Source organism: Paenibacillus sp. FSL K6-2859 (assembly GCF_038008265.1).
Taxonomy (GTDB): domain Bacteria; phylum Bacillota; class Bacilli; order Paenibacillales; family Paenibacillaceae; genus Paenibacillus_AQ; species Paenibacillus_AQ nitricinens.
Genome location: NZ_JBBOYU010000001.1, coordinates 1,441,511 through 1,499,181, shown reverse-complemented (window position 1 = coordinate 1,499,181; position 57,671 = coordinate 1,441,511). Strand labels below are relative to the sequence as shown.

At 43.2% G+C, this 57,671-nt stretch carries 47 protein-coding genes, 1 tRNA gene and 1 pseudogene (1 of these 49 cut by a window edge); 14 read left to right on the top strand and 35 right to left on the bottom strand.

Going from position 1 to position 57,671, the window contains the following annotated elements:
• Positions 1-55, top strand: partial view of a RidA family protein gene (locus MHB64_RS06700; protein ID WP_094871269.1) — the final stretch only. The gene continues 329 nt to the left of window position 1, outside the view; 55 of the gene's 384 nt are visible here — the last part of the coding sequence; the start codon falls outside the window, past its left edge; its stop codon occupies positions 53-55.
• A 437-nt stretch (positions 56-492) separates the two neighbouring features.
• On the opposite strand, the gene MHB64_RS06695 is transcribed toward MHB64_RS06700, so the two are convergent.
• A complete protein-coding gene (locus MHB64_RS06695; protein ID WP_445671600.1) occupies positions 493-1,851 on the bottom strand; it encodes an amidase family protein in 1,359 nt (452 codons plus the stop codon).
• 188 nt (positions 1,852-2,039) lie between these two features.
• Positions 2,040-3,617, bottom strand: a complete 1,578-nt coding sequence (gene ggt, locus MHB64_RS06690; protein WP_341133993.1) for a gamma-glutamyltransferase — start codon at positions 3,615-3,617, stop codon at positions 2,040-2,042.
• Between the two features lie 207 nt (positions 3,618-3,824).
• Between ggt and MHB64_RS06685 the strand changes: the two are divergent.
• Positions 3,825-4,167, top strand: a pseudogene (locus MHB64_RS06685) (chromate transporter); the annotation flags it as partial.
• Between the two features lie 121 nt (positions 4,168-4,288).
• Here MHB64_RS06685 and MHB64_RS06680 read toward each other — a convergent pair.
• A complete protein-coding gene (locus tag MHB64_RS06680) occupies positions 4,289-4,666 on the bottom strand; it encodes a PH domain-containing protein (RefSeq protein ID WP_076298221.1) in 378 nt (125 codons plus the stop codon).
• A gap of 179 nt (positions 4,667-4,845) precedes the next feature.
• On the opposite strand from MHB64_RS06680, the gene MHB64_RS06675 reads away from it, so the two are divergent.
• From MHB64_RS06675 to MHB64_RS06665, 3 genes are all read left to right on the top strand, one after another.
• Positions 4,846-5,013, top strand: a complete 168-nt coding sequence (locus tag MHB64_RS06675) for a hypothetical protein (protein ID WP_156114741.1) — start codon at positions 4,846-4,848, stop codon at positions 5,011-5,013.
• Between the two features lie 122 nt (positions 5,014-5,135).
• Positions 5,136-7,109 (top strand): ABC-F family ATP-binding cassette domain-containing protein, encoded by a 1,974-nt coding sequence (locus tag MHB64_RS06670; protein WP_341133992.1) that lies wholly within the window; start codon positions 5,136-5,138, stop codon positions 7,107-7,109.
• A gap of 26 nt (positions 7,110-7,135) precedes the next feature.
• Entirely contained in the window at positions 7,136-7,603 is a 468-nt protein-coding gene (locus MHB64_RS06665; protein WP_341133991.1) for an ASCH domain-containing protein, read from the top strand.
• Between the two features lie 101 nt (positions 7,604-7,704).
• Here the strand turns inward: MHB64_RS06665 and MHB64_RS06660 are convergent, their stop codons facing one another.
• From MHB64_RS06660 to MHB64_RS06645, 4 genes are all read right to left on the bottom strand, one after another.
• Entirely contained in the window at positions 7,705-7,857 is a 153-nt protein-coding gene (locus tag MHB64_RS06660) for a hypothetical protein (RefSeq protein ID WP_179281637.1), read from the bottom strand.
• A 202-nt stretch (positions 7,858-8,059) separates the two neighbouring features.
• On the bottom strand, positions 8,060-8,677 hold the full coding sequence (locus tag MHB64_RS06655) for an NUDIX hydrolase (protein WP_094877435.1): 618 nt from the start codon (positions 8,675-8,677) through the stop codon (positions 8,060-8,062).
• A gap of 32 nt (positions 8,678-8,709) precedes the next feature.
• Positions 8,710-9,663, bottom strand: coding sequence for a TRM11 family SAM-dependent methyltransferase (locus MHB64_RS06650; protein WP_341133990.1), 954 nt, complete (start codon positions 9,661-9,663; stop codon positions 8,710-8,712).
• Positions 9,664-9,705: 42 nt separating this feature from the next.
• Positions 9,706-10,101 (bottom strand): winged helix-turn-helix transcriptional regulator, encoded by a 396-nt coding sequence (locus MHB64_RS06645; RefSeq protein ID WP_256989872.1) that lies wholly within the window; start codon positions 10,099-10,101, stop codon positions 9,706-9,708.
• A gap of 289 nt (positions 10,102-10,390) precedes the next feature.
• Here MHB64_RS06645 and MHB64_RS06640 point away from each other — a divergent pair, with 289 nt between their 5' ends.
• On the top strand, positions 10,391-11,746 hold the full coding sequence (locus MHB64_RS06640) for a dipeptidase (protein ID WP_094871280.1): 1,356 nt from the start codon (positions 10,391-10,393) through the stop codon (positions 11,744-11,746).
• A gap of 125 nt (positions 11,747-11,871) precedes the next feature.
• On the opposite strand, the gene MHB64_RS06635 is transcribed toward MHB64_RS06640, so the two are convergent.
• From MHB64_RS06635 to MHB64_RS06625, 3 genes are all read right to left on the bottom strand, one after another.
• Positions 11,872-11,945: transfer RNA gene (locus tag MHB64_RS06635), tRNA-Gly, on the bottom strand.
• Positions 11,946-12,108: 163 nt separating this feature from the next.
• Positions 12,109-14,235, bottom strand: a complete 2,127-nt coding sequence (locus tag MHB64_RS06630) for a putative bifunctional diguanylate cyclase/phosphodiesterase (RefSeq protein WP_094878071.1) — start codon at positions 14,233-14,235, stop codon at positions 12,109-12,111.
• 329 nt (positions 14,236-14,564) lie between these two features.
• The gene (locus MHB64_RS06625; protein WP_170880320.1) at positions 14,565-15,524 is read right to left on the bottom strand and encodes an aldolase catalytic domain-containing protein; all 960 of its coding nucleotides are present in this window, start codon (positions 15,522-15,524) and stop codon (positions 14,565-14,567) included.
• Positions 15,525-15,763: 239 nt separating this feature from the next.
• Here MHB64_RS06625 and MHB64_RS06620 point away from each other — a divergent pair, with 239 nt between their 5' ends.
• The 4 genes from MHB64_RS06620 (at position 15,764) to MHB64_RS06605 (ending at position 18,513) form a co-directional block, all read left to right on the top strand.
• Entirely contained in the window at positions 15,764-16,030 is a 267-nt protein-coding gene (locus MHB64_RS06620; protein ID WP_306440392.1) for a FeoA family protein, read from the top strand.
• Positions 16,027-18,039, top strand: a complete 2,013-nt coding sequence (feoB, locus tag MHB64_RS06615) for a ferrous iron transport protein B (RefSeq protein WP_094869965.1) — start codon at positions 16,027-16,029, stop codon at positions 18,037-18,039. The genes MHB64_RS06620 and feoB overlap by 4 nt, the downstream gene beginning before the upstream one ends.
• Before the next feature lie 44 nt (positions 18,040-18,083).
• Positions 18,084-18,263 (top strand): FeoB-associated Cys-rich membrane protein, encoded by a 180-nt coding sequence (locus MHB64_RS06610; RefSeq protein WP_094869964.1) that lies wholly within the window; start codon positions 18,084-18,086, stop codon positions 18,261-18,263.
• Positions 18,264-18,366: 103 nt separating this feature from the next.
• Positions 18,367-18,513 (top strand): hypothetical protein, encoded by a 147-nt coding sequence (locus MHB64_RS06605; RefSeq protein WP_179281580.1) that lies wholly within the window; start codon positions 18,367-18,369, stop codon positions 18,511-18,513.
• Between the two features lie 93 nt (positions 18,514-18,606).
• Here MHB64_RS06605 and MHB64_RS06600 read toward each other — a convergent pair whose 3' ends face one another.
• The 6 genes from MHB64_RS06600 to MHB64_RS06575 form a co-directional block, all read right to left on the bottom strand.
• Positions 18,607-20,112, bottom strand: a complete 1,506-nt coding sequence (locus MHB64_RS06600; RefSeq protein ID WP_341133989.1) for a leucyl aminopeptidase — start codon at positions 20,110-20,112, stop codon at positions 18,607-18,609.
• A 122-nt stretch (positions 20,113-20,234) separates the two neighbouring features.
• On the bottom strand, positions 20,235-21,338 hold the full coding sequence (locus MHB64_RS06595) for an ATP-binding protein (protein WP_094869962.1): 1,104 nt from the start codon (positions 21,336-21,338) through the stop codon (positions 20,235-20,237).
• A 367-nt stretch (positions 21,339-21,705) separates the two neighbouring features.
• Complete coding sequence (locus tag MHB64_RS06590) at positions 21,706-22,113, bottom strand: hypothetical protein (RefSeq protein WP_042125131.1); 408 nt, start codon at positions 22,111-22,113, stop codon at positions 21,706-21,708.
• Positions 22,114-22,340: 227 nt separating this feature from the next.
• Entirely contained in the window at positions 22,341-22,880 is a 540-nt protein-coding gene (locus MHB64_RS06585) for a peroxiredoxin (protein ID WP_341133988.1), read from the bottom strand.
• A gap of 161 nt (positions 22,881-23,041) precedes the next feature.
• Positions 23,042-24,124, bottom strand: a complete 1,083-nt coding sequence (leuB, locus tag MHB64_RS06580; protein WP_094869960.1) for a 3-isopropylmalate dehydrogenase — start codon at positions 24,122-24,124, stop codon at positions 23,042-23,044.
• Positions 24,125-24,333: 209 nt separating this feature from the next.
• Positions 24,334-25,401 (bottom strand): hypothetical protein, encoded by a 1,068-nt coding sequence (locus MHB64_RS06575; RefSeq protein WP_341133987.1) that lies wholly within the window; start codon positions 25,399-25,401, stop codon positions 24,334-24,336.
• 176 nt (positions 25,402-25,577) lie between these two features.
• Between MHB64_RS06575 and MHB64_RS06570 the strand changes: the two genes are divergently transcribed.
• Positions 25,578-26,558, top strand: a complete 981-nt coding sequence (locus MHB64_RS06570; RefSeq protein ID WP_341133986.1) for an aldo/keto reductase — start codon at positions 25,578-25,580, stop codon at positions 26,556-26,558.
• 80 nt (positions 26,559-26,638) lie between these two features.
• Here the strand turns inward: MHB64_RS06570 and MHB64_RS06565 are convergent, their stop codons facing one another.
• The 4 genes from MHB64_RS06565 to MHB64_RS06550 form a co-directional block, all read right to left on the bottom strand.
• A complete protein-coding gene (locus tag MHB64_RS06565; protein ID WP_094869957.1) occupies positions 26,639-27,730 on the bottom strand; it encodes a DUF4097 family beta strand repeat-containing protein in 1,092 nt (363 codons plus the stop codon).
• A gap of 17 nt (positions 27,731-27,747) precedes the next feature.
• A complete protein-coding gene (locus tag MHB64_RS06560) occupies positions 27,748-28,245 on the bottom strand; it encodes a hypothetical protein (RefSeq protein WP_341133985.1) in 498 nt (165 codons plus the stop codon).
• A gap of 80 nt (positions 28,246-28,325) precedes the next feature.
• Complete coding sequence (locus tag MHB64_RS06555) at positions 28,326-28,778, bottom strand: anti-sigma factor family protein (RefSeq protein ID WP_094869955.1); 453 nt, start codon at positions 28,776-28,778, stop codon at positions 28,326-28,328.
• Positions 28,775-29,335: an RNA polymerase sigma factor gene (locus MHB64_RS06550; protein ID WP_042125119.1), complete on the bottom strand. Its 561-nt coding sequence runs from the start codon at positions 29,333-29,335 to the stop codon at positions 28,775-28,777. The genes MHB64_RS06555 and MHB64_RS06550 overlap by 4 nt, the downstream gene beginning before the upstream one ends.
• Positions 29,336-29,598: 263 nt before the next feature.
• Between MHB64_RS06550 and MHB64_RS06545 the strand changes: the two genes are divergently transcribed.
• Complete coding sequence (locus tag MHB64_RS06545; RefSeq protein ID WP_341133984.1) at positions 29,599-32,553, top strand: hybrid sensor histidine kinase/response regulator; 2,955 nt, start codon at positions 29,599-29,601, stop codon at positions 32,551-32,553.
• Positions 32,554-32,639: 86 nt separating this feature from the next.
• A complete protein-coding gene (locus MHB64_RS06540) occupies positions 32,640-33,794 on the top strand; it encodes a response regulator (protein WP_094869953.1) in 1,155 nt (384 codons plus the stop codon).
• Positions 33,795-33,909: 115 nt separating this feature from the next.
• Here MHB64_RS06540 and MHB64_RS06535 read toward each other — a convergent pair whose 3' ends face one another.
• The 14 genes from MHB64_RS06535 to ilvB form a co-directional block, all read right to left on the bottom strand.
• The gene (locus MHB64_RS06535) at positions 33,910-35,658 is read right to left on the bottom strand and encodes a glycoside hydrolase family 35 protein (RefSeq protein ID WP_341136053.1); all 1,749 of its coding nucleotides are present in this window, start codon (positions 35,656-35,658) and stop codon (positions 33,910-33,912) included.
• A gap of 30 nt (positions 35,659-35,688) precedes the next feature.
• Positions 35,689-37,350 (bottom strand): DUF4091 domain-containing protein, encoded by a 1,662-nt coding sequence (locus MHB64_RS06530; protein ID WP_094869951.1) that lies wholly within the window; start codon positions 37,348-37,350, stop codon positions 35,689-35,691.
• Positions 37,350-38,630, bottom strand: a complete 1,281-nt coding sequence (locus tag MHB64_RS06525) for a Gfo/Idh/MocA family protein (protein WP_341133982.1) — start codon at positions 38,628-38,630, stop codon at positions 37,350-37,352. Before MHB64_RS06525 ends, MHB64_RS06530 begins: the two co-directional genes overlap by 1 nt.
• Before the next feature lie 52 nt (positions 38,631-38,682).
• Positions 38,683-39,576, bottom strand: coding sequence for a carbohydrate ABC transporter permease (locus MHB64_RS06520; protein WP_094869949.1), 894 nt, complete (start codon positions 39,574-39,576; stop codon positions 38,683-38,685).
• A 9-nt stretch (positions 39,577-39,585) separates the two neighbouring features.
• The gene (locus MHB64_RS06515) at positions 39,586-40,476 is read right to left on the bottom strand and encodes an ABC transporter permease (protein ID WP_094869948.1); all 891 of its coding nucleotides are present in this window, start codon (positions 40,474-40,476) and stop codon (positions 39,586-39,588) included.
• 89 nt (positions 40,477-40,565) lie between these two features.
• Positions 40,566-42,299, bottom strand: a complete 1,734-nt coding sequence (locus MHB64_RS06510; protein WP_341133981.1) for an extracellular solute-binding protein — start codon at positions 42,297-42,299, stop codon at positions 40,566-40,568.
• Between the two features lie 125 nt (positions 42,300-42,424).
• A complete protein-coding gene (locus MHB64_RS06505) occupies positions 42,425-43,765 on the bottom strand; it encodes a response regulator transcription factor (RefSeq protein ID WP_094878058.1) in 1,341 nt (446 codons plus the stop codon).
• A gap of 2 nt (positions 43,766-43,767) precedes the next feature.
• Positions 43,768-45,507: a sensor histidine kinase gene (locus tag MHB64_RS06500; RefSeq protein ID WP_094869945.1), complete on the bottom strand. Its 1,740-nt coding sequence runs from the start codon at positions 45,505-45,507 to the stop codon at positions 43,768-43,770.
• Between the two features lie 161 nt (positions 45,508-45,668).
• Positions 45,669-46,511, bottom strand: coding sequence for an MBL fold metallo-hydrolase (locus MHB64_RS06495; protein ID WP_341133980.1), 843 nt, complete (start codon positions 46,509-46,511; stop codon positions 45,669-45,671).
• Between the two features lie 295 nt (positions 46,512-46,806).
• Complete coding sequence (locus MHB64_RS06490; RefSeq protein WP_341133979.1) at positions 46,807-50,769, bottom strand: collagen binding domain-containing protein; 3,963 nt, start codon at positions 50,767-50,769, stop codon at positions 46,807-46,809.
• A gap of 328 nt (positions 50,770-51,097) precedes the next feature.
• The gene (locus tag MHB64_RS06485; RefSeq protein WP_341133978.1) at positions 51,098-52,639 is read right to left on the bottom strand and encodes a 2-isopropylmalate synthase; all 1,542 of its coding nucleotides are present in this window, start codon (positions 52,637-52,639) and stop codon (positions 51,098-51,100) included.
• Between the two features lie 100 nt (positions 52,640-52,739).
• The gene (ilvC, locus tag MHB64_RS06480) at positions 52,740-53,732 is read right to left on the bottom strand and encodes a ketol-acid reductoisomerase (RefSeq protein ID WP_036679485.1); all 993 of its coding nucleotides are present in this window, start codon (positions 53,730-53,732) and stop codon (positions 52,740-52,742) included.
• 177 nt (positions 53,733-53,909) lie between these two features.
• On the bottom strand, positions 53,910-54,398 hold the full coding sequence (gene ilvN, locus MHB64_RS06475) for an acetolactate synthase small subunit (protein ID WP_170880323.1): 489 nt from the start codon (positions 54,396-54,398) through the stop codon (positions 53,910-53,912).
• Entirely contained in the window at positions 54,395-56,137 is a 1,743-nt protein-coding gene (gene ilvB / locus MHB64_RS06470; protein WP_042125091.1) for a biosynthetic-type acetolactate synthase large subunit, read from the bottom strand. The genes ilvN and ilvB overlap by 4 nt, the downstream gene beginning before the upstream one ends.
• 590 nt (positions 56,138-56,727) lie before the next feature.
• Between ilvB and MHB64_RS06465 the strand changes: the two genes are divergently transcribed.
• A complete protein-coding gene (locus MHB64_RS06465; protein WP_042125089.1) occupies positions 56,728-57,174 on the top strand; it encodes a GNAT family N-acetyltransferase in 447 nt (148 codons plus the stop codon).
• A 22-nt stretch (positions 57,175-57,196) separates the two neighbouring features.
• Here the strand turns inward: MHB64_RS06465 and MHB64_RS06460 are convergent, their stop codons facing one another.
• On the bottom strand, positions 57,197-57,538 hold the full coding sequence (locus MHB64_RS06460; protein WP_094869941.1) for a hypothetical protein: 342 nt from the start codon (positions 57,536-57,538) through the stop codon (positions 57,197-57,199).
• Positions 57,539-57,671: the final 133 nt, after the last annotated feature.

The following is a 57,671-nucleotide window of genomic DNA, read 5'->3' as shown; positions in this document are numbered from 1 at the left end:
GCTTATTGATCCACTATTGTTAGTAGAAATAGAAGTCGAAGCATTCGTAGAATAGAGCTCGGACGGGGCATGGCACCTTCTTCACGGAAGGTGCTTTGTTTGCGTGTTCAGAGTGAAACGCGAGCGTGTCATAGCTGACCTTTGTGGCGTGGGGCATTTTTGCCCTTCTTCCCCGCAATATGAGCCAATTTTTCGAATTCTACGGGATTTATACCGTTATTTTCAGCTATATGAGCCGATTTCGCGCATTCTACGGGACTTATACCGTTATTTTGAGCTATATGAGCCGATTTCACACATTTTACGGGATTTATACCGTTATTTTTCTTCACATGGAGGAGTTTACTGAAACGCTGGTCTTAAGCCAACTTTTGAGCGCTGAATTTATCTTTTACTCTAACACACCATTATTGAACCTACTTCATCACATTGAGATCATTTTTTAAAAACCAATTTCACCTATCATCTCAAAACCCATCAGGTCCCGTCATCTCAAGGTCGCCGCCATACCTCCTTCACCCATGAGAGTAACCGAAGATCCTGCCCATGTCCGGCGATAACCGACAATCCCAGCGGCAGTCCATTTGTAGAGAGCATAGGTAATGTTACCTGAGGAAGACCTGCCAGTCCGGCTATGCAACTCAACATCATCGCTCCACTACGGTTCTCTTCCAATTGACGCAACCCCCCTCCACGCAGTGGAGCAGGACCAGGTACTGTTGGAATCACAAGACAATTATCTTCTCCTAGCAATCCGCGCAATTGAGCAGAAATCTCCGCTCGTTTATTCAGAGCGATACTGTGGTCCTTGTCAGCTAAACTGGCAGCCCAAGAGAACCGTGCTGCAATATCTGGCCCAAAGAATGGTTTTACCTTTTCAATCCAGGCGCAATGGGTTGTCCAGATTTCATTACCCTGTAATTCTCGAAAAACATCCATCCAGACCTTCAATCCTTCTGGAGCTATTTCAGTTTTGAGGAAATGATCAGCACCAGTCCGCAAGCAGTTCAATCCATCCGCTAGAATACTCACATCCTTTGGAACGACCAATTCCCAACAGTCCGTAGCGACAAATAAAGTTCCCATTTTCTTTTGTGAATTATCCCCTTTATCCTTTCTCGAATTATATTCCACATTATTTCCTTTGCTCTTTAGTATCTCATCCTCTATGTTCTTTTGAGTATTATTCTCCAATTCTTCCTCTATATTTTTTTCCCCAACGTTCTCTATATTCAATTCTAAATTTCCTTCTATACTTATCGTTATTTTTTCATCCATGCGCCCAATTCCAAGTAAAACCTCCCCAACCTTCTGGAGCACATCCATACGGTCAGCCATCCAGCCTACTGTATCAAATTGCGGTGATAACGGGATCACGCCTTTCAGATCCACCACACCATGTGTCGGTCGAAAGCCATATACTCCGCAATACGCAGAAGGGACTCGAATAGAACCACCCGTATCTGTTCCGAGAGCAAAATCAACACTACCAGAAGCTACGGCTACTGCCGATCCACTAGAAGAACCGCCCGGGATACAACCTGCGGCACGGGGATTTATCGGCGTTCCATAATGATGGTTCTCACCACCCAGACTGTACATCAGCTCATCCGTATGAGTCGCCCCTCGAAGCGTCGCTCCCGACTGGAGAAGCCGGCGAACTACTGCCGCATGTTCTGTAGAGGGATTGTGGCTCCGTAACCAATCTGGATTACCTGCAGAAGGGCTGTGCCCTGCTATCGCATACACATCTTTTACAGCAAAGGTCATTCCGTCCAATATCCCATTCCCTAACCGTCCGACTGTTAGCTCAGAATCTATGAACGCACCATACCGATTATCCAGAATCATAGCTCCACCCTCACCTCACCGTTCCTTCTAAGATCTTAATCAACCGGTCATCCGTCATTTCTATTAAGAACCTATCGCTCCGTTAAACTAGGATTTTCCCATTTGCCTTTCCGAGAATCGTCTCACGATATCTTTCCTACCAAATAACGGAAGGAGCAATTCGGGGGATTTGGAGAGAGCATCTCACCCTACCAACCTATCGCCGCGCCATCGCAGCGCGGGTCCGTCCCCCCACTACGATATCCATTGTCATCTATGGAGATCGCGTGGGCATGACCCACGATCCCGTCGTATGCGTCCACTTTCCGGACAATATGACCAGCCGCCTCTAAATCAGACAGCACCTCATCTGCTACCCGGCCCTCCACCTTCATTTCCTGCGTAGGCTCACCCCACGTTCTCCCCCATACAAAACGCGGTTCACTTACAGCCGTTTGCGGATTCATCCCATAATGCAGCATCCTTGTAAGTAGCAACGTTTGAGTTTGCGGCTGACCTTCACCACCTTGCGTACCATATAGGATCACAGGTTTACCCTCTCGGCAGGCCATGGCTGGCATCAGTGTGTGGAAGCTGCGCTTATGCGGTTCAAGCGTATTGATATGGTTCGGATCAAGCGAGAAAAACGAACCCCGATTCTGAAGCAGAATCCCGGTATTCCCAGCCACCACACCGGAGCCAAACTCAAAATACAGACTCTGAATAAAAGAGACCGCATTCCCCTCTTCATCCACAACCGCAGCATATGCGGTATCACTACCGATAGGCTGACTTGTCAGCTGCGCTGCTTTTTGTATCGAGATCGTAGAGGCTAGTTGTCCTGCATAGTTCTTATCCAGCAGCTGCGCCAAAGGAATAGCACTAAAATCCGGATCTGTAAGCACTCTATCCCGATCACGAAAACTCAGCTTCAGCGCCTCAACAAGCAGGTGATAATAATCATATGAGCCATGCTCGATTTCTCCGAAATTAAAATGCTCCAATATATTAAGACTCATCAGCCCCGTAAACCCTTGAGAATTTGGCGGCACTTGATACACCCTATGCCCATGATATTCCGTATAAATCGGCTCGACCCAATCCCCCTGATGATCCGCAAAGTCATCCCGAGTGAGATAACCCCCGGCTGCCAGCATATAATCACAAATATCTTCTGCAATCTTCCCCTTATAAAAAGCGTCCCGTCCACCCGCAGCCAACGTCTTCAGGGTTGCCGCCAGTTGTGTCTGCTGAAATCTCGATCCAGCAGATACAACCACTCTGCCCGGCATATATATCGCGGATGCCTCCGCTGACAACGCTGCTCCAGCAAGCAGCGTATTATTCCGCTGGTCCGGCGACAGCGGAAACCCACTCTGAGCATAGCCGATGGCTGGCTCCAGCACCTCTGCCAGCGTTAAACGGCCATACTTGCTGAGCATGGCATCCCAGCTATCCACCATCCCCGGCACGGTGATGGCACTGCGGATCCCCCGCCTCGGGATAGCTCCCTCCCCGGCAAAGCAACTTCTGCGGACTCCATAACCCGATCGTCCGCTTCCGTTATACGCCCGAACACGCGCCTCTTGCGCGCTATAAGTCAACCAAAACGAATCCCCACCAAGCCCCGTCATATGCGGGTAGACTACAGCGAGCGTAGCACTGACCGCCACTGCCGCATCAAAGGCATTTCCTCCTCTTTCCAAAATGCGCGCACCCGCAGCCGAAGCTAAATAATGAGGGCTGACGACCATTGTTTTGGTGCCTATTACAGGTTTCTCCGCCATATTCCCCATCTCCCTATAAACTTTTCACTCATTTAACGTCATTTAACATCACATAAAAATCCCCTGTCAATCGATTACACTAACCCGCAAAATTAACATCTTTTTTTTGTGATCCATGCACAAAGATTAGCTAATTGCTAGTCGACCACGTAGCTTCACACATATGAATTGTATAGAATGGGCTCTAAAAACAAGGGGAGATCTCACATGATATCCATCCATAAAGATTATGTACAAATAGCTATCGCCATGTTCAGAACTGGGATTGTCGGCTATGGCGGAGGACCTTCGGTAATTCCATTCATCCGGCATAATGCGGCAGCTCGCTACACTTGGCTAAGTGATGACGAATTCGGGGAGACATTGGCGATTGCAAAGGCACTACCAGGGCCTATTGCCACCAAGATGGCGGCTTATCTCGGGTATAAACTTCGAGGAGTTAGGGGGGGCTATACTGTCAGTTCCGGCACATATTTTACCTAGCTGCCTGGTCATAATCATACTGTTATCAGCTGTGAATTATTTAAGTAGCTCAAGGGTAGTAGCTGGAAAGCGCTCATTGCAGTAATCGCATTCTGGGCTATCAAGCGGCTTAAGGTACATCCTGCCTTAGTCATCTTAGCCGCTTTTACGTATGGGGATCTTGTACTCCGCTACACTGTCTAACTGAACTATTTTAAAATATATTGTGACAATACCGCCTGCACCTCATAAATATTCACAGATTTATTAAAGGTCTTCTTGAGTGGCACAGTGCTGCTGGAAATATAGATACATAGCTCCGCATCCAGATCAAAGTGCCCTGCCGTCTCTACGGAATAATGCGAGATGCTTTTGTACGGGATGGAATGATAATCCGTCTTTTTGCCCGTCAGTCCCTGTTTATCCACTAGAATCAGTCGTTTGTCTGTAAAAATAAACATATCTCTAATCAGCTTGTAGGCTCGTTCAATTTTCTCTTGAGGGGCAAGAATTTGTGCATATTCCCGCTGTACCTCCGCAAGATTTACTTGTGATGCATTACCCATCAACCCGTCAAAAATCGCCATATAACATCCCCTTTTCATCTGTTATTTTTAGTGGCTTGTCTCCTCCCACATAGAACCATAATATTCAACGATTCATATTCTATGCAGTGTATATTTCGCATTGCCATCTTTTTACTTGCTAAATTTCCGATTATTGTTTACACTGTCATTAAATTTGTTATGAAAGGGGTGTGGAAGGAATGGATCACAATTGGACCAATAGTGTTATGAGTCGGCTACCTAAAGCGATAGCTGGCATTGCTCATGTAAATGGCGATAACGGGAGAAGTCTGTCCATTTCCATGAATTTAATAACACTACACAATTGTGAAATGCCTTTCCTGCCATCACCCGGACGGATCAGTTAACCGGAGAATGATAAGGCCGTGGGGAAATTTCCCTACGGTCTTTTTTTATGGTTTTTTTGCAGAATTCCAGTTTCGATTTAGGGTTCTGGCGGTGCAAAGGGCATTCTTAAAGGAGAATATATATGATTATTCAATGCCAAAATGTTCAAAAGTACCACGGTGCACAGCTCGTACTAAATAGCATCACCTTCGATATCCGCCAAGGAGAAAAAATCGGTCTCATCGGCCGCAATGGTTGTGGTAAAACTACGCTTTTCCATTTACTTAATGGCGAAGAGCGCCCCGATCAAGGGCAAATCTCCATTCGCAAAGGTAGTGTAGTAGGAATGCTGGCTCAAATTCAAGAGGTTGCCGAGAAAGAAACCGTATATGAAGTTCTACAGCGTAGCTTTGCTGAACCTTTGCAATGGCAACAACGCCTGCGAGAGCTGGAGCTTGAAATGTCCACCTTCAATACCGGGACAGATGAAACACTATGGAATCGGCTGCTGAAAGAATACGGTAGCCTTCAGGATAAATTTGAGACCGCAGGAGGCTACGAAATTGAATCCACAATTCAGCGAGTGGCCACTGGTTTAGGAATCGACGCTGGGCAATATAGCCGACTCTTCTCCACTCTTTCTGGCGGCGAGAAAACTAAAGTCGGACTGGCAGAGCTGCTGCTGCGTAGACCCGATGTACTCCTACTCGATGAGCCAACCAATCATCTGGACATGAACGCCATCGAGTGGTTAGAGCAGTACTTACAGAGCTATGACGGTACAGTGCTAGCCATTTCCCATGATCGTTATTTCCTCGATGCTGTAGTCAAGAAAGTGATCGAGATTGAGGATGGCGAGGCTTTTACCTTCCATACCAACTACAGCGGCTATCAGGTAGAGAAGGAAACACGTCTGCTTCAACAATTCGCTGATTACCAAGAGCAGCAGAAAAAAATAAAACAAATGCAGGAAAGCATCAAACGTCTCATCGAATTTGGCAATCGCGGGACGCCTCCTAACCCTGCTTTTTACCGGAGAGCTGCCTCCATGCAAAAAGCTCTGGATCGCATGGTGAAGCTTAAACGTCCTATTCTGGAGCGCAAGTCGATGGATTTGCAGCTACAGCAAAATGATCGTTCCGGCAATCAAGTTGTCATTCTGGAGGATGTCGGTAAAGCATATGGAGAGCGGAGCCTTTTTACAGACGCAAATGAAGTCCTTCGCTATGGAGAAACTACGGCGCTTATTGGTGGTAACGGGGCAGGAAAAAGTACACTATTAAGAATTATTTTAGGTCAGCAAACGCCAGATACTGGAAATTGTACACTGGGTTCAAGAGCCGTTGTCGGTTATCTCGCGCAAGAGGCCGTCCCTGAAAACAACAAACAATCTGTACTCCGTTACTTCCGTGAAGAAGCCGGACTAGAAGAGGGCGAAGCTCGCGGACAGCTCGCGCGTTTCCTATTCTATGGTGCCGATGTATTCAAAGACATCACGAATTTATCCGGAGGGGAATGGACCCGCCTGCGTTTCGCTGTGCTGATGCATCGTAAACCGAACCTGCTGATTCTGGATGAACCAACGAATCATCTAGATATTGACTCCCGCGAGGCGCTGGAGGAAGCTTTAGAGGAATTCCCAGGTACAGTACTGGCCGTATCCCATGACCGCTACTTCATTAATCGTCTGTTCCATAAGCTCTGGTCCATTGAAAGTGGACGATTTGGAGTTTTCAACGGCAACTATGAGTATTACAAGGAAAAACAAGCTGAGAAGGCATCAGCATCAGCAGCATCAGCCTCTGTTCCCGATCAACCTAAACCTTCCTCTTCAGAAGGAATAACTTCATCACGCTCCGGTAAGCCTCAATCTAGCGGTTCAGTGAATGTTACTACAGCTAACTCGTCCAGTTCCCGCAAGAAGAGCGTCCACTTCGACTGGGAGAAGGCTATTGCAGAGGTCGAGGAACAGCTTGAGGAAATTGATGTAAAAATGCTAGATCCACAGATTAGTAGCAATGCGGCAGAGCTTGCGGAGCTACTAAAAGAACGCGATATAATGCAAGAGCAACTAGATGAGCTTTATGCGGGTTGGATGGAAACTGCGGGACATTAACGATCATTAAACGAGGAGATAGGGATATGAGCAACGAAACGAAGATTACGCTTTTTTGGGAAGAATATACCCAGCTTTATCCACAAGCAGCGGCTAACTACGAGACTTGGGCCTTTGGTGACAGTCCTCAAATGGCCGATGAACTATTGGATCTGGTGATCCAAGGGATCAAGACTGGCACCGCTTCGAACTATGAAATTTATGCAATTTCCGACGAGACACTACCTGAAATTGGCCGACACAGTATTCTGCTCGATGGCCACGGTAATCCACAAGCTGTGATCGTTACGACAGATGTGCAAATTACTCCTTTTGATGAGGTAGGCGCTGACTTTGCCTATAGCGAAGGCGAGGATGACAGAACGCTGGAGTCGTGGCGCCATGAGCATGAGAAGTTCTTCTCCAGAGAATCTTTAGCGTTCTTGAAGAAGCCTTTTGATCCAAAAATGAAGGTGGTTTGTGAGAACTTTAGACTGGTATTTACGAAATCATAAGAAACTCAAGAAACTAAAAAGGCGGCCTCTTCCGTTAGGAAGAGACCGCCTTTGATGTATACTATACAACTATTAGAGTTAGATAATAATTAAAATACGGCTCAGCGCCAAAACCCCAGAATCCAGCCAATCACAGAGATCCATAACGGAATGCTGATTAAAATACCCCAAATCAGCCCAGTGGCAATATTGCCCTCTGCAGGACGCACAACATTTTCCTGTTTTAATGGAATGCTCAGCTCTTCTTGTTCCATGCGATCCCCTCCTAAAATTCTTATCGTCACAGTAGAGGAAAAAATGTAGACCGCTCGACCCAAAAACTTAGAATATTGACTTTATTTTAGATATAAAGGCTCAGCGGCTTAACACTGAAAGTGCTTACATAATAATCATTAACCAAAATTTTAATATTTTAAAAACTTCGGTTTACGGAAGTCATTCATCATATGCAAATTCTTAGTCCAATATTACTACTTTTTCTGGATTTCGTAAATATTCAAACATCGTCTGAATCTGCTCTTTGGTATTCCGCTCCACGGAGAGCTCAGGCAGTTCATCTTCAGCAAAAAAGGAAACTTCACTCGTCTCCACCCCTTGCATCGCCTCACCGCCCACAATGCTGCACAAGATAAAAAACTTGTACACATGATACGGCTCCGGAGGATGGTTATGAAATTTCTTATCCAGAACAGCCAGCAAGCGAATTGCCTCTGCCTCAAATCCTGATTCTTCTTGAATTTCTTTAACAACAACCTCACTCGGTGACAGACCAATATCTCCCCAGCCGCCGGGAAGCGCCCACTTTCCATCTAATTTCTCGCGGACCAGCAGGATTCTGTCCCCCTGAAAAACAACACCACGGATATCTACTTTCGGCGTAGCGTAGCCACTCTCACTAGCAAAGGAGAGTCTTATTCTCTCCTTGCTTTCGAATGTATAATTAGCGAGGATGTCTACACTTAGCTCCCGCAAAGCTTGATAACGTTCTATATCGTAGACATCTTTAGCGTAAGTTAGTCCAGTCTGTGCGATGGCCTGTATTTCTTTAGCCCAGGTTAACCATTTCTGCTCCATTGCTGCACCCCTTTAAAAGATCTTCATTAGGATTACTGGCAAAGCATTAAATGACGGGAGAACAAACCTTTTTTAGCTTCACAACGGTCTATAATCGTAAATCCAGCTTCATTGATCATCTCATCCATCGGTTCGATCGCAACGATAACCACCCGATCTGCAATCCGGCGTGCATTCACTAGAATCGTAAACTGTTCCTCAGGTGTAATACTAGAATATAGATTATAAGGCATATCTACAATAGCAACGTCGTAATGTTCTGTGATGTCAGCGATATCCCCTAATGTTACCTCACTTGAGAATCCAAAATGAGCAATATTTGTTCGGGCACCGATCGCGATCTGAGGATTAATGTCACGTCCGACCATGTTGATCCCCATCGACAAAGCCTCTACCATTACTGTTCCGATGCCGCAGCAAGGATCGATGGCTCGTACACCTTCCGGATTCGGAACGGCGATGTTGACCGCGGCTCGGGCAACACGTGTGCTAAGCGCGATAGAATAGCTACGCGGCTTCTTCATTTGACGGAACCACGTAGCCTTGTTTTTATGATAAGAGCCAAAGTACCAGCGCCCACCCAGCGTAACAATACCATATACCAACTGAGGGTGGTTTACATCCGCTTCCCCTTCAATACGCAGCCCAATTTCTCGCTCGATCACTCTACGCTCATCATATTCTATTTTGTCCGCAGGGGACAGATCATTAGTCTTCACAAAAATAACCTTAAATGTCTTGCCGCCAAGCTCCACTTGCTCGGTTTGATCATAAATCTCAGGCAAGCTGTCTCCCTCGTACATAACATCCAATCGTTCTTTAATGAAGGGACTGCGGCTGACATCCACCTCTACCTCACTCTTAAATATGGAAGAAGGTACTTCCTCTCCAAAAAGACAACGAAGCTCCATCTGACATAGCGATAACTCGTCCTCTGAACAGGTGTAAGTATATATAAATGTGTTGTTCCCACTTTTCTTTTGCAAAATAATCCATCCTCTATTCCAGGTAATTGTACGACTAGCTTACTACTCCTGCATTTCGTGCTGAATATCATAACCTACTCGTGCTTTGGCGATTTCAGCGTTGTTCCTATTGACCCATTCCACTAGGGAAGTTAAAGGATCCAGCAGGGACTCCCCTAAACTCGTCAGACCGTATTCAACAGTCAAAGGCACCGTAGGTGTGACTTTACGCCAAACTATACCGTCTCGTTCTAAATGACGCAGAGTCTGGGTCAGCATCCGTTGTGATATTCCACCAGAACGCCGCTGCAGCTCTTTAAACCGCAGTGCTTTTGCACCTAAGTTCACAACAATGAGTACACTCCATTTGTCCCCAATCCTATCCAGAATTTGACGAGTGACGGAGTAGTCCTCTAACGTTGGCATTAGCCGAATGGGTTCGTCTCTTGAATGTTCCAAAGTGGTTACCTCCATGTAACTTAAGCATGTAATCGCACTTTTGTATCTCTTGAGCTTATCCAGCTTATCATGGTTACTGTTAGTAATCAACAACCGGAAAAGAACTAATCTTTACGAAAGGAAGTGCCTGTCACGATCATCAGATAAGACATCTTTCCGATCGCTTTTGATCCATAGTGAGTTCTCCAGTATAATGATTCCTATAGAATGCTAAACAAGACGGTCACGTATGGCAATTAAGCTCATAGCCGGTTTTGCGCAGCAAAACTTAAGGAGGTACATACACACTATGTCATATGAAACGTATTTTTCAACACACCGGGATGAACATCTCGAAGAACTAAAACAATGGCTCAAGATTCCAAGTATTTCTGCCTTGTCTGAGCATAAGGATGATGTACTAGCTGCAGCCCATTGGCTGACAGACACACTAAAGAAAGCCGGACTTGAGAACATTGAGCTTCATCCGACAGCGGGACATCCCGTCATATATGCTGACTATCTTCATGCTCCGGGTAAGCCTACCATTCTTGTATACGGCCACTACGATGTGCAGCCAGTAGATCCGCTGAACCTGTGGACTACACCTCCGTTTGAACCAGAGATCCGTGACGGCAAGCTGTATGCACGTGGCGCAACGGATGACAAAGGGCAAGTATTCATTCACCTCAAAGCGATTGAAGCAATCCTGAAACAAGAAGGTACTCTTCCTGTTAACATCAAGCTCTGCATCGAAGGTGAAGAAGAAATCGGCAGCGCAAATCTCCCTCCATTCCTGGAAGCTAACAAAGAGAAGCTGGCTGCGGATGCGGTGCTAGTCTCGGACACTTCCCTGCTGGAACGCGGTCGCCCTGCAATTTGCACAGGACTACGTGGCCTAGGATCACTTGAAGTGAGCGTAACTACAGCTCTTACAGACCTGCACTCCGGTTCTTACGGTGGTGGTGTTCCGAATGCACTGCACGCTCTCGTGTCCCTGCTCAGCTCCCTTCATGACGACAAAGGTCGTGTTTCTGTAGAAGGCTTCTATGATGGTGTACCTGAACTTTCTCCAATGCTACGAGAGGAATTCGTGAAGCAAGGCGTGAATGAAGATAAGATTCGCGAAGGACTTGGACTTGACGCATTATACGGTGAAGAAGGTTATTCTTTTGTAGAACGTATTGGTGCTCGCCCTACACTTGAGCTTAACGGTGTCTATGGGGGCTTCCAAGGTGAAGGAAGCAAGACCGTTATTCCAAAAGAAGCACATGCCAAGATTACTTGCCGTCTCGTTGGCGATCAGGATCCACAGCATGTTCTTGATGCCGTTGAAGCGCATCTGAAGGCTAATATTCAAACCGGAGCGAAAGTCCATGTGCAGCAAATGGAGAAGGCGCGTGCCTTTAACATCGATCCATCGAACCCTATTCTGCAAACTGCAGCAGACGCTTACGGCAAAGTATACGGAACCCGTGCCCTCTTCACCAAAGACGGTGGCTCCATTCCGATCATGGAAAGCTTCTCCCGTGTACTTGAAGCACCAGTGGTCCTGATGGGCTTTGGCCTTGATGATGAGAACCTGCATGCACCGGATGAGCATTTCAACCTTGAGAACTTTGATAAGGGACTGCTCACCATTGTTGAGTTCTTGAAGACTGTTTAAGATCAAAGGGTAGTTAAAAAGCCAGGCTCCCCCTTCGTGGAGGAGCCTGGCTTTTTGATGAACAATATCATTAAACAAAGCAATAAAAAAATCCTTGCATCGCAAGGAATTGGAAGTTTAAATTATGGAGCGGGTGATGGGAATCGAACCCACGCTATCAGCTTGGAAGGCTGAAGTTCTACCATTGAACTACACCCGCATTAGAAAGTGAGTACAAGAGATATTGTATCACCCCTATAAATAAAAATCAACAATTTTCTGTTCAAGCATAAACGCCTCCGGAGTCCTAATAAGGACGGTAAGCGTTTAAGCAAGAAATATAAGACATAGAGTATGGTGTGAAATTTATACTTTCTTATATTTTACAAGGAAGCGCCGAGGGGAGCCTTTTTCAAAAACGCTGTTTCAAATTCAGCTGCTTGAATAGGTTTACTGAACAAAAACCCTTGAGCTTCATGGCAATGCTGCTCACGCAAAAACTGCAGCTGCTCCTTGTTCTCCACCCCTTCTGCGGTAACTTTAAGCTTTAAATGATGCGCCATAGAAGTAATCGTGGAGACTATTGCCGCATTATTACTATCCTCCATAACCTCGGAGACAAACGATCTGTCAATCTTTAGCCTGTCGATCGGCATATTCTTCAAATAGTGCAGTGAGCTGTAACCTGTACCAAAATCATCAATGCTAATGAACACACCTAGCTCTTTCAAGCGCTTCAGCTGATCAAAGGCCGTTTCTTTATCCAACGTCATACTCTCTGTAATTTCAAGATCAACATAACATGGATCCAAACCAATATCGGTCAGAATGGAATGAATTTTACCAGCCAGATTCGGCTGAAGGAATTGACGCATAGATAAGTTGATAGATACGCATATCGGCTGGTAGCCTGCTAACTGCCACTGTTTATTTTGCAGGCATGCCGTCTTCAGTACCCATTCCCCAATTGGAACAATTAGCCCACTATCCTCAGCTAATGGAATAAATTCATTAGGTGAGACAATACCACGCTTAGGATGATTCCAGCGCAATAAAGCTTCCATTCCTACAATCTCTTCCGTCTCCAGCTGCACCTTGGGTTGATATACGAGATAGAACTCATCACGTTCAAGCGCTCTTCGCAGGTCATTTTCCAGCTTCAGTCGTTCCTTTGCTTTCATCTGCATGGCTGGGATATAACGGCGAATCTCCACGCCTTGCTCCTTCGCATTATGAACAGCAGTATCCGCATTTTGAATGAGATGTTCCGCAGTTTCCCCGTCACCAGGATAAATACTCATCCCCAAGCTGAGTGAGATATGGTACTCACCAGATTCTATATTAACGGGTGCTTCAAATAATCTGAGCAACTCTGTAGCTCGTGCCAAGCATTCTCCAAGACTTGCTCTTTCTGTCATTAAAAAAGCAAACTCGTCCGCTCCCATACTATACAGCTCTTCACTGGATCTAGCCTCAATACTAAGACGCTCAGACACTAATTTCAATAAAAGGTCTCCGGCATAATGACCCAGAGAGTCATTTATATTCTTAAAATGATTAATATTCATAATAGCCAAAGCTGAGAATTGATCACTCGTGTCTGTCTCTCCAGCATCAATCATTTCTTCTACACGCTGTGTCAGCCGACGTCTATTTGGAAGTCCTGTTAAATCATCATGATAGGCCAAATAATTGATCCGTTCTTCGGCCAACTGTTTCTCGTAAAATGGCTCTTCAATCGTCAGGCGATACACGCCGGTAAGTAACTGGTAATAAGCAATTCCGCTACATAACATCCCAAAGAGATCATCAATATTCCCCCCACTTAAGGGAGTCATAAAGAAAGCCTGTCCTAGCGAGAAAAAGATAAGTGCCCGAATAATAACAAGCAGCGAAGCTGACTTTTCATTATTCCCAGGAAATACGATGACAGCAACACCTGCTAAATAAACAAAAAGTACTGCCAGATCAACGAATTGTTTAATTGTACTCATCCAAGGCTTAGTAAATAACTCAGGCACTGCCGAATGGATAAATACAAATAATGCGATGAAGAGCACAATCAACATGAAGGCGATTCTGAATACATTTCTTTTTTCGGCAACGGTCACAGGTTTGTCTTCTCTACTAAAAATGAACAAAATGCCTAGTCCGCTGGATAGTCTTGAAAAGGTAAGCAGCCACCTTGATTCCTCAGGGGTTATAAACGATGAAATCAATGGAAATGCTACAAAGCCGAGTGTATGCAAGAAATCAATAATACATATTCCACCAAAAAGAGCAGCGACATATAATCTTCCTTTAGATAATCTGCTAGAGAAGAACAACCAACCCTGTGCAAATATCGCAAATCCAAAAGCAACAGTACAACATCCGACAATGAGATAGAGTGCAGAAATAATATCCCAATTGTCCAATCGGTTTAGCGATGTATGGAAAATTTGAATGAATAGGAACAGTAAGGCTCCTATAATAGCCGCTTGAATGGTCTTTTTCTCTTCTTGTCTCATAGGTCCCTCGCGTCTGAAAATGATGTCGATTATTAAGCAACTATGTATAGTCTTGTCCTATGTATAAATATCGGCTAGATCGGTCTTTAAAGTTACATTTCTTTTGTGCGGTAGTATTTTTATAGCGATTATTCATAAATCTTGCATAAATATAAACCATTTTCTTCTAGCAGGCAAGCAAAAATACCTTCAGACTTCTTATTAGAACTTTAAGCATTTTAGCGAAAAATATTAGAATCATTTATCATAGAAACTTATAGAAATTTTATTTTTATTCAAAAAAAAGCACTTCCCCCTACGAACGGGTTCAGTGCTTCTGAACAACAGGTTTATTTATCTCCGAAGTTAACCTCTGGTGTTGTAAGCTTATCATAGAAATCAACCGCTTTATCCTTATCCGCCGATGCGCGAAGCGCCATTGCTGAACGTGGATGCTCATCAAGCGTACCAGTGATCATGTAAGGAATGATATAGCCCCACTCTTCTTTTTCACGTAAAGGAATCATCAGGCGTTCAATGATATCAATGACAGGACGCAATGTGTAGCGTGTATTCTTCAAATGAGTCACTAGCAGCTCTGTAGGACAGTTCCCCGCAGCACGTCCCATTCCATAACAGGAAGCGTCCAACAGCTCTACACCTTTCTCAGCAGCAATCAACGTATTGGAGAACGCCAGTTGAAGATTATTATGCGTATGTACGCCCAGGCGTTTGTTTGGCAAATGAGTTTTGAACTTCTCCACTAAGTAATTGATGTCGTTGTGATCTAGACTACCGTATGAATCCACAATGTATACCACATCAACTACACTCTCACGAATCATTTCGAAAGCTTCTAATAATTCATTCTCCATTACATTCGACAAAGCCATAATATTGATTGTTGTCTCATAGCCTAGATCATGGAAGGTTTGTACCAGCTGTAAGGCTTTCTCCACATCTTTGCTATAGCAAGCTACCCGAATCAGATCCAGCATACTTTCGCTGCGAGGTAAAATATCATTTTCATCCACACGACCGATATCAACCAAAGCGGAAAGCTTCGTATGTCCCTTTTGCGGGATAACTTTACGTAAGAAGTCATCGTTCAGAAAACGCCATGGTCCAGCACCTTCTGCTCCTTTGAGCAGTTTAGGGGAGTTTTTATAACCGATTTCCATATAGTCAACACCAGCCTCATTCAAGCCGGCATACAAATTTTGCACAAATTCCACGCTGAAATCCCAGTTGTTAACGAGCCCCCCATCGCGAATGGTGCAGTCAACAATTTTACATTGATTAGTCTTCATAATTATCTCCCTTCAATTCCTGCAATCATCGTATGTGCTATTGCAATCATTATAACCTCTAGCATAGCTTTACTATGCAATTTATATCGTTCAATCATACTTTAATGAAGAATAAATTGTAAAGGTATTTCGCCTTTAGCACTTTAAAGTAATTACCACAGTAAGTCAGGGACAAATGTCACAGTATACAAACACTTAAAAATGCTACATTACAAGAAAACAGTTGAGATTGATTCTCAATCTCTTTTGGAGGGATTACAATAGCTACTTCTACCTGCTGTTCCTTACTGCAATTACAACCTGGTGCTGCTGGAAATATTCATAAAATAGAAGGGATGAACCCTGTTCTACGCCGGCGTCTTGCTGATCTCGGAGTGTCAGAAGGTGTGAACATCCGTCTTAAAGGAAAGGGGCCTTTTTGGGGACCGATTACGCTAGAATGTAACGGCCAGCTGTTCGCCATACGCCGCAAAGAAGCTTCTCTGATTGAGGTGAACGTATCTTGAGTTCTATAGCTCTTGTGGGCAATCCCAATACAGGTAAGACCTCTCTCTTCAATACATTAACGACTTCATACGAATATGTAGGTAACTGGTCAGGCGTTACGGTTGAGAAAAAGATCGGAAATCTGAAGAACGGGGCAGGCAAGCTCATTGATTTGCCCGGCATCTATTCTCTTCACCCACTCTCCCGTGATGAAGGGGTCGCAGCCCAATATCTGATAGAAGAATCCCCTGAAGCATTAATCAATATCGTGGATGCATCCCAGTTGGAACGTAATCTGCTGCTCACACTTCAACTACTTGAGTATGGCAAGCCCACTGTACTCGGTCTTAATATGATTGATGTCGCTAATGCGCGTGGTATTCATATTAATCAAACCATTTTACAATCAAGATTGGGTGTCACCGTCCTCCCACTCATAGCAAGAACCGGTAAAGGCAGCGTACAGATGCTCAGCATCCTTGAGGAATCATCAGCTATTCCTGCTGTAAAGTTCAAGCTGAATTATGGTGAGGTAGTCGAGCGAGCGATATCTTCTATAGAAAAGAAATTACGTTCTATAAAAGATCTGCCCAATCATCGTTGGGTCGCTCTACAGCTCATGGAGCAGAATCCGGTTATACTTCAGTTTTTGAAGTCGCGTATAGACGTTACGGGACTGCTAAATATCTGTGAGTCTTGTCAGAGTGAGCTACAACTCAAAAAACTCGCCCTGACACTCCCGCAATGGATTCGTTCGAACCGTATGGAGTATATTCGCAGTATTTGTGTCGAAGTCCTTGATACGACAGCTCAGAAGCCCCATAACTTAACTGAAAGACTAGATTCGGTATTGACTCATCGATTTTTGGGACTGCCCTTATTCATTTTCTTTATGTATGCTCTCTTTAAGACTACATTTGACTGGGTTGGCGGCCCCCTATCGGATATCTTAGATGGCCTGATATCCGGCCCTATTAGTGATGGAACGAACTCTCTGCTTCAGACCATTGGAGCTTCAGGCTTCACGCATGCGTTGATTGTGGATGGCATCATCGGCGGTGTAGGAGGCGTACTGGTCTTTGTTCCGCAAATCTTCATTCTCTTTCTGATCATTTCCTTCCTAGAGGATTCCGGATACATGGCAAGGGTCTGCTTGTTGATGGACAGCACCATGGAACGAATGGGACTGAACGGAAAAGCATTCATTCCATTTATTATTGGTTTTGGTTGCAATGTACCGGCCATTATGGCGGCGCGAAGCATCGAACAGCCCAAAGACCGCATGCTGACAACACTGTTAATGCCGCTGATGTCTTGTTCTGCAAGATTACCTGTTTATGCATTATTCGCAGTTGTATTCTTCCCTGAGCAACAAGCGTTTGCCGTACTCTCTATGTATGTTATGGGTATTGTTTTTGCCCTAATTCTTTGTAAGGTATTCTCTAAATACTTATTCAAGAATGAATCCTCTGTCTTCATTATCGAACTCCCTCCTTACCGTATGCCGCAGATCAAAACCTTATCGCGCAGCACTTGGGAGAAGGGCAAAGGTTTCCTTCGTAAGGCAGGAACGATTATTCTTGCTGGATCAGCGATTATTTGGTTTATGTCTTATGCTGGTCCTGGCGGATTTGATGTAGAAATGGATCATAGCTTCCTAGCGAAATTCGGAGGCATGATTGCACCGCTACTGGAACCGCTTGGTTTCGGAACGTGGCAGGCTGGCTCTACCTTGGTTCCAGGATTTTTAGCGAAAGAGGTTGTTGTGTCCACGATGAATATCATCTATCACGCACCGGATACCGCTGGATTAGAGAATCAAATCTCACAAGTCTTTACCCCGCTGAGTGCAATCAGCTTTATGGCCTTTATTCTGTTATATATTCCTTGTCTGGCCACGGTAGGGGTTATCAAAAAGGAAACCGCCTCTTGGAAATGGACTTTCTTCTCCATGGGCTATTCTCTTGCTCTGGCGTATATCGTATCTTTTGTTATTTTTCAAGGTGGGCGATTATTAGGCTGGTCGTAGAACTTGTAATTTGTTAATTTTCTTAATGAAAGTGGGGCACCGTAATGATAAATGTTCTGATCGTCACTCTGATCTTCGGTTATTCAGGCTGGATCATCTATCGACATGTGCAAAAGGGCAAGCAAGGCGCTTGCGCTGGCTGTGATAAGGGTAAGACCTGTTCTGCAGCGTCTTTAGATTCTCCCCTCTCCTGCTCTTCAACACCTGTTAACAAGAAGAAGTAGGCTTGTATTATGTGCAATAAATAAAGTTCTTTCGTTTAGTCTCCTTTACTAACGGGTATGTTTGTTATAAGTAACTACAGACAATCCCAAGGAGGTAATTCCTATGAACACTAAAAAAACGTTATTTACAACGGTCGCATTAGGAGCTGCATATCTACTCAAGAATAAGGGAACTCGCGATAAAATTATGAACGGTATTCAATCCTTCACTTCTCAATCGAAGGCCAAAAAATCCAGTCGCACTGTTTAAGCTTCTTATTTCTTGAATTCCAGCAAAGGGAGAGGTGCCTCCTAAACCGGAGTATGGTTTAGGAGGCACCTCTTATTGTTTATGAAGAGCTGATCATTCGCTTTCGCTGAGCAACCACTGAATCAAGGTGCGAACCATGACTCCTGTACCGCCTCTAGGATTAACTCCACGTTCTTTAGAAAGAAATGCGGTTCCAGCAATATCTAGATGTATCCACGGTAGACCTTCCGCAAACTCCCCTACGAATAACCCAGCCGTAGTGGCTCCACCGAATCTTCCTGCGGTGTTACGGATATCGGCCACTTCACTCTTTAGCATGTCGCGGAATTCCGGGTAAGCCGGAAGCTGCCATATTTTTTCACCCGAAACATTAGCTGCTGTCAGAAACTGCTCCATAAATTCCTCGTTGTTAGTAACAGCACCTGTAGCTATATCTCCCAATGTCGACAGCACTGCACCTGTCAGCGTAGCAACATCAATAACACGTTTCGCTCCCCATTCCCGAGCATAGGTCAGCGCATCGCCAAGTACAAGTCTGCCTTCTGCATCGGTATTCAATACTTCTATGGTTCTTCCGCTCATTGATGTAATGATATCCCCGGGTTTAAAGGCATTAGCTGAAGGCATATTCTCAGCAGATGGAATGATCATTACGACATTAATTCGTGGACGTAATCGGCCTAATGCCTCCATTACTCCAAGCACAGCCGCTGCGCCTCCCATATCACTGATTAATTCTTCCATGCCTGGGGCTCTTTTTAAGGAAATTCCCCCCGTATCAAAAGTAATCCCTTTACCGACCAGCCCTACTACATTATCCCAGTGCCCCGTTCCCTGGTAACGGATGACGATCATTCGCGGAGGGTTAACACTTCCTTTTCCCACTGCGTGCAAACCGCCCATACCTTTTTGCTCAATTTCGCGTTCATCCAGTACTTCGGAAGGAAATCCATAACGTTCAGCAACTTCTATAGCGGCCATAGCAAGGTCAGATGGAGTCAGCATATTGCCTGGCATATTCGTCAAGTTACGCGCCAAATTCGTAGCCTCACCAAGCGCGAGCCCTTTCTGAATGCCCAGACTCCAATCTTGCTCGATAGCAACCGCTGGCTTTTTCTCCATTGTGAAAATTACTGAGTTTGGACCTGTATATTGAGATTGCTCCTGCTTATAAGTGGGACGTCGATAAGAACCGAGTGATAACCCCTCAGACAACGCGTAGGCAATAGATCCGATATCCCTTTCTACTGTTAGCTCCTGAATATCTTCAGCCACCTGAAATACTATCTGTATCGCCTTCAAACGAAGGGCTGCACGTGCGACCTGAACTCCCATTTGACGTAGATCTTCAGACGTAAGAAGTTGGTCCCCCTTACCAACCAAAATTGCAACGGGACAACCGGATGGATGTTCTAAAGGTAGTACATAAGTCTGATTCAGCTTCCCACTAAATAGTCCTGCCTTCGCCAATAGGCGAATTCTGTCATTCCATTGCTCAGAGACACCACCATGCTCTGCCTCCGTCTCAGAAATGATAAGGACAAGGGCATCACCCTTAATTTCATTAATGGTTCTGGCACTGTTAAACTCTATATTCATCGTGAATACCTCCATTTGTCTCCCAAAGCGAATCCCCATTGTAACATAAGTAAGGCCGATCTCTGCATCTGTATTATCCGCAGGGATCAGCCTCTTAACACTCTTTCTTCTAACCAAGTGTACTAATGGATTAATGGCAATGAGATTACAAAATGAGTACCTTCGTTAACTCTACTGCTGACAGAAATACATCCACCATGATTTTTGATGATTCGATCACTCACGGAAAGCCCGAGCCCAGTCCCATTCTCCTTCGTCGTAAAAAATGGACTGAACAACCTGTCCAGTGTACGGATATCCATTCCCTTACCGTTATCAGAAATGAAAATACGGACCTCAGAACCCTCTCTACGGGCTCCAACCTCTATTTGACCCATTAGACCATCTGCCCTATCTGTAACGGCCTCCATGGCATTTCTAATCATGTTGAGGACTACCTGCTTCATTTGTTTTACATCACCAGAAATCATCATATCCCCCTGAAAAGAATGCAGATTAATCTGGCATCCTTTCATCAAGGCCTCGCTCTCTGTAAGCAGCACTACTTCCTTGAGCAAGGCTGACACAGGAATCATTCCCACTTGAGGAACTGAGGGCTTGGATGATGTTAGAAATTCATGGATGATATCGTTCGCCCGATCGATCTCCGCCAATATAATCTTGCCATATTCCTGTTTCCCAAGCTGCTGCAGATGCGGGTGAAGCAATTGAATAAATCCACGGATCGCGGTTAATGGATTCCGAATTTCATGGGCAATAGATGCAGATAATTTACCTAACACAGCCAAACTATCGTTTTGGTAAGCTGTTTGTTCAATCAACTTATAATCGGAGATCTCTTTAACTGTAAACAAATAACAACCCTTCATTTGTTCTCCACAGCATAATGTAACCTTCCAATAACGGCCATACTCGTCTAAAAATTCATAATTTGATTTTCCTTTGTATACCATCTCTCTATAGCTTTGCAGTACTTGCTTTTTCTTAAAGCGGCTTAGTCTAACGTTAGATAATAGGTGTGATATTGTACAGCCAACAAGGGAGTGACGGGTTAATTCGAGCATCCCGTACATTTGCTTATTTACAAAACTTATAACTCCCTCTTCATCAAAAAGCATGATTCCGCTGTCAATATTCTCTAGTACATCCTCGTATGTAGTATCCACAGGCCCTGATTGATAGGTTCTTCCCGGTAATAGAAGACTTTCTTGATATTGGCTAATCACGATACGAAGTTCCCCCTTTTACTGCATTTGACGAAGACGCTAAAGCGACATCAAATTACTATGTATTTGAGTATATGACGAAGCCGCCAGAACATTCGGTAATCGTTGCACTTTTTCCAACCGGTTCAATTATATTCCAATCATATCCAAGTGAAGTAGACAACGCAATCAGAGAAACTGTCGAATGATAAAAAAATTCATAAAATGATTCCAAAGACATATAAAATATCACATCAAATTATATTTATTACTATTAATTCGTTCAATTGATTTAAACCCGTTAGAAAAAATTTAGATAAAGATAAAAGCCCTCGCAGTTGCGAAGGCCTTGTTAAAGAAATGGGTCAACCCCAAATTGTAAATAATCTTACGCTTTCTGTTGCAGACGAAGGCGTCTTTGACTCATCACAGCTAATCTTTTCTTCAATTCCCGTTCCCACTTCGTATCCTCAATCTGTTTGGCTACAGCAAGCAGGTCAAGCGCCATATCGATCTGACTCCGCACAATAGCTAGAGGCTCTTCACTCTCGATGTTAATGACATTTTCGAATATTGCAGTTTCGTCTTCCATGACATAGTCCTGAAAATCCACATCAGTAACACCGTCTCCATGTGCGTATTCCGCCAAAATCTCATACTCGTTTTCGACCTTATAGTGAACCTCTACACGATGACATACCGGACAAAAAAGCAGGGGAACATTATGGACTTGCGTGCGATAATGTTTAAGGGTTCCCTTTGTTCCTACCATACTCGCTCCACAGCAAAAGCTCATATTTGTTCACCCTCCTTAGAATGACTAACTCATCTGAGTTTTTATTATTGTATTACATTACCCCAATGGAGATTCCTCCACTCGAGGACATAATATAACTTTTCACGCCTATTTTCAAATCCATTTTTTATTTAGGACTTTTTGGAGCAAAAAACCTCCTTACAGAAAAACTTCTGCAAGGAGGTTGAAATCAGAATATCAAAGATCAGATAATAGCAGAACAGCATTTAAAGGTTTCTGTCACCTGGTTTCCAGTTCATTGGGCATAAGCCACCAGATTGCAGGGCTTGAAGGACACGAAGTGTTTCTTCTACGCTGCGACCTACATCATTGTGATTAACAACTTGATATTTCAATTCACCTTCAGGATCAATGATGAACAATCCACGCAATGCAATACCTTCTTCTTCAATCAGAATGCCGTAGTCTTTAGCTACTTGTTTAGTAATATCACCAGCAAGCGGGAAATTCAAACGGCCAAGACCATTGGAATCCTTAGGTGTATTGATCCATGCTTTGTGGCTGTGGACCGAATCTACACTCGCGCCGAGAATTTCTGTATCAAGCGCTTCGAACTGCGCAGCTGCTTCACTAAGAGCTGTGATTTCAGTCGGACATACAAAAGTAAAGTCCAGAGGATAAAAGAAGAGTACCAGCCATTTGCCACGATAGTCGGACAGACTAACTTTACCAAAATCCTTACCATCGCCCGATACGGTTTGCATAGTAAAATCTGGAGCTGGTCTACCTACTAAACGTTCAGCCATTGCCAAAATCCTCCTTTGATTATGTAAGAAACCAACCATTTCATGTCGTGATATGCTGGAATAATTTACATTTTGTCTACATATCAAATGGTATCATCGTACAAAATCAAAGTCAATCTTAGACAAATCCTTCTATAATCGTAATTAGGAATTATATTTTTTTATGCTTTGCGGATAGCTGCAACAATCAGGTCGCCCATTTCAGATGTACTAAGCGCTTTGCTCTTATCTACGGCAATATCACTTGTACGGTGACCTGCATCCAATACTTCAGCCACAGCAGCCTCTATCGCAGCAGCCGCATCTTCGTAACCAAAGGTTAAACGGAACATCAGGGCTAAGGACAAAATCGTAGCAATCGGATTCGCAAGCCCTTGTCCAGCAATATCAGGTGCGGAGCCGTGAACGGGCTCGTAGAGACCATAGTTACCGTCAGCCATCGAAGCGGAAGCTAACATACCAATAGAGCCTGTCAACATCGCAGCCTCATCGCTCAGAATGTCACCAAACATGTTCTCGGTTACGATAACATCAAAGCTGGATGGACGGCGCAGCAGCTGCATCGCGCAGTTATCAACGAGTACATGCTCTACCTCTACCTCAGGGTATTCTGGAGCAATCTTATTTACGACCTCACGCCATAAACGTGATGTTTCAAGTACATTCGCTTTATCAACACTTGCCAGCTTATTGCGGCGCTTACCAGCAATTTCAAAAGCCTGACGCACGATTCGTTCCACTTCCATTACGTTATACACACAGGTATCCACCGCTTCTTCACCATGTTCACCTTGACGACGCAGTTTATCTCCGAAGTAAATACCACCAGTCAGCTCACGAACGACCATAAGATCTGTTCCTTCCAGCACTTCTGGCTTCAATGTCGAAGCATCCTTAAGGCAATCGAATACAACTGCAGGACGTAAGTTTGAGAACAACCCAAGCGCTTTACGAATGCCAAGCAATCCGGTTTCAGGACGAAGCTCCTTTGAATTGTTATCCCATTTCGGTCCGCCCACAGCGCCCAGTAATACAGCGTCAGCACTGCGACAGATTTCTAGTGTATCTTCCGGCAGCGGTGTGCCTCTTTCGTCTATTGCAATGCCTCCAAATAGAGCGTGCTCCGTTTCAAAGGTATACCCAAATACTTCTCCCGCTCTTTTTAATACTTTTTCTGCTTCAGCTACTACTTCAGGTCCAATACCGTCCCCTGCGATTACGGCGATTTTTTTAACCTCACTCATCTCAGTCACTCCTCAAGTGGTCTGCTCTAACAGACATAGTTCTTCTTTATATTGTTGTATCATACCCAGTCGTAAAGGACAAAGATATAGATTCTATTGAGTTGATAGGCATAGCCTATAAAACAATTATTGTGAAGGAAGATTTTCTTGAGTAATAAAAAGTACCGCCCAGGATCATCCCTGTAGCGGCTCTGCATTTTCACGTTTTATTAATGAATTGGATTTGAAATTACGTCAATGTTTCCACCTGAATATTTCAGGAAATAGGCAGTTTTGGTGCTTGAATCGTAGCTCAAAAATTTGCTATTACCACTTTCAGGCCATTTTTGCTCTTTTAAGATCTGAGTTCCTTCTCGCGAAAATAACGACCAGGTTTGTTCTAATACATCCCCAACAAACACTTGATTGTTAATAAAGTCCGTCTTCCACCCCGAAAGATCACCCTCTTCTTTAAAAGCTTGCTTAATAGAGGTTGGTGCACTTCCGGTTGCAACATTCATCAAACGGAACACGTTCTGAGGATCATCTGAAACAGGACGCTTCGCGTTAGCTGGAACTGGCTGGTAAATGTATGATGTGTATACTGCAAGATTTGGACCAATAAATTTAAGCTTAATATCAGCATTAAAGTCTTTAAACATTTTTTCATTATGGTGAAATAAATTAATTGTTCTTACAAAGAAATCATCGCTCATTATACCTTGTGCTTGATACTTTATAGCTAAATAAGGATATCCAACAAAATCCCAACCCTGAACGTTTACACTTTCATATCCGTTGTCGTTAATCTTAGCGTTAAAGCTTACACTTGGCTTAGTCCAAGGATACTGATAAAGATTAAAGGAATCTCCAAATTGAACCATGATTCGTTCGTTTACTTTCCCCGTAGGAGCAACCCATTTGATTTTGTCTGCCGCATCTTTAAGCGGTATTTCTGTTTTACTAATCTGCTCTCCGGCATAGGTAAAGACCGTTTTCGTAATTTCGTTGCCATTTGATTTCTTTAGCAGCACTATTTTTTGCGGATTCTTCATCATGTTAAGATCGAGAATCGTATGAGCATCATTTGAAAGATTGACTACCTTATTTGTTGTTACATTGACCACGTCTGCTTTGTTAGTGCTATGATCTATGATTGCGACGAGATCGCCACTAACAGAAAGCACATCTGTACTGTCCAAGCTTGGAGGCAACGTCGATGGATTAGCATAGGATTGATTTGTGAATACAAGCATTCCGATAATTCCTGCGAAAATAATACTGAAGCTCTTTTTCATAGCGCTTCCTCCATTATGAAATTTTTTCCATTGTAAATACATTATAAACTAAAAAAAGTTTCTGAAACATAAAAGCTACGCTAACGAGCACCAGCGAAGTACTGGGCAAATTTGCCCTTGATTAATAAGTTGTTTACAATAAAGTTGAAATCATCTACCTAAGGAGTGAATGCGAAGTGCAATATGCTAAGCTTGGCAAATCCGGTATGAAGGTCAGTCGGCTATGTCTCGGAACAATGAACTTCGGCCCACAAACAGATGAACAAGAAGCCTTTCGTATTATGGACGCTGCACTCGACGCAGGTGTTAATTTTTTTGATACCGCTAACATTTATGGTTGGGGCGAGAATTCCGGTTTAACAGAAACGATTATTGGTCGTTGGTTTAAACAAGGCGGTGGGCGACGTGAAAAGGTCGTGTTAGCTACCAAGGTATACGGTGCAATGAGCGATAAGCTCGACGGGCCTAATGATGAGGGCGGACTATCATCTTATATTATACGCCGCCATCTAGAGGGGTCTCTGCAGCGTCTCCAGACCGATCATATTGAATTGTACCAGATGCATCACATTGACCGTAGTGTGTCTTGGGACGAGCTATGGGGGGCTTTTGAGCTTGCTGTAAACCAAGGAAAGATTGGTTATGTCGGCTCCAGTAACTTTGCAGGATGGGATATCGCTGTAGCCCAACAAGAGGCCAAGGCACGTGGCTTCTTAGGTTTGATTTCTGAGCAGCATAAATACAGCCTGACCTGTCGCCTTCCTGAACTTGAAGTATTACCTTCCTCTCTCCATCATGGATTAGGCGTTATTCCTTGGAGCCCATTGGATGGAGGTCTTCTTGGACGCAATGCACTTAAGAAAATAGAAGGCAGCCGCAGTGGAGGAAATGCCGAGCGCGTAGAGCAATACAAAGATCAGCTTGAGGCTTTTGCAAGCTTATGTATGGAGCTTGGAGAACCACAAGATAATGTAGCGCTAGCATGGTTATTAGCCAATCCTGCTGTAACCGCACCAATTATTGGACCACGCACACTAGAGCAATTCGAGAGTGCACTACGCAGTCTTGAGATTGTGCTAGATGAATCTGTCCTTAAACGGCTAGATGAGATCTTCCCAGGACCGGGCGGAGAAGCTCCTAAAGCTTACGCTTGGTAGGTTTCTTATAATTTGAAAAAGGGAGTTAAGGCTTCAGCAGAACCAATCGCTGAAGCCTTAACTCCCTTTATTGTTCGTACTTATTCAGCTGTGTCCACGGTCACACTTCCATTACTTGTACTTAAGTCCACGGTATAAGTTCCTTTACCGAGAATGGCAGTGCCAAAGCTGTCCCCGTCTAGATCCCAAGGAATATTCCCCTTCAGTGAGCCGTTGCTAGTATCCGCTGTAATCTTCGCATCGGACACAGTTGGCAATCCCACCGTAATCTTTCCGTTACTAGACGAACATTTCCATTTTCCAGTCACTGCTGAATGAATAGTGATCTTTCCGTTGCTGCTCTTTGCAGTCAACGCTCCATCTATATTATCCAAAATAATCGCACCATTAGAACTTTTGAGCTGCGCCCCACCTTGGATGTTCTGAACAGTCAGTGAGCCATTGCTGGTATGTGCCTCAACTCCACCAGCAACATCATGAATATTTATAACCCCATTACTAGTGTCAACCACTAAGCCAGACTTCAAATCCCAGGCTTCTATTGACCCGTCACTAGTATCTACCTCAACGGCAAGACTGCTAGGTACACTTACATTTAAATAAGGACTTTTAGTATTAAATCCAAACTGAATATTAGAGAACCAATTATGATCTGTATCGAGCTCCATAATCAGCGTATCTCCCTCAGTTTTTACTTTCCATTTCTTTTCCAACGAACTTTCGGCTTCACTTTGCGATTTTCCAGGTAAGAGTAAGCTTCCCTCATAATCCAATGAGCTTCCATCTATTCCCTCGACCTTTACTTTTCCACTTGGAAGTACGATTTTTAGCGTCGTAATATTGTCTTTCACTTCGACATTGCCGCTTAGTGGGGTTAAATGTGTATTCCCGATTAAACTGCTAAGTGAGCCTCCGGCCATTACGCTCTGTGCACTGCTTGCTCCAACCAACAGGATGATCAATAGGATCGCCCAACCGCTCACACGACTTTTGGCATCGGATTTGATAAACAATCTTAGCAACATCTCGAGTCCGAACAGAATCAACAATGCTGGCCATAAATAACCAAGTACTTCATAGCTGATCATATTATACTGAGCCATCACAATAATGACACCAAGTGCGATGCAGCCTATAGCTGCAGTGAAACTCCCGATTTTCCATCTCCCCATAGTGAAATCCCCGTTTCTTACGCTCTCGTATTGTTTCTTAGCATCTTCAGACCGTACGCAATCAGACCCAGTGATAGCAAGATCGTACCAATGTTAATCTCAATTAACATTCTCCAAAGCGTCGGAAATGCTGAGATCACCAGCATAAGGAACCCAGCAACAACACATCCAACACCAACCCAAGCCGGATTCACATCTTCATGTGGGTAACCTGGCATAGAGGATATCCCCATCGTCCAAGGCTCTCCGAAGCCGTCAGGATGGAACATCATACGCTCATGTTCGGCTGCAGTTATTTTCATCCAAGCCGCTTTCTGCAGGGCATCAAACAATTGGTAAAACCACAGTGCAGCTAGCGCAAAAGGAAAGATCATGGGCTCAGACGGAATAAACATAATACATAAGGAAGCCCCGATCATAAACTGCAGCCCCTGCTTTTTGAAGCCTAAGTACAAATGACCTACACCAGGAATCATAGCTAGCATAAAAGTGAGCCAACGTCTCTTCTTAATCATAATACATCCTCCTAAAATTTGGATAGCATAAACTTTTCAGTTTACCTGAATCCATCTATTATTTATAAATCTCTTTATGACTATTTTCTAAAGCCACCAAACCATTGGGTCACAGAATTCGACACATGACCATTAATTTCAGTGATCCCATAAGCCAAATTCTCAAAAACGCCAAACTGCAACAATAACAAACTCAAGCAGGCAGCCACCGCATAATGTGTCAAAGATGTTCTAGGAGCAAAACGACGTCTTACGCTCGTCGCTTTAATCGCTCGTTCCCTGCGTCCTGTTTCAAGCTGCTCAATATGGGCCATAACACCTGCTGCTAGATCTGGAAAGTCCATCTGTTCATGTTGATATTCGCTGTCTGCTTCCATTTCTGACCAAAGAGCTGACATTTCTTTCGCTTCCTCCAGCCACTGTGCGCAATCAGGACAGGATTGTATGTGCAACCGGATACTCAGCTCCATATCTGGAGACAGAAGACCGTCAATGTAATGTGGCATCCATTCCTTCACTATTGCACAATTCATCGCAATTCCTCCCTTTGTCTACGCATCATCTGTCTGGCACGATAAAGCTGCGATTCGATAGTTTTAACGGAAACACCTTTTTGCTCCGCTATCTCTTGATAAGAATTTCGCTGAAAATAGTACAGCTGTACGACCGACCGGTACGGTTCCGCAAGGCTGTTCACATTCTCACCCAGCTCAGCTGATTGTTCCTGCTCTAGCACCTCTTGCTCTGGTGTTTGAGACGTTACCCAATCATTCTCAGTGTAATCAGCTGCACTCCGATGCCTCCACTCCCTATCATTGGCCCGTTTCCAGTCCAGACAGGTTCGATAGGCTATCCGATAAAGCCATGTCGAGAAGGTAGACTGTCCTCTGAAAGAGGGGAGCGCTTTGTATGCTTTTATAAAAACCTCTTGGGCCATATCTTTGGCCGATTCGGCTTCTCCAGTAATCTTGACGCACACTCTGTATACCATGCCTTGATAACGTGTCACCAAATGCCCAAAGGCCTGATGTTCACCGTTCAGCACAGCAGAAATCCATTCCGCCTCTTCCAGCTTTCTCCCCTCCTTCACCTACATAACGTTAGACGCCAGCCAATTCTATTCCCCTGCAACTTAATCACAACTTTTTTTAATTTTTGAAATATTTTTGTGAAAGGAATATATTGTTTTTTGTCGAATAATGTTTAATTACTATGACTAAAAGAAAACTCTTCCTAATTATCATGCTATTTCTTACTATACTTACTGGATTTCGCTTCCTATGGGTTTGGGCTTCGCCTCATGTTATACAACCACAATTAGTCAAAGGAGTTCTCGATTTACGGAATATAGAATTGAATCAAGACAAGCTCCTTACCTTAAAAGGCCAGTGGGAATTCTATCCTAATACGCTGCTTCCCACTTTTAATAAAGAATCTCTAAACAAAGCTCCCTCTAAAAAATATATACAAGTCCCGGATCAGTGGAACGATGCCATTCATAATGGCGAAAAGTCTGCTTTTGGCTACGGCTCCTATCGGTTACGGATTCTTGTAGATAAAAATGAAAAGCAGTCTTATGGCATACTTATATCCGGGGTTCAGACTTCTTCGGAAATATATATCAATGGTGAACTACTAGGAAATTCAGGTTCTCCCTCTGCCAATAAAGAAGACTATATTGCTCGTGTATTGCCTTACTCCGTATCTTTTACAACGGATAAGACTGAGATTGAAATTGTGATTCATGTAGCCAACTACTCTTTATCTCATACAGGCGGTATTTTTAAACCCATTTTATTGGGTAACGAAAAAACTTTAACACATCAGCGGATCGTTTCCATAGGCCTTCAACTGTTATTATGTGTAGTACTTCTACTTCATGCAGTCTATGCAGCAATATTATATACCATTGGTCCGCGGCAAAAGATGTTGATCTATTTTTTTCTTTTGGTAATTTCCGCTATAACTACTGTACTTATTGATGATGACAAGCTTTTGCTGTATATGCTTCCCTTAAACTACCAATGGAGCTTAAAGCTATTAATCATATCTAATATTATGGCTTTTATATTCATCTTACTGACAAGCAAGCAACTAATGTTCAAAAATTTAAAAATTAAAAGTGTTCGGATCCTGACCAGCATATCCCTGGTACATATCCTTTTCATAATGCTCTGTCCCGTTGTCCGTTATTACGAAGTATTTACACCCATTTTTATCATCAATATAATCGTTCTATCTTCAGAAGTTGTAGTTCTCTTTCTGAAATCTGCACTTAAAAACCACGATGGCTCTATTTTTCTATTGCTATCAATCTTAGCTATCGTTAACAGCACCCATTGGGGGTTGTTCAAAAATTCCGATCTGGTTAACGTTACTTATTATCCTTTCGACCTAATTATTGCCTTTTTATGCTTTGCGACTTTTGGGTTTAAGCGTTATTTCTGGAATACTAAGCAGACTGAAAATCTGGCACAAAGCCTGCAAAGAACCGTTACGCAAAAGGATGATTTCCTAGCTAATACCTCTCACGAGCTGAAAAATCCGCTGCATAGCATCATTAATATTGCTGAAACCGTCTTAGACAGTGAGAGAGACTCATTAATGCATCAGAACGCAAATAATCTAGAACTGCTAATTACCGTCGGAAGACGTATGTCTTTACTGATAAACGATCTTCTAGATCAATCACAGCTTCGTGAGAGCAACATTCAATTACAGTTAAGAAATGTTCCAATTCAATCCGTAGTTGTTGGCGTACTCGATATGCTCAAGTTCCTAACGGAAGGTAAGCATATTGCACTAATCTCAGAGATTCCTGACTCATTTCCATCTATTGTGGCAGATGAGAAAAGAATCATTCAGATTTTGTTCAATCTGCTTCAAAATGCTGTGAAATATACGAGTGTAGGCTCAGTTAGGGTCCATGCGGATATTCATAAAGGTGTGGTGCGCATCCATATTACGGATACTGGCATTGGAATGAACGAGGAAACACAGCGCAGAGCCTTTCAACCCTATGAACAGGGTGACTCAAGCGTGACAGCAATAAGTGGTGGAATTGGATTGGGGTTAAGTATTTGTAAACAGCTAGTTGAACTTCACGGTGGAGAGATTAGTGTAAAATCTTCACTTGGGAAAGGCTCTACTTTTACTTTTACTATGCCTCTATCCGATTCAAGCATTCAAAAATTCAATTTAGAATCCTCAACAGTGACTGAATATACGGACAAACTATCTCATATTACGCTATCCGAAATTAACAATACATCTGCTACTTCAACGGATGGAAGAAGACCTAAGATTTTGGCTGTCGACGATGACCCGGTTAATTTGAAAATCCTTACTAGCGTACTATCCATCAAAGACTATGAAATGGTTACGGTAACCAGTGGAATCGATGCTTTAACAAAACTGGATATTGATCAATGGGATTTAATCATTACAGATGTAATGATGCCCCAGATGTCCGGCTATGAATTAACACAGAGAATTCGTGAACGTTTTACCATAGCTGAGCTTCCTATTCTACTTCTGACCGCACGTAGCCAGCCGGAAGATATCTACACCGGATTTGTTTCGGGCGCGAACGACTATGTAATGAAGCCTATGAACGCTATGGAGCTAAGAGGACGGGTCCGTTCCTTAACAGATTTAAAACAGTCCGTAAATGAACGGCTTCGCCTGGAAGCAGCGTATCTTCAAGCGCAAATACAACCCCATTTCTTATTCAACACATTAAATTCTATATCAGCTCTGGCATCTTTTGATACACAGCGTATGAGTCACCTCATTGATGCCTTTAGCTCTTATTTACGTTTAAGCTTTAACTTCTTGAACGCTGAGCCGATGATACCGATTGAACATGAGCTTGAGCTTGTCCGCGCCTATCTGTACATAGAGAAAGAGCGTTTTGAGGACAGGATGACCATCAACTGGGATGTAGCAGAAAATCTACATTTTCAGTTACCTCCCTTGACCATTCAGCCACTCGTTGAAAATGCCGTTAGGCACGGTATATTAAGCCGCTCCAAAGGAGGTACGCTTTCAATATCGATCAAAGAACTAACTGATGACATCGAGATTACAATCGCTGATAATGGTAAAGGCATGACTTCCAAACAACTTCAGCAACTGCTGGGCAGCCAGTCTAATGTAACCCGAGGGATTGGATTCCTTAATACACATAAACGCTTGTTACGTGTCTATGCTAAGGGTTTGCTAATTAAAAGCAAGGAAGGGCTAGGCACTTCAGTAAGCTTCATAATCCCTTCTGAAAAAAGAAATATGAATCGCAAAAATACCTAGTCACAGACAAACTATAATGAACCGAAATAAAAGTAATCATATATTGTTTTTTGCTAAAAAATACTATATTGAGTGGTGGAATAACAATGATTCAAGCAGTATTGGTGGACGATGAACGCCTTGCTCTCGTAAAGTTAGAATTCATGTTAAAAGAAATGGAAGCTGTTCATATCATCGCGTCCTATACAGACCCGGTTCAAGCTATACAAGAAGCTCCAGCCTTGGAGCCTGACGTTATTTTTATTGATATAGAAATGCCTGAAGTGAGCGGACTTCAGGCTGCCGCAATTCTGCAAGAGGTCTGTCCAAACGCTAATATCGTTTTCGTGACCGCATATAACCAATATGCAGTGGAAGCCTTTGAGTTAAATGCGATTGATTATATTTTGAAGCCCGTGCGACATGACCGTTTATTCAAAACAGTACAACGCTTGGAGGACAGATTGAGGTTTGCACCAAAAAGCACTGAGGTAGTACAAGAACTAACGATTCGTTGTTTTCAATCGCTGCGTTTTGAACGAGGAGGACAACCTTTAAACAATCTCCGTTGGAGGACTTCTAAGGCACAAGAATTGTTTGCTTTCTTGCTTCATAACCGCAACCGATTCGTCAGTAAGGATACCCTGATTGACCTACTATGGCCAGATTTCAACCTTAAAAAGGCTTCTACCCATCTCTACACAACCATTTATCAAGTACGGCAATGTTTAAAGCAAAGTGAGGTAGATCTGCATATCAGCAACGTTAGTGGCGGTGAAGGGTATACGCTTGAGACCGGGCCGCTTCTAATCGATGCAGCCCAGTGGGAGCACAATATTCTTGCACTCGAATCCATCGGAGAGGACAATTATGCAGAACATCAAAACGTATTTGAACTTTATTCAGGGGATTATTTTGGAGATTACGACTATTTGTGGGCAGAGGGCGAACGACAACGTCTGCGCACCATTTGGCTACACCATGCTATGGGAATGGCCCAGTTCTATATCGACAACAACAGAGTTCCCGAAGCTGTCACCGTGTATCAAAAGGTAGTACAGCTTCAGCCCTACTTTGAACAAGGACATTTAGGGTTAATGAAGGTCTACGACAGTATTGGGGAACGATCCGCTGTGGAAGAACAATACAAGAATCTGACGGACTTATTGAAAGGCGATCTTAGTATTGGCCTTCCTGCCGTTGTTCAAGATTGGTATGAACAATGGGAACTACATAACCTTAGAATACGCAGCAAGAAATAGTTTCTATTTATCAAAGACACCCGGATCTATTCGGGTGTCTTTATTGTTATGATATATTAATTGCTGCGTTTTGAAACTGCTAGTGATATTCTTACAAGCTACAAGCTATGCCCTATTATCCTAATTCCGGTAGATCTACGAAGGTAACAGCGGTATCTGAAGTGCTGTGCAATTCAAAGATGACAATTTCATTGTCGCCTTGCTTCAATAAAGGTCCCGGCACATACATTGTTTTCTGTGGTCCGATATTCCAATAGCGTCCAAGGTTGAACCCATTAATGAACACGACGCCTTTAGTCCATCCTTCCATGCTCAAGAACGTATCACAAGGTTCATCCACAACTAAGGTGCTGCGGAAGAAGCTAGGTTCCACTTGCTTGAATAGACCTTCAAACTGCAGACCAGATAAATCTGTTAATGGCAACGTATACGTCGTCCATTCTGACAGAAACTGCCGTCCATACCTTACCCCTTCGGTAATCCCCTTACAATCTCTCATATAAGGACCATAGTTGATGCGTCCTAAATTCTCTACAAGTATACTAACATGCAGCCCTTCGGCCGGAACCTCGAACTCTAATTTTACCTCTGGCTCTACACGATCTAAGGTTGCAGTGAGTTCTCCATTCAGAAAGACTAATGCACGATCATGTAAATCCTGGATGAAGAACTCCTCTTTGGGACGAGGTCCTGTAAGGAACGTACTATAATGAATAAAGCCATAATCCTGACCCAATTTCTCCATCGGTTCAGGGTATGCAGAATGAATGGGTACAGAAATGCGATTCAAGTTTGCGGTAAGTGAAGCTTGCTCCTTCATCTCTACTCTTCCATATGCTCTCTTAGCAACAGGAGCTGGCAACTCAACGGGTCCGAGATCTGCATATTTGGAGATCACTTCACGAACTGCATAATATTTAGCTGTTGGCTCACCGGATTCACTCAGTAATGAATCATAGTCATAACTAGTAATTGTTGGTTCATAGCTGTCAAACGTATGCCCATTCGCTCCGTTGTAGAACCCAAAATTAGTTCCGCCATGAAACATATAGAAATTAACGGATGCGCCTAAACTAAGTATCTCATCCAATACCTTTGCTACATCCTCAGCCGGACGCGTATGATGCTCCTCACGCCAATGATCAAACCAGCCGTTCCAATATTCCATACACATGATTGGAGCCTCTGGTTGGTATTCACGGAGCTTGTTGAATGCTTCTACTGGACGTGATCCAAAGTTCACCGTCTCCAGCACACCTGGGACCATACCTCCCTGTAACATCGCGTCTTCAGGTCCATCGGAAGTGAATAGTAGTACATCTATCCCACGGGAAATCATGCTGTCTTTTAAATGAGTCAAATAGCGCTTGTCATTGCCGTAACTACCGTACTCATTCTCAATCTGCATAGCAATGATCGGGCCACCATTTGTACATAACAGTGGTTGTAATTTGGGGAGCAATACATCATAATACGCATCTACATGATCTAGAAATGGTTTATGGTAGCATCGAAGACGCATATCCGAATCAGCGAGCAACCAAGATGGCAGTCCACCAAATTCCCATTCTGCACAAATATAAGGTGCGGGACGAACGATGACATGCAGACCCAAATCTCCTGCCAGTTCAATAAACCGGACTACATCTGCCATACCTTCAAAATGAAGTTGGCCTTTCTTCGGCTCGTGTAAATTCCATGCCACATAGGTTTCAACCGTATTGAAGCCGCAAGCTTTTAATTTGATAAGACGGTCTTCCCAATGTTCCGGCAGAGTCCTAAAATAATGGATGGCTCCTGAGATAAGCCGTATCGCCTGATCGTTATAATAAAAGGAAGATCCTGAATAATGAAAAGTTGCCATATTCTCAACACCTCGTAATGGTATGATCACTTAAGTAGAATAACTTGCTATCGCTTGATTGATCCGCTCTCTTGCCTCTAAGAGCCATGTTCCATGATCCCTCGGGTATACAGAGAAGGTCAACGATGTGCTCAGACCCTCTTCCATAATGGCTATCGTTGCTTTCTTGCCAATTTTCTGCTCAAGTAATTCTAGTGCGCGCAAATCCTGCAACCCTTCATATAGAACTTCCAATCGAATGGATTCAATCGGGCCTTCTTCTCCCGGATAGACCAAGTAGGCATCTCCTGAGGGAAATGCATGCTCAGCGTCAGTCGTACGATAAGGGTCCAGCTGCTGATTCAATGAATATTGCGAGTACCAGAAGTTATAACCCCAATGCAAGAAGCCCTGTAATCCGAATTTATACAATTGAAACCCGATTATACGATTTCTAGCAGACGGCATGTTGAAAAACCGGTTGGATACTTGTTCACCTTGAGCGCAGCAATAGTACGTCCAAAGGTCTGGAACCTGATGTTCTAAGAACGGTTCAATATGCGTATTCGCAGGAATCGGCCTTTTCACCAGGCCCTGTTCATACAACTCCAATTCAGACAATGCGTCCATGATCGGATAACTTGATAAATGTTTATAAATGATCTCACTTGCAGCTCGGTACGATTCCAAATGTTCCTCTCCTGGTTCATCTGAAATATGGAACCAGCTTTGCTGGTCTATTCCCTGCTCTTTCAAATATTGATCTAAGCAAGGTAAAAATTGATCCAAGAAACTATGGTATTCCGGCGAGGAGGCGTCCGTATCCCAGCCGAATAGTTGCTGATCTTCACCTTGAATGGTTACCATTATTTTTGGTGCACACTTTGCACCCCATTGAGTGAATAAATGAGAGAACTCAAAGTATTTGAAGCCAAGCCGGCGGCACATCGATACCCAACGAGTAAGCAGATCAAATCCGAATTCATAACGATCTCCCGCTTTAGTCACGGATATCAATTGAACCGTTGGACGTACTCCACCAATGGCTGTATCCAAAGGCGGTGTAAACAACGGAGTTAAGATCATGTTCATGCCATGCTTAACCATCGTATCTGCATAGAGTTCTATAAGGTCCCAATGCGCTTCACTAAATACTTTGACACCATACTTTGTAGCAAGACAATCCACATGGAACCATTCCGTATGAATTAACTTTTGAGGCGGTAGTGTTGCAGGGATGACGGTTAACTCGAATACATCCGATTCACCTAACATCTGCCCTTCAGATGATTGGAAGAGGACCTGAATAGAACGAAGCCCCGTACTCATTGATTCATCCAAGGTTATCGTCACCCATAAAGATCGCCATTGTCCCGGGATCGATGAAATAGATTGTTGATCCAGCGTATACAATGGATCTGGATATAATCCCGGCGTAGTTCTTAGCACATCTTCATCATGATTTTTGAAACAAGGCATTTCTGAGGGAACAAGTCCAACGGATCTTATACATATTAGATCTGGAAGCGATGATTTTATCTCTACTTCAATATTCTTTAGAAGTGTATCTGAGGTATAAGCAACTTGGAACGAAAATGTTTCTCCAACAAGTGCGGTTGCACTGCGATAGGATTCATGATTTGGCACTTCATCAGCAAATACCTTAACCAACGAACTTAATAACATCGTCTGAAATGGCTGCGGAGCATTCATCATTGCTTCACCTCTTCATCTTTACAGACACTTTGTGCAAATTCTTTCAGAACAATACTGTTACCCTCGATGCGGGATTGCTCTGCTGCAAAAGCCATAAGGTGACTTTGAATGGAATGATTCGCTGATGTAAGACCTTGAATCTTCCCTTCCGCTCGAACCAGCTTAACAAAATCTTTGATTAACCCCATATCGCCGCCGCCATGACCCACATGACCACCTGCATTTTCGAACGAAATTCTCTCTACCTTACCGCTGCCAAAATGGATCACTTCAATTTCATTCTTCTCCATCGCACCGCGAATTTCTCCCGTGGTACCCATCAGCTTGAGGGTACGACTAACATCTTTGGTAAACGCACTCATTGTAAATGCTATAGTTACGGAATTAGCAAATTCTAGATTTACAACTTGATGGTCGACGACATCATTATCACAATGATAGACACATCGTCCATAAGGTCCTTCCTGAAGAGCATTCAGGCGGGCTTCATAGCTTGGATCATCGCTAATTGCCGATGTAGGCCAATCTGTATCCTCCGTCAAATATTGATTAGGAGCATAATAGAGACATTTATCTGATGCTGGGCATCCATCTGTGCAACGTAGCGGGGCTCCTTCCGGCGCTTCACTAGATTTGAAATGAGACAGTGAGCCAAAGGAAGACACTCGAACACATTCTGAATCTGTTAACCAGGAAAGAATGTCCAGATCATGACAGGACTTAGCGAGAATCATCGGACTGGACTCATCCTTCTTGCTCCAATTCCCTCTTACGAAGCTATGAGCTTGGTGCCAGTAACCCACGTTCTCATTATGTTGAATGGACATCAATTGTCCGATCGCACCACTCTCCAGCAGTTCCTTGATCGTTGAGAAGAAATTGGTATATCTCAATACATGGCATATCGAGAAGACACGGTTCACTTTAGAGGCCATTTCCCCCATAAGTACACATTCCTTGGCATCAGGGGACATCGGCTTTTCTAGTAGCACATGATACCCTGCCTCCAGTGCTTTCATTGTCGGCACATAATGCTGATTGTCTTGGGTACAGATAAATACCGCATCTGCTACTTTCGGGGACGCGAAAAAATCATCCCAATGGGTAAAGCACATGTCATCAGCCAGCTTATGTCTTGCCTTAAATTTATTTCTCCGCTTCGCATTCGGCTCTGCAACAGCTACTACTTGAAGCTCATCGGGGTGCTGAATCGCATATTCTGAATAATTAATTCCCCGCAGGCCCGCTCCAATTAAAGCAACAGTGACTTTCTTCATCGCAATCTGCTCCTTCATATGAGACTTTATGCTATGTCTTTATTCTATTTCTTTATTCTTTAACACTACCAACCGTCATTCCTTTTACGAAATACCTTTGTAAGAATGGATAGACTACCATAATTGGCAATGCACCCATGAATATTTGCGCCGTTCGGATTGTCTTCTCACTCAGATTCTCCATCACCTTGAGCTGCTCAATGGACATCGATGACATCTGGGCATTGATAGACATAATCAAGGTAGAAAGATAGGTCTGTAGCGGATAATGTTCAGGTGAATTCAGGTAAAGGATACCGTCAAACCAAGCGTTCCAATGCCCAACTATGGTGAATAACCCAATCGTTGCGATGGATGGAAGGGATATCGGTAAATAAATTTGCCAAAGTACTCTCCAATGTCCGGCACCATCAATCGTAGCCGCTTCATCCAATTCTCTTGGAATAGATCTGAAGAAGTTAAGCATCAGAACCATATTCCATACATTCAATGCACCTGGTAAGATAAGCGCCCAAATGGAATCGATTAAGCCTGTATTTTTCACAATGATATACGTCGGAATTAAGCCGCCTCCAAAAAACATCGTAATCGCGAATATCCATACATATACGGTTCTAAATTTAAACTGATCATTCGATTTGGAAAGCGGATAAGCAGTAATAAATACTAGAAACAAGTTAACTACTGAACCGAGCACTACTCGTTTTACGGAGACTCCCAAGGAACGAAAGAACTCTACCTTTTCTCCTAAATATACATAAGCATCCCAGGAAAATCCGACGGGCCAAAGCTTCACTTCTCCAGCCATAGCAGCTGTATTCGAGCTAAGTGAGATGGAGAGTAAGTGTACAAATGGGATAATGCCGAGTATGGTAATGAAAGTTAACAACAGCGTATTGAACACGATAAATAACTTTCTGCTGAATGATTGTTTATGTAGCACCATCTCCACCTCCTAGAATATGCGGTAATTATTAAATTTGTAAGCTGCATAGTAAGTTGTTGATACCATAAATAAAGATATTATCGATTTAAAGAGACCCACTGCTGCCGCAGGTCCAAATTGTTGGCTGAACATTCCCAATCGATAGACAAATGTATCTATTATATCTGCGCCTGCATATACAGTTGGGTTATACATAATCAATATCTGCTCAAAACCTGCGTTAAGAATACCACCGAGACCTAATACACTAAGTAAAATAATAATCGGTGCTATACCTGGAAGCGTAATGTTAAGCATTTGCTTCCATTTTCCTGCACCATCTACCTCCGCCGCTTCATACAGCGTCGCGTTAATTCCTGTGATGGCAGCAAGCATAATGATCATATTGTAGCCCATGCCTTTCCAGACATCCGAGCCAATGATAATCCCCCTGAACCAACCATTATCAAGCATGAACATGATAGGTTCTAAGCCCATAGAGGAAATTAAGCCATTAATAGGTCCATTCAGAGAGAATAATTCAATAATGACACCCCCAAGGACGGTCCATGAAAGGAAGAACGGGAGGAAAATGGCGGATTGAATAAAACCTGCGAACCATTTCTTAGTGATCTCATTTAATAATAAAGCTAGAATAAGCGGGACAAGCAGAGACAACACCATTTTGATGATGGCAATGACTAGCGTATTCCACAGCACTTGCTTGAAATCCGGTAAATTAAATACATAACGGAAGTTATCTAATCCCACAAAATCGGATTTGAAAAAACCGGATAACGGCTCAAATTCTTGAAACGCCATAACCAGACCGGCCATCGGTCCGTAAGCATAAATCAGTGTAACAATCACACCCGGTATTAACATGATATGAAGCGGAAATTCATTCTTCAGTGATTTCATAGATGCCCTCCTCACCAACTTACTCATTTTAAAACGGGAGGTGAGTCGGCTCACCCGACTCACCTCACCCGCTTTCTTGTCCCTATGATTTATTTCGTAGCTTCCGTGCTATACCATTCATTGACCTCATCAATAATTTCATTACCGCCAAGTGCCTTCCAGCTATCCACGAATTTATCGAAATCATCAAGAGAACCGCCCATGATAATCTTGGTAAAGGACTCTTGCATCAACTTATCCAGCTGACCGCCCTTTTCCACGACTGTTGGTGTAGGAAGACCATAAAACTCGTTGTATACAAATTGTTGATTTTCTTTAATTTGTCGTGTTAAGCCCCAGCCACCGTCTTTTGCAGCCCGGCTATAATATTGCCCCCAGTTTACACCTTTGGTAGCGTTAGATGTGTCGCCTGCCAGGAAGTCCTTAGTCGCTTTGAATGTATCCGCAACGGTCTTATAATTTGCATCGTCTATTGTAATTTCAGTCTGATTAGCATCAAGCGCTTTGTTCACTTCGTTGTAAATCGTATCAATATCAACAGGGTTGGCAATCCGTGGGTTAAACCAGTTGTATACATAGCCATCTGCCGCTTTGTTCTTATCCTTGTATTTCTTATTACCAACTTCGATGTAGAAATTGAGCATCTTAATCGCTGCTTCTGGGTTCTTCATCTTTTTGTTCACAACGAAAATTTTATTGCTGCGGATTTTTGGAACGAGTGATTTAGCTGGACCATCAATCCCTGGAAGTTGAATTGCAATCCAATCCGCCTTGGGATCTTTGTCTACGCTGGAGTTAAGCGGCCAGTTCGGATACCACCACTCTCCGTAGGAAATACCCACTTTACCTGCAGTCAGATCTTCTACAGCCTTATTCTCATCCTTTAGTGCAAACTCTTTATCAATAATTCCATCTTTATACCAGGCTTGTAGCTTACCAAGTGCAGTCTTCACTTCAGGTTGAATCAATCCCGGTAACAATTTGTCATCGTCGCCTTTAATCCAAGCCGATTGTTTATCTCCAACGGAAGGATAAGCACCAAATCCATTAAAGAAACCTCTGACATCAAATCCCCAGAAGAAGAGATTCTTTTGTATGGCTAAACCATAGGTGTCATTCTTACCATTCTGATCTGGATCATTATGTGTAAATGCTTGTGCAACTTTCTCAAGCTCATCGATCGTCTTCGGTGCCTGTAAACCTAGATTATTAAGCCAATCTTGACGAATCCATAACAGCTGTGTGGATAAGAAGGGATCTTCAAATGCAGGGATACCTAATTGCTTCCCCTCCGCACTGAACGTTTTCATCGCAAATCCACCATCTGAGTCCATATAAGCCTTTAGAGCTGGTGAAGCATATTGTGCATAAGCATCTGTCAGATCAGCAAGCATATCTTGCTTTTTAAGCTTCTCATAGTTCTTCTGATCAACTTCTATCACATCGGGTAGATCCCCTGATGCCATGGCAAGCGAGAACTTTTGCTCGAACTGGGCAGAGGGAACGGTCCATTTGTATTTCACTTCAATATTTATCATCTCTTTGAGATCTTTCAGGTAGGCATTTTGTTCCGGTGTTATTCCGCTTGGAGTTCTGGGATCTTCTGGTGGATTATATCCGAGTATTTCTGTAACAGTAACCGTTTCCGGGTATTTCCCTAATGGATCAGGTGCTGTCGCGCTGTTTGTGGCACTATTCGTAGTGTTTTCCTTAGGCGTAGATGGTGCATTCGCATTTCCATTTCCTTGACTTCCGCATGCTGACAATAATGAAAGAATCATCGTTACTGATAAAACCATTTTCCATGATCTCATTTTCTTCATCTGAATGCTTCCCCCCTTTGTTTGCTGCAATTCTTGTAGTTAATCAATGTTCCTAGTTAATATTTTAGTCACAGAGGAAACCGCTTTCAATTTCGTTTTTTTTACATCACTTTCACTTTATTTACTCATTTTGAATTTCGGTATTCCTGTGGAGATAAGCCCATCTTCCGTTTAAAGAATGTTGTAAAGTAGGATGGTGATTCAAAACCGACCCGGATAGCGATTTCATTTAGTTTCAGAGTTGTATTCTTCATCAGCTGCAGAGCAACATGCAGCTTCGTCGACTGGATATACTCTAATAAATTTTGACCTGTCGTCTGTTTATAATAACGAGATAAATAGGACGGATTAAGATGCACCTCTGCAGCAATTGAGGTAAGCGATATATCTCCAGATAGGTTCTCCTGCACAAATTGATGAATTTGTTCAATGATTAGCGTCTTGAAATCTTCCTGCTCGATTCCTCCAGCTTTGTGCATCGTATCCTCTAGTTGACTTAGTTTCTCAAGGTCTAAGATAAGCATGTGCTGACCTAATAAAGCTCTCTTAAGAATCATAGAACGCACTGCTTCAACTTGAAGATGGATCGATTCCCAATGGTTAAGTAAATCCCCCGATATCCCGAATGAAACGCAGACACTTAGCAGCTCATCACACTCATTCTGTACAGGCTCTAATATCCCTCTCATATAAGCAACGATTCCAGACCAATTTACCCCTTGATCAGGATAGTCACTACGAAAGCGATTCAGCAACCCTTCATCTGGTTGAAGCAGCCATAGGAATACACGATCATCATAAATCACTTCTTCACATGCAATAGATGCAGGCAGGTGATCATGAAAAATACGCTGAACAGACGGAGGCATTTTAAATTTTGGATCATCTAATCGATCTAAGATACCAACAAGAAAGAACGAAGGACGATCTAATGCAATGCCGAACTCTACATCCTTGTAACGTACATTATTGAGTATAGAAGTAATAGACTCCCCGCTCAGCACCCGCTCCATCAGCTCTCTCTTTAGGAAGGAACTAGCGATTTGATAGTGCATTTGCGCCTTCTCCAATTGAAGTCTGCGACGGTTCTCCTCGTCTAGCTTGTCGACTGCTGCCTTCACTGCTTGGAAAATAGGTTCAATTCCTTCCGTTTTCAGAATGTAATTGTCCACATTCTTACGAATCGCTTCGTATACATAATCAAATTCACTGTATCCTGTAAGGAAAATCACCCGGCATAATGGCCAATAATAGACGATTTCGTCCACGAGCTGGAGACCATTCTTCTGAGGCATACGAATATCGCTAACCAAAATATCCAGTTTCGTTTTCTTAGCAATTTCAAGAGCTTCGCTTGAGGAGTAAGCTTTTCGTATATCCAGTTCAAATTCTGAGTTATCCTGAAACAGTTGGACTAATCCATTCACAATCACAGGCTCATCATCTACAATTAGTAATCTATACATAATCACACTTCCTTACTCTCGTATTTAACTATCAGTTCTACCCTCAATCCTCCGTATTTGCTGCGAGAGACAAACAAGCCACTATCTGGACCGTACTTCAATTGGAGTCTATTATTAACGTTGATTAATCCCGTCTTCTCAACTTGTTTTAAACCCATCGCAAGCTTCTTCTGCAAGTGCTCTATTTCCTCATCTTTTAAAAGAGTGCCGCTATCTTCAATCGTGATAATTATTATTCCCTCTTCGCATTCGGCACCAATATAGACAACCCCGTTTCGGGAGTCGTCTTCGAAAGCATGCTCGAACACATTCTCAACAATTGGCTGAATAATCAGCCTCGGTACTAAAATCGCGTTCGCCAAAACGGGTATTTCTTCATATTCGAAAGAAATACGATTCGAGAAGCGAATACACTGAATTTCACAATAATCAAGCGCATGCTGATACTCCTTAAAGAAAGCCACCTCGTCCGATCCACTTCTCGTGATGTATTGGTAGTAGCTCCCTAGCTTTTGTGAGAGCTCAGCCGCACTATCGGAATCTCCTACTTTACACATCATGTAAATATTAAAGAAGCTGTTATAGAGAAAATGCGGGTTAATTTGTGACTGCAATTGCTTCAACTGCGAATGCTGTAGGGCAATCTTCTGTTCATAATTCTCTTCAATAGAACGCTTAAGTCTAGAAGCCATACGATTAAAACTGTTAAATATATAGTAAAACTCATCTTTGGTCTTTGACTCGATGACTAAATCAAGATTATCCGTTTCTACCATACGGAATGTCTTAACCAATTTGGATAAGGGCCGATGAATCATTAGATTTACCGAATAAGAATAAAGTACCATTACCACAATAGCGATGACAAAAGAGGCATATAGTAGTGTATTAAATTGACTTAAGGGCCTTGTGATTTCATTCTGATTCACATACATAATCAAGGATAGATTCAAAGAACTGATAAAGTTATGGGCAATAAAGTAACTTTTACCGTTCACCTTGTTTATTTCTGGGATATCGGAATTAAACTGATCCTGTTTGGTGATGAGCCTAAGCACCTCAGTAGACACTAACTGATCGTCTGTAGTAGATAGAATATTGCCCAGCTCATTACTTCCCAGAAATACCTCCGATTCTTGATATAAGGTTGCGATTTGATTTAGTGCCTCCAATAGCTTACCTTTTGAGATTTCAATATACGACCAAAGCTCCGCATTATCTCCTGTTTCTATAAGGAAAATCGCATCACCGCTCCGATAGAATGAGGGCTTCTGCTTAACGTTAAGTAACGAGGAAATTTTCTCGTACTCCATATTAGGAATGGCCGTGACCCCCGTCTTACCAGAGATCGTTTTGCCCAGAGACTTAACATATACCCCGGCGTTAACCACATATTCGCTTGAGGCAATGATCCGATTCAATAGATCTTCAGCATTACCGATTAATTCTACCTCTTCATACTTTTCTAAACTTTCACCTCGGAAACTAAGCTTCTGTATGTTTTTATCTTCTTGAAATTGTAATTGTTGATTGCGGATGAAATATATCTCTTTATCCAGTTGCTTGGAATAGAATGATGCCCCAGCCAGGGATGAGTCCAAAATTGCATTTTTGGTGAATGACATTCCCTTATAATTCACCCAAATATTCATCGATATGAGTGGAATCAGAAAGACAATAAATACGATGACGACTTTCTGATAGACGAACCATTTTACTTTTCCCGTAGCCAGCAGCTTCATTCTCTACCTCCGTATCTACTCATTCTGAGCCTGTAATAAGTTAGATGGCTTCTATAATTTCGCTTAAAGCTATAAAAAAGACCCGTAAAGTAGTCCTTTCCTCAAGGGAGGATTTTACGGGTAATGACTATTTTTTTAATTAGAGATAGACCATCATCATGTCATGCTAAGAAGACTTTCATCCCATCATAGGAAATGATGAAATTCTCCTCTGCTGTATTCTTAACTAAAGTATCATGCAACTCTGCGCTGTAGTGAGAGAAATGAGTGAGAATAAATGAGGTACTAGTATCACAACTATTTTGGTCAAACAATTTTTCTCTTACAATCCGACAACCGGAGATCCCCATATGATAATCATATCTATCCTCTAGCCCATAATTACAATCCAGACTAACAACGTCCAGGTGCTTATCACGGAGATAATTGAAGGTTACATCATTGAATACACCGCTATCATTGCCGTATAAGAATCTTGTGTTATTCTGCTCTAGTAGATAGATAAAGCAATGTTCATCCGGCTTGTGATGGGCTGGCAATGCGGTTACTGTCACTTCTCCTAGAGTGAAGGGCATGAAAGGCTGTATGATATGAAACTCGTAAAAAGGATCTTCAATCGTATCGGTTCCATAATCATAGCGAAGAGCTGACTTCATCGTTTCTTCTACCGTTTCATTTCCGTAAATATGTAGTTTTTTTCCACTCTCCTGCAGCTGACAATACCAATGCTCATGCCTCATCATGAGCTCTGCTGCTGCAAAATGATCAGTATGCGAATGCGTAACAATCAAATGATTAACTTGCCCCAAATCCAATTTGTAACGAAGCTTATTCATATACATGTCAGGTGAGAAATCCAGCAGCAAATCAGAGTTAATAAGCGCTCCTGTGCGAGCACGAATATTTTTCCCACCAAGCTCCATCGCCATAGAACAACGTTCACATTGACAAAATAAAGCTGGATAACCCTCGCTTGCTCCAGTTCCTAAATACATAAATTCCATGGTATCATCTCCCAGCGCATTTTATGATAGCGCTTACCTATTTTTGAAAAAATATATGCTTAATAGTGTCGCTGGCGCTACATTACGAATAATGAGCGAAAACCGCCTTTTCGTCAAGGTTCACTTCGAAGAAGGTTATGAAGCGCGCAGCCATAGACCAAAATAAAAAGCAAGGCTCCCCCAATAACAGGAGGAGCCTTACTTCGTTAACTTTTATCCTATGGGAGTTGAGTTCCGCCTGTCGCCGCTCGTAGAAAATCTACTTTTGGGCCAGCCCCCTTGTCATTACGATATATTAATTACTTCGTTTAAATCTTCGAGCTAACACAAATCCCACAAGGACTAGACTTCCACCTACTAAGTAAATAGGTAGCGCGCTGTCTTCTCCCGTCTTCGGAAGCTGAGTTGGTTTATTGCTGTTATCCCCTGGTTCTTTCACTGTACCTTTCGGTACTTCCTCAACATCAATCTCAATCTCGATTTCTTCTTCATTTCCATTCTCATCTGTCACAATGATCGTGAACTTGTCTTTCCCAATGAAGCCTGGGTCTGGTGTATATACCCACTTGCCATCTTTAGTAATGGTCACCTTACCATGATCAGGCTTATCACCGATACTTGGTAATCCACCTAGTGGAATTTCACCTTCAAGAGGAACTTCTTCAGTAGTAGTCTCCTTCTGTACAGGTGGTGTTGGCTGTGGAACAACAGGTGTATTAGTTGGCACCGACGTGATAGATGGAGTTGCTGTTGGTGTTACAGTTGGTGTTACAGTTGGCGTTACCACCACAGGTGTTGCGGATGGAGTAGCCGTAACGATGACTCCAGGCACTGGCGTCGAAGTCGATACAGGAAACGTTGGATTGTCTGGTGTCAACGTCGGTGTTACTGTCGACACAGGCGTTTCCGTCGGCGTTGGTGTCGATGTCGGTGTCGACGTCGGTGTTGTCGTCGACGTCGGCGTTGGTGTCGACGTCGCTGTTGGTGTCGGCGTCGCTGTTGGTGTCGGCGTCGGTGTTGGTGTCGACGTCGCTGTTGGTGTCGACGTCGGTGTTGTCGTCGGTGTCGACGTCGGTGTTGTCGTCGGTGTCGACGTCGGTGTTGTCGTCGGTGTCGACGTCGGTGTTGTCGTCGGTGTCGACGTCGGTGTTGTCGTCGGCGTCGGTGTTGGTGTCGGCGTCGGTGTTGGTGTCGGCGTTAGTGTTGGTGTCGGTGCAACCGTCGGCACCGGTGTTACTGTCGGAGCGGGTGTTGCTGTTGGTGTTGGAACTTTATTCTTTACCTCAAGACTTATCCCGGTCGTCAAGGCAATAGTCACTTCATGTGGTGTTTGATCAAGAACATAACCCACAGGTGCTGTTTTCTCAATCACTACATATTTCCCACCGGTTAGCTTGGTAAATTCGATTATCCCATTTATATCCGTAGTACCGTCCTTTATCCAGACCTTATCGTTGTCAACAACGCGATATAGATCAAACGTAGCACCACTTAGTAGCTTTGCAGAATTATTAAAGTCTACTTTCGTAATCGTCAGCGGTCCTCTTACACCACTTCCTGTACCAGAACCGCTGGAAAGCTTAACTGTAATTTCCTTGGTACTTTCATTTGTTATTACCTTAATGTTCTTACCATCAAAACTAACCTTATTGGTTACTTTATCATTGTTCTGTGCTGTAATCAGGGAGTCATATTTCAGAATATAAGCCTCCGAAATATCCTTTAGGAAGCTAAGCTCAAAGCTTTCCTTTCCATTGATATCCGCAGTAATCTCCAGCTTATAATCCTTATCTTTGATCAATTCTTGATTGGTTGCTGTTATAGTCCCATCAGCTTTAACAGTCGTTTTATAGACATGAAAAGTATTAGACAGTAGGATCTGATTATCGCTCGGAATATCTGTAATTACCGCTTCTTTTACAAAAGATTGGTTACGGTTGATGTTAACGGTCCAATGTATTTTATTGCCGTCCTGATCGCCGCCTTTATTAACATATTCCCCACCTTGTGGAATGCTAACAGTGGCTTCCAGTTTTGCGGATTCTACTTTCGTGCTGTCATATAATATAGCTGTATTTTTAATTTCATTTGAATCAATCGCTTGATCAGCGAATGTAGTTTTGAAAGTGACGTAGAACGCATAATTAATGGTTTTATTAAATGTCACCTTCAGCTCATTACCATTCAACTTCACATTATAATCAGCGGAATTCACATTAGCTTGAGGAGAGGGATCACCATCCTTCCCATATTCCCATTTATAAACTTTTACAGAATCCTCGTTGACGACTTGGCCAGCCGAAATAGTATCTACCAGTTGAGCTTGGCTTAACGTTTTCTGATTATAGTTGGCACCAATATTCCAAGTGATCTCTTTGGTTACAGCATTGTAGGACCCACTCTTTTTCCCATTGTTTTTAACTTCATCTCTTGGATTAAAGGTTACGGTCACTTCTTTATGCTTTGACTCCTGTACCCCGTTCACCGTTTCTTTCCAATCGAGTGCGCCTTTATTTGAAAATTGTGTTTTGCCCGAAGCCAGCCAATCATAGTTAAAGCTTGTTGTATAGGTAATAGTGTAAGGCTCATTAATTGAACCATCAAAAGTAATCACAAACCCATCGTTCACTGCAGCCGGATTATGATCATTGTAAACAACAGTATGAACGGTAGCAGTTCCACCTTTGGTCGGTTTAACCTTTAATGTGCCCGGGATAAGCGTTAATCCCGCATTGCCAAAAGTATCGGTCACCACTAAATTTTCCATAGTCTTGCTGTCATCATTAATTTGAATAGTCCAATCAATGGTCTTTGTCGCATAATTAACATTGCCATAATTCTTATGAAGAATTTGCTGTTTAATATCACGTTTTACAGTTTCCGATTTTCCATCATAAGTAATCTTGTTCGTAATTTGGGCATCATCATATATACGACCATTTGCTTTTGTCTGATATTCAATTCGATAGGCAGAACTTATATCATTGTTGAATTTCAGATCAAAGCCATTTAACCCCGTTGCAGTTGTTGGCGTTACCGTATATTCGCTTGAAGCAATTTCCGCGCTCTTGATCCCTTTACCCTTGCTGTCAATCGTTACTGGATAGACTTTAACAGAGGTAGGGATTAGATCTTGGGAGTTGTTAAACGTATCCTTTAAAATAGCATTCGCCGCTAAAATTGTTTTCTCATTGTAATTGAAATTAACAGCCCAGGAAAGCGTCTGAGTTGCCGCATCGTATCCAGTGGACTCTTTCGACAGCGGCTTGCCGCGCCCAACTGTAACTGTAGTACTAGCCTTCTTGGATATTCCTCCATCACCCTTTAAGACAGCTTCGTTCGTAAATGCAGTACTATCCACACCCGTACCGGTAATATCCGTTGAGAAGCCAATGCGGTATGCCTTTGTGATTGGGTTGTCTTTAAATTTCAACTTTAATTCTGCCCCAGTTGAATCTGTCACATCATACTTACTGCTATCTATTACATTTCCTTGACTCACTTGTCCATCTATTTTCACATCAAGCTCATAGACCACAATAGATACGGTATTTAAAGACAATCCCAAAGGAAGCTTGTCTGTAACCTCTGCATTGTAAACACTATCCAGAACCTTGTTCACATCAACCGTCCAAGCGATGCTTGTTGGGTTATAATACTGTGGCTTCGGTGAACCGTTTTTTTCTATCGTTGAGCTAACCTTTGGCTTAAAATTAAGCTCAATGGTTTGAGTTCCTCCCTGAATTGGGAATATTATTGTCTGCTTCGCAGAGCCTGTAATCTTTTTGGAGCTCAGTAGCGACCTAACTGTAAAGGTGCCCCCCACTTGATCGTGGGATTCAATATATTTGTTAAATGTGAATACAACTTTATTGGTATTTTTGTCGACTGTATAAGTCCCTACAGGCTCATCGTCAAAAATAAGATTACCATTCAAATCATTATAAAGTTCAAACTGTGTTGGAAGGTCAAACGTAAAGGTAGAACCCTCCTTATACCCATGCCCATCTGAAATTGCCCATGTATAGTTTAATTCCGAATAGGAATCAAGCTGATATACGCTTTCCGTAACCGTATTTGTGTATTTATCATCGGTGTATACTGCAAGCGTAACACTAGTAATGAGATTATCTCCAATCACAGTACCATTCCCACTCGCATATGCCTGCGTATTAAACCCGAAGCCAAAGCTATACGCCCATTGCGTCACAAGTAATAATACTATGAGCCATGCGCTTATTTTCTTTTTTGATAACATTTCGTGATTTCCTCCTTTTTCACCCTTTTATTATACTTTTCACAAGCTCTATCCTTTGGATCCAGTACTCTTATCCTCTATAATGACCTCCTTGATCTTTTCTCCTTCTACTAATCGCCATACTTACATTCATCTATTGTAAATAGTGTATCTATACATAATCTGAACAGAGTCCAGTAGAAGTCTTTTCCATACTTTTTCTTCCAAATAAAAAAACAGGGATATGCGATGTAAACTCGCATATCCCTGTCGTATCTAATGCTTACTCATCTAGATGTTAATAGTAGAGTAATACTACTTAGAAAAAATAAAAAATACATTGTACATTTTATAGACTAGCGTGATCACGTTTGGTGTAAGTTTTACGCTTCTCCAGAAGCTTGTTAAGTGCATCGATATAAGCGCGGGCACTCGCCTCTAGAATATCGGTGCTAAGGCCACGGCCCTGTGCAGCGACTTCACCCTGCGACAGTACTACATGAACCTCACCCTGTGCATCTTTACCACGGGAGACGGATTTAATGGAATAATCTCCAAGGGTAACTTCCTCACCCGTGGCTTTATCAATAGCATTGTAGATGGCATCTACCGAACCATTACCTTCTGCCTCTGCTACAATAGGTTCCGCTTCCGGACCATCGATAATCACCTTGGCGGCTGGAACAGCTTTATTGCCGTAAGTAACGAAAATCGTCTGAAGTCTGAATATTTCTGGCGTATCGATTAGTTTCTCTTCAATCAATGCCAAAATATCTTCATCAGACACTTCTTTTTTCTTATCGGCCAAGTCCTTAAACCTTGAAAAGGCTGTATTAAGCTCAGCTTCGGATAAATCATATCCTAGATCACTTAACTTATCGCGGAAAGCATGGCGTCCAGAGTGCTTACCAAGTACCAGCTTGCTCTCTTTAAGTCCTATGGTCTCCGGTGTCATGATCTCATAAGTGGTTTTCTCTTTCAGCATTCCGTCCTGGTGAATACCCGATTCATGAGCAAATGCATTAGCTCCTACAATCGCCTTATTCCCTGGGACTACCATACCTGTCAACTTGCTGACCAAGCGACTTGTACGAGAAATCTCGGATAACGTTAAAGAAGTTTTTGCGCCAAAAAATTCAGCACGTGTCTCCAGCGCCAATGCAACTTCTTCAATCGCTGTGTTTCCAGCACGTTCACCAATACCGTTAATCGTTCCTTCAATCTGATCTGCACCATTCTGAATCGCGGCTAGCGTATTGGCCGTAGCCATGCCAAGGTCGTTATGACAATGAGCACTAAGCTGTACACGTTCAATATCAGGCACATTTTCTTTTAAGTATTTAAAAATAGCTCCATATTCAGAAGGATTCAGATAACCTACAGTATCCGGGATATTAACAACATTAGCGCCTTCTCGGATAGCCATTCCGACCATTTCAGCCATGAAATCATACTCTGTACGACCTGCGTCTTCTAACGAAAACTCAAGTTTAGGGAAATATTTCTTGGCATATCGGATAGCAGATTGTGCAGTTTCCAGCACCTGAGCTTTATCCATCCGTAGCTTATGCTGGCGGTGAATAGGAGATGTGGCTAGAAAAATATGAATGCAAGGGTCCTGTGCCCCCTGCAATGCTTCTTTTACTGCATCAATATCTGTCTCTCTAGAACGAGAAAGACCGATTACGGTGACGTTCTTTACTGCTCTTGCAACTGCATTTACCGAAGCCAGGTCACCTGGTGAAGCAGCAGGAAAGCCCGCTTCCATGCGGTCAATCCCCAGCTTTTCCAGCTGGTAGGCGATCTCTACTTTTTCACGCGTGTTAAGGTTCACACCCGGCGACTGCTCTCCGTCTCGCAGCGTCGTATCGAACACATAAATTTTCCGCATGCAAAGCACCTCCCAAAGATTGTGCTAAAACCCTCAAATGCGGCTCGCATAGTCACGGCCGCATTTGAAGGTCACACTATTTAATCATAAGTATATATGATTACTTCTTAATCCAGTGCATCATTTCACGCAATTGGCTACCTACAACTTCAACTGGGTGAGCAGCTTCGTTGCGACGAGTAGCTGTAAGGAAAGCACGTCCGGATTGGTTCTCAAGGATGAAGTCGCGAGCGAATTTACCTTCTTGGATATCCGTCAGTACAGCTTTCATTGCTTTTTTAGTATCTTCAGTTACAATGCGAGGACCAGTTACATAGTCACCGTATTCAGCAGTGTTACTGATGGAATCACGCATGCTGGACAATCCGCCTTCATATACCATGTCAACGATCAGCTTCAGTTCATGCAGACATTCGAAGTAAGCCATTTCAGGAGCATAACCTGCTTCAGTCAATGTTTCGAATCCAGCTTTGATCAGTGCAGATACGCCACCGCAAAGTACAGCTTGCTCACCGAACAAGTCAGTTTCGGTTTCTTCACGGAAAGAAGTTTCGATAACCCCTGCACGTGTACAGCCGATACCTTTTGCATAAGCAAGACCGATTTCTTTAGCTTTTCCAGTTGCATCTTGTTCGATAGCAATCAAGCCAGGAACGCCAAAGCCTTCAACATAAGTACGACGAACCATGTGACCTGGAGATTTTGGTGCTACGAGCAGCACGTCCGCATCTTTAGGAGCAACGATTTGTCCAAAGTGTACGTTAAAGCCGTGGGAGAACATCAAAGCTGCGCCTTTTTTAAGGTTTGGTTCCACTTCATTTTTATATACGGATGCTTGAGTTTCGTCTGGCATTAAGATTTGCACAACATCTGCACGGGATACTGCTTCAGCTACTGGCAATACTTCAAAACCGTCATTTTTTGCAGTTTCGAAAGATTTACCTTCACGAAGACCGATGACAACTTGAAGACCACTGTCACGAAGATTCTGTGCTTGGGCATGTCCTTGGCTACCGTACCCGATTACCGCAATTGTCTTTCCTTTTAATACACTAAGTTCTGCATCCTGTTCATAGTACGTTGTAACTGCCATTGTCAATATCCTCCTTTAATTTGAGACCCATCATAAAGAGCGGGTGCTTCAAGAGAACTGGATTCATACCTTATCAAGCTCCTCTTCAAGCTCCCGCTCTTTAGCGGGAAGTTCATTCATATCATATCAGATTAATGCAATCAAGCAGTAATCCATTAAAGTCGTAAAATATAATACTTAAGAGTTACCACGTACCATAGCCGTAACACCTGTGCGAGAAAGCTCTCTAATTCCATAAGGTTTCAAAAGCTCGATCATTGCATCAATTTTCTGTGTCTCCCCAACTACTTGCACCAGTATAGTGGTGCTGCCGATATCAACCACTGAAGCACGGAAAGTCTCAACTACACCCAAAATTTCCGGACGCTCACTTGGATCAGCATTCACTTTAATGAGAGCGAGCTCGCGTGCAACCATTGGCTTAGCTCCAAGATCAACAACTTTGATAACATCAATTAGCTTATAGAGCTGCTTCTCAATTTGTTCAAGGGTATGCTGGTCGCCAAGAGTAACGATAACCATCCGGGATAATCCAACCTCTTCGGACTGACCTACTGTAATACTCTCAATATTAAATCCGCGGCGACCGAACAAGCCTGACACCCGCTGAAGCACACCTGGCTGGTCATTTACGAGTACAGAAATCGTATGTCTTGTCACTGTTATTCATCCCCCATCAGCATATGATCGATGGTTGAACCTTGAGTTACCATCGGGTAGACATTCTCGTCTTTTGGAACAACGAATTCTACCAATACTGGACCCGGTGTTTCCAGAGCTTTCTGCCATGCATCACGTGCTTCTTCCTTATTCGTCGCACGTAGACCTTTCACACCATAGGCCTCAGCAAGCTTAACGAAATCCGGACTACCTGCAAGGTCTGTATAGCTATAACGTTTGTCATAGATAAGATTCTGCCATTGGCGAACCATTCCAAGCACTTGGTTATTAATAACAACGATTTTGACAGGTATATTGTTAATCGCACAAATCGCCAGCTCTTGGGAACACATTTGCATACCGCCATCTCCGTTAATCGATACTACCAACCGTTCAGGATGTGCCATTTGCGCACCGATAGCTGATGGGAATCCGAAGCCCATCGTTCCAAGACCACCTGAAGTAATCCATGAGCGCGGATGATTGAACTTGTAATATTGTGCTGCCCACATTTGATGCTGGCCAACGTCCGTAGTAACAATCGCTTCCCCATTAGTGGTGTCATTAATCATTTCAATAACCCATTGTGGTTTAAGCTCGGTCTCCGAATCTTTATACCGAAGTGGCTGATCAAGCTTTGACTGCGCGATATGCGTTCTCCAAGCATCAGCCTTAGATGCACGCCCAACCTCAGGAATCAGCATTTCCAGTACAGTTTTCACATCTCCTACAATCGGAATATCAGGTGATACATTCTTTCCGATTTCTGCAGGGTCGATATCGATATGCACGATCTTGGCTTTTGGCGCGAAGCCGTCCAGCCTACCCGTAACACGGTCATCAAAGCGAGCACCAATATTAATGAGCAAATCGCATTGCTGAATTGCATTATTTGCGGTATATGTGCCATGCATCCCTGGCATTCCCATCCAAAGCTCTTCAGCACTTGGGAAGGCTCCGAGTCCCAGCAAGGTTGTAGTTATTGGAATCTCTGTCCGTTTCACGAATTCGAACATAGCCTCATGTGCTCCGGAGTAGATAACTCCACCACCTGCAATGATAATCGGACGTTCAGCAACCTCAATCGCACGAACCAGTTTATCAAGCTGCAGTTTGTTTGGAACTGTACAAGGGTTGTAGCCACGAAGATTTACGGTCTTCACTGGTGTGAACAATGTCTTTGCAGCCGACACATCTTTCGGTATATCAATCAATACTGGACCTTTACGACCGGTATTCGCCACATGGAAAGCTTCATGTATGACGCGAGGGAGATCCTCAACATCTCTTACAAAGTAGCTGTGCTTAGTGATGGGCATCGTGATTCCGGTAATGTCTGCTTCCTGGAAAGCATCTGTACCGATCAGGCTTGAGAAAACATTACCTGTGATTACGACCAATGGAGTAGAGTCCATATATGCTGTAGCAATACCTGTTACAAGGTTTGTTGCGCCAGGACCCGAGGTTGCGATACATACCCCTGGTTTGCCACTTGCTCTAGCGTAACCGTCAGCTGCATGAATCGCACCTTGCTCATGACGTGTTAACACGTGATTGAAATCCGTAAAACCGTACAATGCATCATAGATGTACAAAACAGCTCCACCTGGATATCCGAATACTGTGTCTACACCCTCCAATACAAGGCTGCGGAGTAGTATTTCCGAACCGGTAATAACTTCCGGCTCCATCCATTTTTCTTTTAGCTGCTCTGTAGACCGTAATTCCGGTATTTGCGCGCTCATCAGTATTCCTCCTCCGATATTTAACATTCATTATGCAAATGACGGACCGTCCTCTATACATCAGCAAATAGTTATTTATAAAACAAAAAAACCTTCCGCCTCCCACGCACAGTATTAGCGCGTGAGGGACGAAAGGTTGATCTTCCGTGGTACCACCCATGTTTGCATTACATCTCGCGATGCAACGCCTTATCAGGTATACAAAAATCCATCGATGTAGGCAAGGGCCCTAATCTCTGTAACCTGAAGTCCGTAACGCGGACTAAACGATTCCCCCTAATAATTCCACCACTCTAGCCAGTGAACCTTTCAGGGAAACAGCTCCGAGGTGAGCTCGTATATAAGGGATTCCGGTGGAGGTTGCAGCAAATCCTCACACTCTCTGAGCAAAAGAGCCCTTAAAACTTCGTCCTCATCATTGCCGATACATGTATGTTCGTTAAAATGTTTAGACACATTATATGATTCCTAACACGGATAGTCAATACCCATATTTTTAAAATTGTCACAACTCCTGCTTCTACCCTCTCGGAACGCCTGCCCTTCTCCCAACATATGATGTACGACAATGCGTGGAAAGGGGACGCTCTATGATTCGTTATCGTCGACCGAAGCAGGATGACGTTGTTATTTTTGATTTAATCGAGCGACAGCTCGTTCCATTATCTCATCTGCCGCAAACTGAAATCACTAAAATCAAAAAGGATTTGCCCCGTCGTCTGGGACACGGAATCACCCTTGTCACCTGTCCCGACTATGAAAGCGATCCAAACGGGTTTGTCCATTTTTTGTTACATGGTGATTTACTCTACATCGATATGCTAGCCATTGCACCAGATGCTCGGCGAAAACACTTGGGAAATATGCTCATGGATCGAGCAGAAAGATTTGCACTTTCTCGCGGTTGTCATCGTTCTAAGGTATCCGTCGACCTAGGGAATGCAGCAGCGCTAGCCTTTTATCGAAAATTGGGCTACAGCGTAGCCCGTTATCAATCGCTAAGTTTTTGTTACGAGCTTGAGAAACGATTCTCCTAGCCAAAGCAGCACTTATCGGAACTTAAAAAAATCCAAAAGGTGGATATGGTGTGCCTCCGTACCCATAACCTCCATAAGGAGTTCCATATCCGTAACCGCCACCATAAGGTGTAGCTCCGCCATAGCCACCGCCATAACCTCCACCATAAGCATAAGGGGCAGTACCAACGGCGAGCAAATCAAACAACACTAATGGAATGATTGCTTTGGTTTGTACTTTTTTACCACTTACACGTTGCAAAATAAGACGATTTCCTGATACACGAAGCAGTTTTCCTGTAACCTGTGTGCCATCTTTTTTCACAGCGATGATCTGTTTGCCAATGAGCCTCATAACCTGCTTTTTCGTAACTGGTTTAGTCATAATATCCCCTCCAAAAAGTTTTGCAAACCTCTGATTTCCACCATCTTCAAAACAGTTTATTCGCACAAAAGAACCTTCGCCTGTACACTTGCCCTCTCCTCTTATGTTTATCCATATCGACCCTAACCAAAAA

Coding starts and splice junctions, on each gene's coding strand:
- MHB64_RS06695 (WP_445671600.1), bottom strand. CDS start 1,851: ATGATTCTGGATAATCGGTATGGTGCGTTCATAGATTCTGAGCTAACA.
- ggt (WP_341133993.1), bottom strand. CDS start 3,617: ATGGCGGAGAAACCTGTAATAGGCACCAAAACAATGGTCGTCAGCCCT.
- MHB64_RS06680 (WP_076298221.1), bottom strand. CDS start 4,666: ATGGCGATTTTTGACGGGTTGATGGGTAATGCATCACAAGTAAATCTT.
- MHB64_RS06675 (WP_156114741.1), top strand. CDS start 4,846: ATGGATCACAATTGGACCAATAGTGTTATGAGTCGGCTACCTAAAGCG.
- MHB64_RS06670 (WP_341133992.1), top strand. CDS start 5,136: ATGATTATTCAATGCCAAAATGTTCAAAAGTACCACGGTGCACAGCTC.
- MHB64_RS06665 (WP_341133991.1), top strand. CDS start 7,136: ATGAGCAACGAAACGAAGATTACGCTTTTTTGGGAAGAATATACCCAG.
- MHB64_RS06660 (WP_179281637.1), bottom strand. CDS start 7,857: ATGGAACAAGAAGAGCTGAGCATTCCATTAAAACAGGAAAATGTTGTG.
- MHB64_RS06655 (WP_094877435.1), bottom strand. CDS start 8,677: ATGGAGCAGAAATGGTTAACCTGGGCTAAAGAAATACAGGCCATCGCA.
- MHB64_RS06640 (WP_094871280.1), top strand. CDS start 10,391: ATGTCATATGAAACGTATTTTTCAACACACCGGGATGAACATCTCGAA.
- MHB64_RS06630 (WP_094878071.1), bottom strand. CDS start 14,235: ATGAGACAAGAAGAGAAAAAGACCATTCAAGCGGCTATTATAGGAGCC.
- MHB64_RS06625 (WP_170880320.1), bottom strand. CDS start 15,524: ATGAAGACTAATCAATGTAAAATTGTTGACTGCACCATTCGCGATGGG.
- MHB64_RS06610 (WP_094869964.1), top strand. CDS start 18,084: ATGATAAATGTTCTGATCGTCACTCTGATCTTCGGTTATTCAGGCTGG.
- MHB64_RS06605 (WP_179281580.1), top strand. CDS start 18,367: ATGAACACTAAAAAAACGTTATTTACAACGGTCGCATTAGGAGCTGCA.
- MHB64_RS06600 (WP_341133989.1), bottom strand. CDS start 20,112: ATGAATATAGAGTTTAACAGTGCCAGAACCATTAATGAAATTAAGGGT.
- MHB64_RS06590 (WP_042125131.1), bottom strand. CDS start 22,113: ATGAGCTTTTGCTGTGGAGCGAGTATGGTAGGAACAAAGGGAACCCTT.
- MHB64_RS06585 (WP_341133988.1), bottom strand. CDS start 22,880: ATGGCTGAACGTTTAGTAGGTAGACCAGCTCCAGATTTTACTATGCAA.
- leuB (WP_094869960.1), bottom strand. CDS start 24,124: ATGAGTGAGGTTAAAAAAATCGCCGTAATCGCAGGGGACGGTATTGGA.
- MHB64_RS06575 (WP_341133987.1), bottom strand. CDS start 25,401: ATGAAAAAGAGCTTCAGTATTATTTTCGCAGGAATTATCGGAATGCTT.
- MHB64_RS06565 (WP_094869957.1), bottom strand. CDS start 27,730: ATGGGGAGATGGAAAATCGGGAGTTTCACTGCAGCTATAGGCTGCATC.
- MHB64_RS06560 (WP_341133985.1), bottom strand. CDS start 28,245: ATGATTAAGAAGAGACGTTGGCTCACTTTTATGCTAGCTATGATTCCT.
- MHB64_RS06555 (WP_094869955.1), bottom strand. CDS start 28,778: ATGAATTGTGCAATAGTGAAGGAATGGATGCCACATTACATTGACGGT.
- MHB64_RS06540 (WP_094869953.1), top strand. CDS start 32,640: ATGATTCAAGCAGTATTGGTGGACGATGAACGCCTTGCTCTCGTAAAG.
- MHB64_RS06535 (WP_341136053.1), bottom strand. CDS start 35,658: ATGGCAACTTTTCATTATTCAGGATCTTCCTTTTATTATAACGATCAG.
- MHB64_RS06530 (WP_094869951.1), bottom strand. CDS start 37,350: ATGAATGCTCCGCAGCCATTTCAGACGATGTTATTAAGTTCGTTGGTT.
- MHB64_RS06525 (WP_341133982.1), bottom strand. CDS start 38,630: ATGAAGAAAGTCACTGTTGCTTTAATTGGAGCGGGCCTGCGGGGAATT.
- MHB64_RS06520 (WP_094869949.1), bottom strand. CDS start 39,576: ATGGTGCTACATAAACAATCATTCAGCAGAAAGTTATTTATCGTGTTC.
- MHB64_RS06515 (WP_094869948.1), bottom strand. CDS start 40,476: ATGAAATCACTGAAGAATGAATTTCCGCTTCATATCATGTTAATACCG.
- MHB64_RS06510 (WP_341133981.1), bottom strand. CDS start 42,299: ATGAAGAAAATGAGATCATGGAAAATGGTTTTATCAGTAACGATGATT.
- MHB64_RS06505 (WP_094878058.1), bottom strand. CDS start 43,765: ATGTATAGATTACTAATTGTAGATGATGAGCCTGTGATTGTGAATGGA.
- MHB64_RS06500 (WP_094869945.1), bottom strand. CDS start 45,507: ATGAAGCTGCTGGCTACGGGAAAAGTAAAATGGTTCGTCTATCAGAAA.
- MHB64_RS06495 (WP_341133980.1), bottom strand. CDS start 46,511: ATGGAATTTATGTATTTAGGAACTGGAGCAAGCGAGGGTTATCCAGCT.
- MHB64_RS06490 (WP_341133979.1), bottom strand. CDS start 50,769: ATGTTATCAAAAAAGAAAATAAGCGCATGGCTCATAGTATTATTACTT.
- MHB64_RS06485 (WP_341133978.1), bottom strand. CDS start 52,639: ATGCGGAAAATTTATGTGTTCGATACGACGCTGCGAGACGGAGAGCAG.
- ilvC (WP_036679485.1), bottom strand. CDS start 53,732: ATGGCAGTTACAACGTACTATGAACAGGATGCAGAACTTAGTGTATTA.
- ilvB (WP_042125091.1), bottom strand. CDS start 56,137: ATGAGCGCGCAAATACCGGAATTACGGTCTACAGAGCAGCTAAAAGAA.
- MHB64_RS06465 (WP_042125089.1), top strand. CDS start 56,728: ATGATTCGTTATCGTCGACCGAAGCAGGATGACGTTGTTATTTTTGAT.
- MHB64_RS06460 (WP_094869941.1), bottom strand. CDS start 57,538: ATGACTAAACCAGTTACGAAAAAGCAGGTTATGAGGCTCATTGGCAAA.